This window comes from Crossiella cryophila, assembly GCF_014204915.1.
Lineage (GTDB): Bacteria > Actinomycetota > Actinomycetes > Mycobacteriales > Pseudonocardiaceae > Crossiella > Crossiella cryophila.
This window is the reverse complement of the sequence record NZ_JACHMH010000001.1, coordinates 6,043,607-6,100,076: the sequence shown is the minus strand read 5'-3', so window position 1 is coordinate 6,100,076 and position 56,470 is coordinate 6,043,607. Positions and strand designations below refer to the sequence as shown.

Genomic DNA, 56,470 nt, shown 5'->3' with positions numbered 1-56,470 from the left:
CCCGCCGCGCTGGTGCTGGAGATGAACACCAGCGGGGAGCAGGCGATGAACCGGCGGGCCATCTCGTCGATCTCGCTGATCTGCTTGCGTGCGGCCAGCGGCGAGGGCGCCTCGTAGAGCGAGCGTAGTTGCTCGGGTGAGCGGATGGCGTCGGCGAACAGGTCCCCAGTCATGCCGCCCAGGCTAGTCGCGGATGATCGGATGGCACGCGCCGATTTCGCCCGCAAGTCCACTGCGGCGATCACCACGAGATCGGGTGATCTTGCGCCGCAGTGCCGCCCGGATGGGTTTCGATCGGGGAGAGCGGACCCGCCTCGGGGTCGATCGCAGGAGCGAAAGGCGCCGACGCGCAGATGACCGACGTCCTGGTGCAGGCGGCCCCACCCGCCGAGCTGCTGGCCAGCCGGGCCAGCGATCCCTACCCGTACTTCCGCTGGCTGCGCGAGCACGCCCCGGTCTTCGCCGAACGCAAACGCGACGGCCGCACCATCTGGCACATCTCCCGCCACGACGACGTGCGCGCCCTGCTCGGCGACGAACGCCTGAGCAAGAACCCCGACACCGTCCCCGGCTACCGGCCGGGCCCCGAGGGACTCAACAAACACCTCGTGCACGCCGACCCACCCGAGCACACCCGGCTGCGCCGCCTGGTCAGCACCGCGTTCCTGCCCCGCCGGATCGCCGCACTGGAACCCTTCGTCCAGCACACCGCCGAGGACCTGCTCGACCGCCTAGACCCCGACACCGGCGTCGACCTCATCGGCGAGTTCGCGCTCCCCCTGACCTTCACCCTGATCTGCACCATCCTGGGCGTACCCGAACACCTCAACACCCCCACCACCCGCACCATGCTCACCAACACCGTGGTGCCCACCGCGGGCCAGCGCACCGACGCCCGGCTCCGCACCTTCCTCACCGAACTCATCGCACACAAACGCCACCACCCCACCGGCGAACTCGACCTGCTGGGCGCCCTGGTCGGCGCACGGGAACAGCTCACCGAGGAAGAACTACTCGGCACCGCGTACCTGCTGCTGCTGGTCGGCCACGACACCACCGTCAACCTCATCGGCAACGGCCTGCTCGCCCTGCTCCGCCACCCCGACCAGCTCCAGGCACTGCGCGCGGACCCGGCCCTGATCGGCACCGGCCTGGAGGAGCTGCTGCGCTACGACTCCCCGGTCCGCGACGCCACCTTCCGGGTGGCCACCGAACCCATCCGCCTGCACGGCCGGCTGATCCAGCCCGGCGACATCGTCAGCCTGCTGATCGGCTCGGCCAACCGCGACCCGTCCCACTTCCCCGACCCCGACCGCCTGGACCTGACCCGAAACCCCAACGACCACCTGGCCTTCGGCCGCGGCCCGCACTTCTGCATCGGCGCCGCACTGTCCAGAATGGAGGGTGCGCTCGCGGTGAACCTGGTGCTGCACCGGCTCGGCGAGATCCGCCTGGCCGCCCCCGACCACGAACTGCGCTGGCGCCCCTCCCGCGTCATGCGCGGACTGGAGAGCCTCCCGGTGACAAGCCGATGACCGTCAACACCGAGACCGCCGACACCGTCCTGATCATCACCCTCAACCGCCCCCAAGCCCGCAACGCCATCAACCACGCCACCGGCCTCGCCCTCAGCGCCGCCCTGGACCACCTCGAGTCCAACCCCGCCCTGACGGCCGGGGTCCTGCACGGCGCGGGCGGCCACTTCTGCTCCGGCATGGACCTCCGCGCCTTCGCCGCGGGCGAGGACATCCCCATCGTCGGCGAGTACGGCCTGGCCGGCCTGACCCGCCGCCCCCTAACCAAACCCCTGCTCGCCGCCGTCGAGGGCTACGCCGTGGCAGGCGGCTTCGAACTGGCCCTGTCCTGCGACCTCATCATCGCCGCCCAATCCGCCCACTTCGGCCTCCCCGAAGTCAAACGAGGCCTGATAGCCGGAGAAGGCGGCGTAACCCGCCTCCCCCAACACCTCCCCCACCACATCGCGATGGAACTCCTGCTCACCGGCGATCCCCTGCCCGCTGCCGCGGCGGCGGGTTACGGGTTGGTCAACCGCGTGGTGCCTGATGGGGAGGCGTTGGGGGTGGCGTTGGAGCTGGCGGGGCGGATCGGCCGGAATGCGCCGTTGGCGTTGGCGGCGGTGAAGCAGATCGTGCGTCCGGTGGTGGAGCGGGACGCGTTCGCGGTTCAGGATCCTTGGTATCACAAGGTTTCGGCGTCGATGGATGCTCGGGAGGGGGCTGTGGCGTTCAGTGAGAAGCGGGAGGCGCGGTGGCGGGGGTGTTGAGCAGGGCTTGCGGGGTGGGGGTTGTTGGGTGGGGTTGATGGGCGGCTGGTTGGTGGCTGGGTGACTGGTGGTCAGTGGCTGACTGGCGGCGGGGCTTGGGGCGCGGGTGTGGCCTGAGCCGTTGGGTTCCGGCCTGGCGTGGTCCGGCCCAGCCCGGCTCGCCCGGTGCGGTGTGGCGCGGGCGCGGGGCGGTGCTGCCTGGGCTGGCGTGGCGCGGTTTCGCAGCTGGGTTGAGTGGTTGGGTTGCGCGGTTGCGGGGTGCGGTTAGGCGCGGCTGGGGTGCGCGGCGAGCGTTCTCGGTTCGGCCGCGCTTCGGCTGTGCTGCTGGGATTCGACTCTGCGAGGGTTCGGCACACTTTCGGTGGAGGCCCGGGATGCGGTGGGTGTGGATAAGTGCGGCGGACTGGCAGGTTTCGGCTGGTTGAGGCGGTAAGGTGCGCTAGGTCGCGGATAGTCGGACAGGCGCGCCGGATCGCGAACAACCCGATCGAGCGACAAGATCCAAACGCCAAGGCAACCAAAACAGCCGTTTTTGCGTTCCGCAGAGGAACGGTGGCGGCGGCGGACCCCGGCACGGGACGGAGCAGGACGCGACAGGCTCCAGCCACGACCGGAGGCAACGGCCGGTCGCCAGTGGCCAGAGGTAGGAGCAAGGGTAAGAGGCAGCGCCCGCGCGCGGAGGGCAAGCGGCCAGGGCCCGCGGCTCGGGCAAAGCGACTCGGCCCATCGGCAATGGGCTCGGCCCCGGCCCCGGCAGGCCCCCGGCCCGAGTAGGTCTGCCAGCCCGGTCGGGGCAGCGATCGCGGACTGGGGGCAGGCACGCTCCAACTGCAGGCCCGGCCGCGGCAAGGCTGGCAAGGACCCTGCCGGGTGCTGGGCAGGCGCTGAGGTGGAAGCAGCGAAGCGGCACCGGAACGCCCGCGCCTCTGGCGCTTGCCCGACCAGGCTGCCCGACCGTGCGGCAGGGGCTGGGACCGGCCAACGACCGGGTCGGCCAGGTTGAGGCGACGGCTCGCCAACCCCAGCGCCCCGCCCAGGTTCCCTCCCTCCGCCCCGCGGTTGCCCCGCCCTGCCTCTGAGACTGAGACTCCCCGCGCCCGGACCCGCCGCACCTCGCAGCGCCCCGCGCCCCCGCGTAGCGCCCCCGGCTGACGCTCCCCGCCGCCGCCCGGCTGAGGCCGCGCTGAATCCGCGCTGAGGCCAGCCATCGCGAACAACCACCGTCCACTGCGGACAGCCACCAAGCACAGCCATCGCGGACGGCCCTCGCGAGGCGATGCGCGGACGATGCGCGGGCCGCCGGGCGAACAGCCACCACGCCGGTCTGACACCGCCGCCCGCCACCCACCACCCGCCGCCAACAGTGCACACTGGCGTCGTGACCAGCGAGAACACCGTCACGGAGCGCGCATGACCGGCTGCGCGGCGTGGCTGGCCGAGCCGGTGGCGGCTACCGCGCCCACTGCCGTGACCTGGCTTTGCCTGGAACAGCCCGGCCCCTGGGGGCGCAAGGCTCTCCTGGAAAGCCGGCTGGATCCGGCGCTAGGGGCCGAGTTGATCCGGCGGAGCGAAGGCACCGGGGTCAGGGTGTTGCTGGTTCGGGCGCCGGGGCGGACTGAGCCGAATCGGCCGCGGCGGGTGTTTCTGGCGCGGACCGTGCCCGGTGCGACCAGTCTGCACACCACCACCCTCGCCGACCCGCGTGAGCTGCTCGACCTCGACTTCACCGACCCCCACCTGGGTGAACCCACCGCCGAACCCCTGCTCCTGATCTGCACCAACGGGCGCCGCGATCGCTGTTGCACCCAGCTCGGCCGGCCCATCGCCGAGGAACTCGATCAGGGGTTCCGGCCCTCGATCTGGGAGTGCAGTCACCTTGGTGGGCATCGGTTCGCGCCAACGGGACTGCTGCTGCCCACGGGCTACAGCTACGGGCGGCTTGATCTGGCCATCGCCCAGGCCGCGTTGTTGGGGGCTCGTAAGGGGGTGGTTGAGACTGTGGGGTTGCGGGGGCGTAGTACGTGGAGTCGGCGGGGGCAGGCGGCCGAATTGGCGGTGCGGGAGTTGTTGGCTGAGCTGGATCCGGATGCGCTCTCGGTGTTCGAGGAACAGGATGAGCCGGTCCGGGTTGAGCATCTGGATGGGCGGAGGTGGCTGGTGGAGGTCGCGGAACGGGCGTTGCCCGCGGCGCCGGCCAGTTGTGGTGAGGAGCCCGCGCCTCGGTCCGCCTTCGCCGCGATCGGGTTGCGGCCTGTCTGAGCACAGCCGGTCGGGCGGTGACCAGGCTTGGGGCGGGTCGTACCGGGGTTGAGCTGCGAAGAGATGACTTTTGTGGCGTGTGCCGGTCATAGGTGGTGACGCGCCGGACAAGCGGCGCACGTAACGGGGAGGCGTTGTGGACGTCGTGGCCACCATGAACGAGCAGGACTTCGGGCAGCTCGTCGAACGGCACCGGCACGAGCTGCGGGTGCACTGCTACCGGATGGTCGGCTCCTTCGAGGAGTCCGAGGACCTCGTGCAGGAGACCTTCCTGCGGGCCTGGCACCGCCGGGAGACCTACCAGGGGCGGGCCACCTTGCGGGCCTGGCTGTACAAGATCGCCACCAACGCGACCCTGGACGCCATCGCCAAGCGGCCAGCTCAGCAGCAGACCGCGGTGGCCGGTCCGGAGACGGCCACCACCAGTGAGGTGAGCTGGCTCCAGCCCTACCCGGATCAGCTCCTGGAGCTGGCCGCGCCCGCCGCGGACGAACCCGACGCCGTGGTGGTGGCGCGGGAGACCATCGAGCTGGCCTACCTCACCGCGCTCCAGCACCTGCCGCCCCGCCAGCGGGCGGCGCTGATCCTGCGGGACGTGCTCGGCTGGGCCGCCGCCGAGACCGCCAAGGCCCTGGACACCACCGTCGCCTCGGCCAACAGCGCCCTGCAGCGCGCCCGCGCCACCCTCAAGGAACACCTGCCCCGGCGCCGCGCGGACTGGACCGTGCCAGCCGAACCCTCCGCCGAGGAACGCGACATCCTGGCCCGCTTCATCGCCGCCACCGAATCCGCCGACATGGCCGCGATGGCCGAACTCCTGCACGCCGACGCGCTGCACACGATGCCGCCGCACCCGTTCTTCGCCAGCGGCCGGGAGGAACTCATCAGCCAGTGGAGCGCCGTCATGCCCGGCGGCGCCGACTCCTGGGGCCAGTGGACCGCGTTGCCCACCTGGGTCAACCGGCAGCCCGCGCTGGCCAACTACGTGCTCAAGCCCGGCGCCACCGAGTACACCGCGGTCGCCCTTGACGTGCTGCGGGTGGAGGACGGGCTGGTCGCCGAGGTGGTCACCTTCGAGGCGAAGCTGATCACCGCCTTTGGTCTGCCCGCCACGCTGCCGATCACCCGTTAAGCCCAGACGAAGGTCAGCGATCGGCTCGACTTTGGGCAACAGACGAAGTGACCTGCGCTTTTCTACCTTGGTGTCATGTTTGAGGCAGAGAACGTCAGCAAGCGGTTCGGGCGCCGCACGGTGTTGGACGGGGTGTCCTTCGCCGCGGCGCCCGGACAGGTCACCGCACTGGTCGGGCACAACGGCGCGGGCAAGACCACCCTGATGCGCAGTGCGCTGCGGCTGGCCAGGCCCGACGCCGGCCGGCTGCTCGTACTCGGCAAGAACGTCCGGGACTACCCCTCGGTCGGGCGGGTCGTGGGCAGCTCCCTGGACGCCTCCGCGCTGCCGCCCAACTGGACCGGCCGCCTGGCCGCCACCCTCATCGCCGACCTGCTCGGCCTGCCCGCGCACGCCGCCGAGGAGATGCTCGCCCGCGTCGATCTGACCAAGGCCGCCGGGGACCGCATCCGCACCTACTCCCTGGGCATGCGCCAGCGCCTGGCCCTCGGACTCGCACTGCTTGGTGAACGGCCGGTGCTGATGCTGGACGAACCCACCAACGGCCTGGACCCGGTAGCCCAGCGCTTCGTCCGCGACACCCTGGCCGAACGCGCCCTGGCCGGGGCCACCGTGCTCGTCTCCAGCCACGACCTGCTCGCCCTGGAGACCTACGTCGACCGCGTCGTGCTCATCCGGGAAGGCCGGATCGTGCTGGATGAGTCGATCAAGGTGCTGCGCGCCGCCGGCGCCAGCCTCGAAGAGCTGTACCTGCAGGCCCACGACGCGGAGCTGAGGAAAGCCGGATGACCACCCTGACCCCCACGCCCATCGGCCTGCCCCGGCTGGTCAAGACCCACCTCGGCGCACTCCGGGCGCACCGCGCCGGGCTGATCGCACTGCTGCTGCCCGCGGTGGCCGGCACCGTCGTGCTCGGCACCGTGCTGGCCAACATCACCGCGCTCACCCCGGACACCCAGACCACCGGACTCGCCCTCTACCTGGGCCTGCTGGTGCTGCTCGCCCCGGTCGCGGGGGCGGTGCTCGCGGTCGACCCCTGGGCCCGGCGCGGTGTCGCCGTGGTGCTGGGCGTCAGCTCCGACCGCGGCCGCTGGTTCAGCGCCCAGGCGCTGACCGCGCTGCTGGCCGGCGTGCTCGGCTTCGGCCTGGCCACCGCACTGGGCGGGATCACCACCGCGGCCTTCGCCGCACTCGACGGACAGAACCTGGCCCGGCTGGACGGGCTGCTGCTGGAGGGCTTCGGCAGCCTGCTGCTGAGCTACGCCTTCGGTTTCGCCCTCGGCGCGGCCACCCGCAGCGTGCTGTTCAGCCTGCTCATCGCGATCGCGGTGCCGTTCGTGCTCAGCGCCGTGCACGGCCTGGCCACCCTGTCCCCGCTGGCCGCCGACATCCTGTCCTGGCTCAACGTCAACGCCGCCTTCGCCCGGCTCTTCCACGACGGCGCCCTGCCGCTGTGGCAGGCGATCACCATCACGGTGCTGGCCATCGGCGGCCCCCTGGTCATCGCGGTGGGCCGCAACGCCACCGCCGACCTGCGCTGAAACTAGACTGCTCAGATGGACACCACTGCCCGGCAGCCATGGCTGGGCATCTCCGGCTGGCAGCAGTGGATCCTGGAGATCGCGCTCTACGTACTCGTCGGGATCTCCGTGCTGGTGCTGCCGCCCTGGCCGATGCCACCGGAGATCGCCATCCCGGCCGTGACCTTCACCGCGGTCTCGCTGTTCCTGCGCCGTCGCTTCCCGGCCAGCGCGCTGGTCGTGGGCGCGCTCGGCGTGGGCGCGGTGGGCATCCCGCTGGCCTACGCCGCGGGCAGGCGGATCGGGCCGCTGCACAAGCTGCTCGCCGCCTCCCTCGGCCACTTCGCGGTGGCCGCCGCGGTGTCCCCGCTCTACGGGGAGAGCGTGGTGTCCAGCATGATGTCCCTGGGCCTCAACGTGATCATGACGTTGTGGTTCGTGCTGCTGCCCGCGGTGCTCGGCCGCAGCAGCGCCCGGCGGACCCTGCTGGTGGAGGCGCTGCGGGAACGAGCGGTGTACCTGGAGCGGGAACGCCGTTCGCTGGTCGCCGAGGCGCGGATCCGGGAACGCACCCGGATCGCGGTGGACATGCACGACAGCCTCGGCCACCACCTCACCCTGATCTCCCTGCAGGCGGGCGGGCTCAAACTGGCCGCCAGCCAGGACCCGGCGCAGGCCGAGGCGGCCGGGATCCTGCACGACACCGCACGGCGGGCCATGGAGGAGTTGCGCGAGATCATCGGTGTCCTCGGCCAGGACAGCCAGGACGTGCCGATGCACGCCCGCCGCCTGGACCAGCTGCCCGAACTGCTGGAATCCGCGCGCACCAGCGGCGCCAGGGTCAGCCAGGCCCAGACCGGCCAGCCGGTGCCGCTGCCAAGGCCGATCGAGAACGCGATCTACCGGGTCGCCCAGGAGGGCCTGACCAACGCGCTGCGGCACGCCCCCGGCGGCGCGGTCACCGTCCGGCTCAACTACGAGTCCGACGCGGTGATCATCGAGGTGGTCAACACCCTGGCCACCGCACCGCCGCGGGGCGGTGGCAGCGGGCAGGGGCTGACCGGGCTGCGGGAACGGGTGCGGCTGGCCGGGGGTGTGCTGCACGCCGCGCACACCGCCGACGGCGGGTTCCGGGTGGCCGCGGTGCTGCCCTTCCACGGTGAGCCCGCCGCCGAGCCCGAGGAGGACCTCGACGCCCCGCCGACCACCGCGCCCGCCACCCATCCGCTGGCCCGCACCGAGGTCAGCACCCTGATGCGGACCATCCGGCACCGCCCGGTGCTCATCGGCGTGACCATTGTCGGACTGGTCATGTTCAGCATGTTCTCCTTCATCGGGTCCGTCATCTGGATGGTCATCCGCAACGGCGAGATGCTGGCGGCGGAGCGCTTCGACGAGGCCAGGATCGGCGAGACCGAGCAGGTCGTGATCGAACGCTTCGGCGAGGCCAGTTCAGGGGCTGAGCTGCGGATCAGCGACCAGGCGGGCCCGCCGCCCGAGGGCATGCGCTGCCGGTACTACTACGTGGACGGCTCCGAGCTGCCCGGCAACCGCACCGAGGCGTTCCGCTACTGCTTCCGCGACGGCCAGCTGGCCCAGAAAGACCGGTTGGTGGTCAAGCGGCCCTTCTGATCTTCCCCGTCGCCGCGGCTCGCCCCGTCTCGATGTGCGAGCATCTCCCAGCAAAGGGCGAGGGCCGGGCGCGGCCAAGTGGGAGGCACACGTGGTCCGGGTGATCGTCGCCGACGATGAACCGCTGGTGCGCGCGGGCATCAAGCTGGTGCTGTCCGCGGCCGAGGACATCGAGGTGATCGCCGAGGCCGGGGACGGCCGCGCGGCCATCGCCGAGGTCACCGCGCGCTCCGCCGACGTGCTGCTGCTCGACATCCGGATGCCCGGCATGGACGGCCTGACCGCGCTGGCCGAGCTGACCAAGCTCGCCCCGGACACCAGGGTCGTCATCCTCACCACCTTCGGCGAGTCCGAGTACATCGGCCGCGCGCTGGACGCCGGGGCGGCCGGGTTCCTGCTCAAGGACTCCGCGCCCGAGGAACTCATCCGCGCCGTGCAGGTGGTGGCCGCCGGCGAGGCATACCTGTCCCCGTCGGTGACCAAGTGGGTGATCGGCCGGGTCTCGGCCACCGGCGGCACCGCGAAGGCGGTGGACGCCCAGCGCCGCCTGGACGTGCTCACCGACCGCGAACGCGAGGTCCTCGAACTGCTCGCCCAGGGCCTGTCCAACGCCGACATCGGCGGGCGGCTCTACATGAGCGAGGCCACCGTCAAGATGTATGTCAGCCGGGTGCTGGGCAAACTCGACTGCTCGAACCGGGTGCAGGCCGCGATCCTGGCGCACGAGGCCGGGCTCGGTGACACCTGAGATGGACCCTCGGGTAGACCTTCGTGAGCGCGGACCCAGACTTCAGAGTGATGTGGTCGGCGCCCTCGCCGGAGGAGTCTGGCTGAGTCGTCGGCAGCGGTGGGGGAAGGAACGGTCGGGGTGATGAACCGGAGAGTCCGCAACGCCTTGGGGATCGGTGTGGGCGTGGTGCTGACGGTGGCCCTGGTCGGCTTCATCGCCGGCTGCTGGATCCTCAAGGCCTGGGACGGCATGGCCCTGGACCGCAGCACCTACGACGCGGTCAGCGTGGGTCAGACCAAGGCCGAGGCCGACCGGATCCTGCCGCACGGCAGCTCCAAGATGCTGGCCAGCTACCGCCAGCAGGGCCCGCCGAAACCCCGCGGCGCCAGCTGCAGGCACTTCCTGTCCAAGGACGAACAGCCCAGCGGACGCGGCGGCATCGTGGTCTACCGGTTCTGCTTCGCCACCAACACCGTGGTGGAGAAGAGCCGGTTCGAGGCGGTCAAGGACAACCACCGGAAGAACCCCCGGCCCTGAGGCCCTGCGCCCGGGATTGTCGGTGGCGGCTGCCATAGTCCGCGCCGTGGGGATGAACATCATGATTACCGACGCGACACCGACCGGGCAGGAGACCGCCCGGCTGCTGCTGGCCGGGGTGCCCAGCCCGATCACGCTGCGCGAGCTGATCCGCTTCCGGGTGCGGGAGGAGGTCGCCCGGCACAACGCGCGCCCGGCGGCCCGCTTCGCCGGACTCATCACGCCCTCGGCGGCGGAGACCGCGCTCAACGGCTACCGGTCCCGGCCGCCGCGCCGGGTGGACTGGGAGGCCGCCGCGGACACCGCGGTGCGGGCGTTCGGGCGCAACGGGTTCTTCGTCTTCGTCGGTGACCGCCAGGTCGGCGACCTGGACGAGTCGCTGACCCTGACCGAGGCCGACGAGGTGAGCTTTGTCCGGCTGGTTCCGCTGGTGGGGGGCTGAGGTGTCCTGGAAGGAGCACGAGAACCAGGCCAGGGAGCTGATGGTCCCGCTGCGCGAGGGCCGGTTCGATGAGTGGGCGCGGGGCTTGGCCGGAGAGCCGCCGGAGCGGGTCGGGTCGGCGCTGATGACGTTGGTGCGGCTGACCGCGGCCGGGCGGGTGAGCAACGGTCACTGGTGGGAGCTGCGCGAACTGGTCACCGCGGTGCTGCGGATCCCGTTCACCGTCACCCCCGCCGACGCCGAACAGGCGGTCGCGGTGGCGATCAAGGCAAAGCACGGGGACGTCGTGGTGCCCTTCCGGGTCGCCTCGGCGCTGGCCAGGCAGGCAGGCTCGATCGAGGCCATCCGGACCTTGCTGAGCGCGCTCAACCAGCGGTCCGACCTGGCCCCGGAGGACCGCGGCTCGCTGCGGTCCCGGCTGGCCGCGGCGCTGCCCGGGGAACAGGGCGTGGAGCTGGACCTGTCGGTGCTCTTCGGCGCGGACGGCTGGGCGATCGCGGTGCGCGCGGACCTGGCCGGGCACGATCCCGCGGTCGCCACCGCCGTGCTGCGGCAACTGGCCACCGCGACCGGCTCCAAACCCACCAAGACCTGGACCACCGCCACCGCCGCGGTGTTCGAACAGCCTGGGGCGGTGGACGTGCTGCGCACCCTGCTGGACCGGGTGGCCGACGCCGGACCCGTCCCGGCGGACAGCATCTGGGGCGAGCAGTTGCCCACCATCGTGCACGACCGCAACGCCGACCTGGTCCGCGCCGCGGCCTGGGCCGCCGGTCAGCTCCGGCCGGAGTGGGCGGTGCCCGCGCTGGTGCGGGTCGCGCAGCGCTCGCTCGGCACCGCGGACGGGTGGATCACCAGCCAGAAGGTGCCCAACTCCGCCTACTTCGCACTCGGCCTGCTCGGCAGCGCCGAGGCCGTGCAGGCGTTGCTGCGCCTGGACGCGGCCACCCGCAACAACGGCGACCGCAAGCTGATCGCCGCCGCACTCACCGCGGCCGGTGCGAAGCTGGGGCTCTCCCCAGGGCAGCTGGCCGAGCGGATGGTGGACGAGGCCGGATTCGACGCCGACGGGGTCGCCGAGCTGAGCCACGACGACCTCCGCGCGCGGGTGCTGCTGGGCGAGGATCTCGCGATCACCGTGCGCTGGTTGGACGGCGCGGACTGGGTGGCCAAACCGCCCGTGGCGGCCGATGCCTCGGCGGTGCGGGCACTCAAGCGGCGGATCACCGAGGTCAAGGCCGTGGTCGCGGGTGAGCGGCGCCGGGTGGAAGGGCTCTTCGCCGAGGACCGTGAATGGGACCAGGCGGAGTGGCGCCAGTACTACCTGGCGCACCCGATCACCGGCCGGATCGCCGCGCGCCTGCTGTGGACCGTCGGCGAGACCACCGGGCTGCCCAGGGACGGACGGCTGCTGACCCTGGACGGCGCGGTCGGGTTCCCGGCGGGCCGGGTGCGGCTGTGGCACCCGGCGCGGGCCGCCACCGAACAGGTCGCGGCCTGGCGGAACTGGCTGCTGGCCGAGGAGTTCCGGCAGCCGTTCAAGCAGGCCTTCCGCGAGGTCTACCTGCTCACCGACGCCGAACGCGTGACCGGGACCTACTCGAACCGGTTCGCCGCGCACGTGCTGCGGTACAACCAGACCTACGCGCTGTTCAAGGAACGCGGCTGGGTGGCCAACTACCTCGGCCCCTACGACGGCGGCTACGAGGGCCGGGCCCGCCGGGAGTTCCGGGACGCCGGCCTGACCGCGGTCTTCGAGCACTTCGCCACCGACGCCAACGCGCACGGCCCGGCCGAACTGTGCTCCACCGACCGGATCTGGTTCCACCGCACTACCGACCGCGCCAAGACCCCACTCACCCTGGACGAGGTCCCGGAACTGGTCTTCGCCGAGGCCATGCGCGACGCGGACCTGTTCGTCGGGGTCTGCTCGATCGCCCTGGACCCCAACTGGGTGGACCGCGGCGAGGACCCGCACTTCGGCTACTGGCAGCAGGTCAGCTTCGGCGAACTGAGCGCGCGGGCCCAGGTCCGCCGCGACGTGCTGGCGCACCTGCTGCCCAAACTCGCCGTGGCCGACCGGGTCGAGCTGACCGAGCGGTTCGTCCGGGTGCGCGGCGAGCTGGCCAGCTACCGGGTGCACCTGGGCTCGACGAACGTGCTCATCGAGCCGGATGACCGCTACCTGTGCATCGTGCCCGGCAGCCGTGGCAAGGGCGGCAAGGTGCTGCTGCCCTTCGACGGCGACGACCAGCTCAGCGTGATCCTGTCCAAGGTGCTGTTGCTGGCCAAGGACGACCGGATCACCGACCCGAGCATCCTCAGCCAGCTACCCGGCCGCGTTTAGGCCTCGCCACCGACCACGGTCGGCACCGGCTCGCACGGCAGATCCATCACCACCACCGTCGGTCCGCCCGGCGGGCTGGTCACCATGACCCGCCCGTCGAAGGCGGACAGGCGCCGTTCGATGCCGCGCAGGCCGGTGCCGCCGCTGGGGTTGGCCCCGCCCTGCCCGTCATCGCCGACCAGCACGTGCAGCTCGCCGTCGGTGTGGGTGACCCGCACCCACGCCTTGGCCGCGCCGCTGTGCTTGACCACGTTGGTCAGCGCCTCGGCCACCGCGAAATAGGCGGCCGATTCCACCGGCGCCGGCAACCGGCCGGGCAGCTCGATCTCCACGTCGGTGGGCAGCGGGTTGGCCAGCACCAGCGCCTGCACCGCCCCGGCCAGCCCGCGGTCGGCCAGCACCGGCGGGTGGATGCCGCGCACCAGGTCCCGCAGCTCGGAGAGCGCCTGGGTGTTGGCGTGCCGCGCCTCGGCCAGCAGCTCCTGCGCGGCCTTCGGATCCTTCGTCATGAGTTGCTCGGCCATACCCAGGCTCATGCCCATGGCGACCATCCGGGCCTGCGCCCCGTCGTGCAGGTCGCGTTCGATCCGGCGCAGCTCGGCGGCCTGGGTGTCCACCGCGTCCGCCCGCGATTCGGCCAGCTCACGCACCCTGGTGACCAGCATGGTCTTCTCGGTGGGGGCCAGCAGCGCCCTGGCCAGGATGGCGTAGCCGCGGAAAATCCACTGGCTGCCGATGTACCACAGCGCCAGGTAGACGAGACCGTGTCCGGTGCCGACGAAGAAGGCCGAGATCCAGGAGTCGATGGTCCAGAAGGTCAGGGTGAAGCTGCTGCCCTCGGGCAGGAACGGCCAGATGAACCAGGGCAGCGCGATGATCCCGCCCAGCCCGGCGAAGAACAGCGCCAGCACCAGCACGCAGACCGCGCTGCCGACCAGGAGGTTCAGCGGCAGCCAGGCGAAGTCCCGCCAGCTGGCCGGATCGCTGACCACGTGCCGCAGCAGCCGGAAGAACCCCTTGTCGGTGCGCTGCCGGTAGGGGCGGCCGATCCGGACCCCGAGCACGGTGCCGGCCCAGCGGCGGTGCAGGTCGTTGTAGCCGCGCAGGATCGCGAAGCACAGGATCGACATGGGCAGGCCCAGCCACACCGTGTACAACGCGAAGGAGGCCACCACCAGCCCGAACAACGCGATACCCAGCCCCGCGTAGACGACCAGCGGAATCGTCCAGCTCAGCAGGGCGAACCTGCCCACGCGGTGTGCCACGGCCATCCGTCAGATCCTCCCCAGTGCGACTGTTTCCCGCCCATTCTCGCTGGTCGCCCCGGACCGGCGCAGTGGTGGTGGACCTACCGTCGTGGTGGTGCGGGGATCCCCTGGTTACCTTCGCCCGCCCGCTCCCGTCATACCGGCGACACCGAGAAGTGGAGTGGAGAGAGCGGAATGCTGAAGAACATCATGTTCGTGACGGTCTGCGTCACCGACCAGGACCGCGCGCTGGAGTTCTACACCGAGGGGCTCGGCCTGGAGAAACAGATCGACTACCCGGGCGCGGAGGGCCGTTTCCTCACCGTGGGCGTGCCGGGCGGCCCGGTGCAGATCATCCTGTGGGCGCACGAACCGGACCCGCGCACCGCGGCGTGGCAGGTCAGCGCGCCCGGTCCCCTGGTCCTCGAATCCGACGACCTGCGCGAGGATTTCAAGGTGATGCGTGCGCGTGGGGTGATCTTCGACCGGTCCGAACCGGAGGACTACCCCTTCGGCGTGCGCATCGCGGCGGTGGACCCCGACGGCAACCGGATCTCACTGCGCGAACCGCGCCGGGGACAGTGACGCGATGACCGACCCCAGTCAGGCGAACCTGGTGGCCGCGGCGTTCCAGGCCCAGCGCGACCGGCTGCGCGCCCTGGCCTACCGGGTGCTCGGCTCACACGCCGACGCCGAGGACGCCGTCCAGGAGGCCTGGCTGCGGGTCGCCCGCCAGGACACCGCGACCATCGGCAACCTGGCGGGCTGGCTGACCACGGTGGTCGGCCGGATCAGCCTGGACGTGCTGCGCTCCCGGCAGACCCGGCCGGAGACCTCCTACGGCGAACAGGTGCCCGGATACGTGGTCACCGTCGACGAGGGCCCGGAACCGGCCGAGCACGTGGCCCTGGCCGATTCGGTCGGGCTCGCGCTGCTCGTCGTCCTGGACTCGCTCGGGCCGGGCGAGCGGCTGGCCTTCGTGCTGCACGACCTGTTCGGGGTGCCCTTCGCCGAGATCGGCCAGATCCTGGGCAAATCCGCCGACGCCACCAAGATGATCGCCAGCCGCGCCCGCCGCAAGGTGCGGGCCACCGAGCCGCCGACCGCGCCCAGCCGGGAGCAGCGCGCGGTGGTCCAGGCCTTCCGCGCGGCCGCGGCGGGCGGTGACTTCGCGGCGCTGCTGCGGGTGCTCGACCCGGACGTGCGGCTGGCGGTGGACACCCCGGGCGGGGTGGTGATCACCCTGGGCGCCACCGCGGTCGCCGCCGGCGTGCGCATGGGCGCCGGTGCGGTCGCCCGCCATCAGGCGGTGCTGGTCAACGGACTGCCCGGGTACCTGTCCTGGCAGGCGGACGGCACCCCGCTCTCGCTGATCTCCTTCACCGTGGCCGAGGACCGGATCACCGCGATCGCGATCCTGGTCGACCCGGCCCGGCTCGCGGCACTGGTGTCACCCGTAGGCCGCTAGTCGCCGCCTCGGTCCGATGGAAAGGTCGAGGTACCCCCCGAGGAGAGGAGAGCCATGGCGGACAACGAGGAACCCACCGAGACCGGCGCCGACAAGCCTGCCGCGCAGACCGAGAAGAAGGTCGTGAAGGGCACCCAGAGGCTGGAGACGAAGCACATCTCCGGGCAGGTGATCACCCACACCATCGTCAAGCCCATCCGAGGCGAGTAGGACCGTCCCGGCGCTGTCGGTGCCGACCGCTAGGTTCCCCGGGTGGCCTTACGGGGGATCTTCATCAAGGACGACTACCTGCCCGAGTACAGCACCCTGGTGGTGATCGACGCCTTCCGCGGCGGCGATCCGGAACCACCGGAGGGCGGCGAGCAGCTCACCGACGGCGCCCTGGACCTGCTGCCGGGCGGGACGGTGGCGGTGGCCGGGTGGGGGTGGCTGCACGGCAACGCCTTCGACGGCTACCACCGGGTCGCCCTGGAACTGCACGACGCGGCCCCGCCGCCGGAGCGGGTGGCCTGGACCGAGGTGGTCGAGACCCCCTACCTCAGCTACTCCGGGTTCGTCGGGCTGACCTTCCTCACCGGCGGGCTCATCGAGGAGGGCCTGGACCTGGGCGCGCCAGGGGCCTACCGGGTGCGGGTGTCCAGCCGGGCAGCGCAGGACCAGGGGCTGCTTTGGCGGCTGCAGTTCTGGCCCGCCGAACCGGAACCACCACGCTGGTACGCCCGTGGCGAGCGCGGCCAGGGCCGGATGAAGTGGTTCGTCACCGACCTGATCATGATGGGCGCGTGGAGCGAGCTGACCGGGCGGCGCTGGCGGCTGGCCGAACTCGCCGACTGGCTGCTGGTGGACCGCACCACCGTGCTCGACGCGCTCGAACAGGTCGCCGACCGCGGCACCGTGGTCTCCACCGGGGACCTCCTCGGCGAGTTCGCGCTCACCACGAACCCGCCGAGGGAAGCAGGCCACACCGGCGGCGGTGTCGTCCAGCTCCCGCCGCCCGGCGCGCCCTGGGACTCCCCCGGCTACCGGCCGCCACCGGGTCCGCCGCCACGGGCCGGGCTGCTCGGGCCGGACGGCACGCTGACCCGCTGGCTCGACGGCGAACCGGTCACCTGCCCGACCGTGCCGAATCCGCGGCGGGCCCTGGAGACCCCCTACGGCGTGGTCGTCTTCGGCGAGCAGACCGTGCTGGTGCGGCCCGACGGCGAGCTGCTCCGGCTGGGTAGCGGGCACCTACCCGGCACGGCGCGGCTGGACCCGGACGGCAGGCGGCTGTGCGTGGACGAGCACCACATCGGCCGCCAGTCCTACCGGCGACGACACCACCTGGACCTGCTCGACGGCGCCCAGCGGCTGGAGTGGCTGCCGGAGTACGAATGGCCGACCGGGCCGGTCAGCCAGGCCGACTCGCGATCCGGACTCATGCTCACCGTCGCCTCCGCCGACGACGTGGTGATCACCGGGCCCGGCGGGCTGCGCCGGGAACTGTGGCTGCCCGGCACGGTGCGGCTGACGCCCGGCGGCGCCGGCCTGTTCACCACCAGCCACGCCCCACCCGCGCTGACCTGGTTCGACCTGGCCGAAGCCGATCCCACCGGGGTGGTGCGCTGGCTGCCCGGTGGGACCCGGCCCGACCACGGACTGGTGTGGGAAGGCCCGGCGCAGGTGGTGCTGCCGGTGGATATCCGGGACTGGGCGCGGGTCGGGGCCCGGCTGCTCCGGGTCGAGTTGCGGCGCGGCGAGTACCAGGCCGTGCCAGGGGACGGCGGCCTCGTCGTGGAGCCATGGTTCAGCGTGGACTAAAAGAATTTGCCGCCGACGGCCCCGGGGCGATGCTGCTCGCATGATCGCCCCGACCACGCCGTTCGAGCGGCTCACCCCGGCTGACCTGCCCGCCTGCTCCGCGCTGGCCCTGGACCGCGAGTGGCCGAGGGAGGAACGCAAGTGGCGGTTCCTGATGGCCGTCGGCGAGGTGCACGCGCTGCGCGACCCCGACGGCGGCCTGGCCGGGACCGTGGTGCTCACCCGCTACCGGGCCGAGCTGATCGCGGTCAGCATGGTCCTGGTCGCCGCCCGCTTCACCCGCCAGGGCCTGGGCAAACGCCTCATGCGGCACGCCATCGACCAGGCCGACGGGGCCACCTTGGCGCTGACCGCCACCGCCCAGGGCCTCGGCCTGTACCAGCAGCTGGGCTTCACCTCGCACGGCCGGATCCAGTCCCACCGGGGCCGCTTCCAGGCCGAACCCGGCGCCGCCGGGCACAGCCGCCCGGCCACCCCGGCCGACCTCACCGCGATCCTGGAACTGGACCTGGCGGTGTTCGGCGCCGACCGCTCCCCGGTGCTGCGCCGCCTGCACGCCTTCGCCGAACACCTCCGGGTGATCGAGGTCGACGGCGGGCTGGCCGGGTTCGCCGCGGCCTGGCGCAACGACGACCACCTGGTGCTCGGCCCGGTGGTCGCCCAGCGCCCCGAACTGGCTCAGGCCCTGCTCACCGACCTGGCCCTGGAAGCGGGCGAGGCCGGCGTGCGCATCGACGTCGACGACGTGCACACCGGCCTGACCGAGTGGGTGGTGGCCCGCGGGCTCACGCCCGGCTTCGCCCCGACGATCATGACCCACGGTGGTCGGCTGCCCGCTGACCGGAGTCGCCTCTACAGCCCCCTGATGCAGGCACTGGGCTGAGCCATCCGGCCGCATCATTTCCCGGTGACCTGCGGATATCGAAAAACCAACTAATTTCGATGGCAGCCACCCGGCGAGTTGGGCATTATTGGTGCTGCACCACATTGTTTGGTGACAACAGAACTGGGGAGCGTTTCCATGGGGGAAAAATGGGGATCGCTCGGCAATGCCAGGGGAAGGCAGAGCCGGCGGGCGCGACAGCACACGCGGGGCTGGGACCAGTCAGCCCGTACCAGCAGGCAGAGGGGTGGAAGGTGACCATCACCTGACCTGGACACCGAGCCGGCGGCCGGGAAATGCATGTTGCGTTTCTCCGGCCGCCGGAAACGGTGATCTATTCGTTACGCGAAGCTTGGCAACCTTTTATCAGCGCGCGGTGTCGTCATATTGTTCCGAGCGCAATCCGGCCAACGTGGCCAGGTCGAGGTTCTCCAGGGTGTCCCGGAAGACGCGTCGGGGGCCTGGCTCGACCGGCACCTCACACGGCACCACCAGCACCGTGCAGCCGGCCGCGGCCGCCGAGGCCGCGCCGGTGGGCGAGTCCTCCACCACCAGGCAGTCCGCCGGCGCGACACCGAGCCGGGCGGCCGCGGTCAGATACGGCTCCGGATGCGGTTTGGTCCGGCTGACCTCGTCACCGCAGAGGGTGAAGTCGAAGAACTCCCGGCCGATGCTGTCCAGGGCCAGCTCGGTCAGGTCCCGCTGGGTGGAGGTCACCAGCGCGGTCGGCAGCCCGCTCGCGCGCACCATCCGCAGCGCTTCCAGGGCGCCGGGCCGCCAGGGCAGGCCGAGAGTGAACAGCTCGGCGGTGCGCCTGGTCAGCCAGGCCGAGGCCGCGGCCAGCTCCGACTCGACGTGGGCCAGACCGAGTTCGGTGAACAGCATCGCGATGGTGCGCTCCTGGTTGGAGCCGACCATCGCCTGCCGGGTGGCCAGGGACAGCGTGCCGCCGAGTTCGGCGGCCAGATCGTCCAGGGAGATGTCCCAGACCTTCTCCGAGTCGACCAGGGTGCCGTCCATGTCCCACAGCACCGCGGCCGGGAAACCCGTGCTCCTTGCGGGTCGCGGCAACGCTTCTAACAGCGGCGACACGTCATGATCAGACATGCCGACAGCCTACGGGCCCGCACCGGGGGTGCTGGGCCTTAGTCTTGCCCGGTGACAGATCCCGAAGAGCGCCCCGCAGCATCCGAGGACACCCAGGCTGACCCGCCGACCCTCGTCAACCCGGTGCTCATCGCGGCGTTCGAAGGGTGGAACGACGCAGGTGACGCGGCCAGCACCGCGATTGAGCACCTCCAGCTCACCTGGGACGCCACCCCGCTGGCGGAGATCGACCCGGACGACTACTACGACTTCCAGGTGACCAGGCCCACTGTGCACATGGTGGACGGGGTCACCCGCAGGGTCGAGTGGCCCACCACCAGGCTGTCGGTGTGCCGCCCGCCCGGCGCGGACTTCGACGTCGTGCTCATGCACGGCATAGAGCCGAACATGCGCTGGCGGGCCTTCTGCGCCGAGCTGCTGCACCACGTGGAGAGCCTGGGCGTGACCACCGTGGTGACCCTGGGCGCGCTGCTCATGGACATCGCGCACACCCGCCCGGTGCAGGTCACCGGCACCGCCTACGACGCGGAGTCGGCGGCCACCTTCGGCCTGGAGCGCTCGCGGTATGAGGGGGCCACCGGCATCGTCGGGGTCTTCCAGGACGCCTGCGTGCAGATGGGCGTGCCCGCGATCTCCTTCTGGGCCGCGGTGCCGCACTACGTCTCCCAGCCACCCTCACCCAAGGCCACCCTGGCGCTGCTGCACCGGGTGGAGGAGGTCCTGGACCTGGAGGTGCCCCTGGGCGCGCTGCCGGAACAGGCCGAGGAGTGGGAGCGCACGGTCTCGGAGATGGCCGAGGAGGACGAGGACGTGGCCAGCTACGTCCGGTCCCTCGAAGAACGTGGCGACCCTGACGGCGACATGAACGACCGGCTCACCGAGCTGAGCGGGGACGCCATCGCCGCGGACTTCGAGCGGTACCTGCGCCGTCGTGGCGGCCGGGGCGGACGCGGTGATCAGCCGGGGCCGCACGGGCCGGGCGCGCGCTGAGCCGCTTACCCGGGCGCCTCGCGGTCGCCGGGCTGTACGCGGGCGGGTTCCTCGGGCCCTTCGGCGGAGGCGTGGTGGCCTCGATGCTGCCGGAGCTGGGCGAGGCGTTCCAGCTCTCCGCCGGGGCCGCCTCGGCCTCGCTCACGGTGTACATGATCCCTTTTGCCGGGTTCATGCTGTTCTCCGGCACCTGGGGTCAGCGCTGGGGCGCCCGCCGCACGGTGATCACCGCCTACCTGGTGTACGTGGCCGCCTCGCTGGGCTGCGCCCTGGCCCAGGACGAGTACCTGTTCCTGGCCGGGCGCGCGGTGCAGGGGGCGGCCAACGCCTTCGTCACTCCCCTGTTGCTGGGCGCGCTGGCCGCGATCACCCCACCGACCCGGCTGGGCCGCACGCTGGGCTGGTTCGCCTCCATGCAGGCCGCAGGCCAGACCTCCGCCCCGCTGATCGGCGGCCTGGCGGCCGAGGTGAGCTGGCGTTACGCCTTCCTCGGGGTGGCCGTGGTGGCGGCGGGGCTGGCAGTGCTGGGCCTGCCGGGCGGCGAGTCCGGCCCGCGCCGCTCGGCCAGCCTGCGCACCGCGTGGCGACCCGCGGTGCTGCGCGCCGGCCTGGTCGCCGGGATCGGCTGGGGCTGCCTTGGCGGCCTGTCCTACCTGGTGGCGCTGCGTCTGGACGATGACTTCCAGCTCTCCGCGGGCACCAGGGGCCTGGTGCTGACCGGGTTCGGGCTGACCGGGATCCTCACCGCGCGGGCGGTCGGCCGGGCCATCGACCGCTTCGGCGCCCGCCGCTGCGTGCTGACCGGCACCGTGCTCGGCGGCGTGCTGCTGGCCGGGGTCGGCCTGGTGCCCTCGCTGCTGGCGGTGGGCCTGCTGTGGGCGGCGGCCGGACCGGCCATGCAACTGATCATGGTCGGCCTGAACGCGCTGGTCCTGGCCGGAAACGGCGACAACCGCGGCGGCGCCGTCTCGGTGGTGCAGTCCCTGCGCTTCGGCGGCGGCGCGCTCTCCCCAGTGGCCTTCGTCCCCGTCTACCACCTGGACCCCCTGGCCGCGTTCCTGCTGCCCGCCGCCCTGCTGCTGACCACCGCACCTGTGGTACTTCCCCGGATACCGCCTGGTCAGGGCACGGAAAAATAGCTCGCCACAGTCGTGGTGACGCACTAGCGTGCCGCCTCGTGGCTGATCTTGGACGTGACCCGTTCCCGCTGCGTGGCCGAGTCGCCCTGGTGACCGGCGCCAGCCGCGTCGCCGGCATCGGCTACGCCACCGCCCGCCGCCTGCACGCCTACGGCGCCGACCTGCTGCTGCACCACCACAGCCCGCACGACGCCGCCCAGCCCTGGGGCGCGCAGCCCATGGCCGAGGTGCTCGCCGGGGTGCGCGCGGCAGGCCAGGGCCGGGTCGAGGAGATCAGCGGCGACCTGGTCGCCCCCGACGCGCCCGCCCGGATCGTGGACGCCGCCATCGAACGATTCGGCCGCCTGGACATCCTCATCTGCAACCACGCCCGCAGCGGCGGCGACGGCACCCTGCAGGAGATGACCGCGGCCAGACTCGACGAGCACTACGCGGTCAACACCCGCTCCACCCTGCTGCTCACCCAGCGCTTCGCCCACCACTTCCAGGCAGACCGAGGCGGCCGGGTGGTCTACCTGACCTCCGGCCAGCAACTGGGCCCGATGCGCGGCGAGGTCGCCTACGCCGCCGCCAAGGGCGCGCTGGCCGCGATCACCGCCACCGTCTCCGACGAACTGGCCGGGTCCGGCATCACCGTCAACGCGGTCAACCCCGGCCCGGTGGACACCGGCTGGGCCACCCCGGACCTGGACGAGTTCGTCGCACAGAGCTTCCCCGCCGGCCGCTGGGGCCGCCCCGACGATCCGGCCCGCCTGATCGCCTGGCTGGCCACCGACGAGGCCGAGTGGATCACCGGCCAGGTGCTCAACAGCGAGGGCGGCTTCCGCCGCGGCTAACGCGGATGAATCCCGTCCAGCGCCAGCGCCAACACCCGGCTCGCCGTGACCCCGCCATCCGCGGCCGGCTCGGTGAACAGGGAGATCGCGTTGACCAACGTCAACAAATCCCCCAGCCCAACCCCGTCCCGAACCACCCCGGCCCGCTGAGCCCGCCGCAACAACTCACCACCGGCTTCGCTGATCATGGCGTGCCACCCCACCCCATCCCCCACCCCGGGCAACACCGAAGCGGCCAACCCCCGGTTGGCGGTGGCCAACGCCGCGAACTCCTGCAGCCACCCCACCAACGCCACCCCCGGCTCCAGGGTCTCGGCCAACACATCGGCCCGATCACACAACCCCTGCACCCGATCCCGGAAGACGGCTTCCAGCAGCGCGCGCCGAGCCGGGAAATGCCGGTGCAACGTGGCGGACCCAACCCCGGCCTGCCGAGCGATCTCCTCCAGCGACGCCTCGGCCCCGTCCCGGGCGAAGGCCACCTCGGCCGCGGCGAGAATCCGGTCATAGTTGCGGCGCGCGTCCGCACGCATCGACCGCTCCGGCACAGGAATCATCCTAACCATGATCAGAACCGATACCGGACCAACCGACTGACCCGCCGCAACGGCCCGACCCGATCCGCGAACCGCGCCACCAGTTGATAGAGGTGCGGCAACCGATTGAGCCCCCGCAACCGCACCGCCGCCAACTCCTCAGCCAACCGAACCCCCGGCACCAGCCGCTCCAGCTCCCGCGCGTCGTCCACTCCCCACCGGAACCGCGCTCCCATCCGCCGCAACAGTGGGCTGAGGTTGCCGACCCGGGTGCTGAGGCGGTTCATCGCGTCGAAGTGGAGTTCGCCGTGCGGGAAGTGGCCGGTGACCCGGCGGAGGAGTGGGAGCAGTTCGGCTTCGGTGAGGTACATGGTCAGGCCCTCGGCGACCATGAGGCCGGGGCGGCCGGTGGGGATCTGGTCGAACCAGGCGGGGTCGGTGACGGAGGCGCCGATCAGGTGGTAGCCGGGTTGGCTGCTTGGTTCGGCGTGGCCGGTTGGTCCGGGTTGGGTGCTTGGTCCGGGTTGGGTGGTTGGTCCGGCCTGGTCGGCTTGCCTGGGCGCGGTGGGCGAAGCGGGTGCGGTGGGTGAGTTGGGCGAGCTGGGTGCGGCGAGCTGTCCGGGTTCCGCAGGTTGATCAAGCGACTCAAACGGGGCCGGTCGGTCGAGGGACGCGGACCGGTCGAGCAACGCAGGCCGACCGGGTGCCGCGGCCTCGCCAGGCGACCCATACCGGTCAGGCGACCCGGGTGCCGCAGGAGCCGCGAACGCCGCGAGCGGGAAGAGCCTGCGCCGCAACTCGACGACATCCGGAAAGTCCACATCGAACCAGTCCACAGTGGACGGCGGCCGCAGCCGCAGGTACCGACTGTCCATGCCACAGGCCAGATGCAACACCACAGCATCCGGATACCGCCGCAAGAAGGTCCCCACCCACTCGTCGAACTGCCGGGCCCGCATCGCCACCGCCATCGCCGAGGCCCGAGCAACCCGCAACCCGTCGAAGTCGTAATCGATCCGCGCCACCAGCCACTCAGCCACCTCATCCCGCAAAATCGGCTCCGGCTCCCGACTGTGCAACGCCCGCCCATAGAGGGTCACGAGATTGGTCTCCCGCACCTCGCGATAGTCGATCTTCTCCCGGTCCACCTGATCGATGATCGTCCCGTTCCGGCCGGCCCGCATCCCCGGCTTCCATCGTGACCTGCGGCTCCCAGCTTCGGCTTGCCCCGCTCGACCTGCCCCGCTCGACCCACCCTGCTTGCCGCCTCGGCCGGCCGGCTGGCGGTGCGTGCGGCGGCAGCCGTTTCGCGCGGCGGCCGTTTCACGACGCGCCACCCGGATCGCCCTTGCTGGGCCCGCCCGGAGCGCCCCGTGCAGGCGGCGAGGGTGGCAGGGTCGGCTGGCTTGGCGGGCGGGCGCAGGGCGCGTTTCGCGGAGCGCCGGCCGCCGATCGCGGGGGCCGGGGGGCCGGGGGGCGGGCGGAACGTCTGTCGCGCGTCGATGCGCGACTGCCCGGTAAGCCTGGCCTGGTGAGTGGAGCGGAGCGGGACCTCACTGGGGGCTGGGGGCTGGCGGGCGGGTCAGCCGACCGCCGGGCTACGCCGCTTCCCTCGGGCTATGCCGCACCGCTTCTCTGGATGATCCCGTCACCGGACTCCTCGGCGCGCTGCCCCTGCCCAACCATGCGAGGGCTTGAGCGGGGCAGGTGGCGATGCCTGGTGCCTGGCACCTGGCGGCGTTCGCGGCTGGGCTGCGCCACGCTGCTGGCCAGGCGTGGCTGCTGGCCAGGCGTGGCTGCCAGCCGGGCGTGGCTGCTGACCGGGGCTCGGTGGTCAGGTGTGCCTGGTGGTCGGCGCGCTCCGGGGCCGGGTAGCGGTGGGCGCCGGGTGGTGCTGGCGGCTGGGCCGCTGGGCTGGGACCGGGGCTGGTGCTTGGCCGGGGCGTGCTGTGTCTTCTTGGTCGGGTCGTTGCGTCGCTGGGGCTGTTGCATTGTCGGTCGCCTGGGCTGCTGTGTGCCGTGAGCCCGTGCCGGGTCCGCCGCCGCCACCGTTCCTCTGCGGAACGCAGAAACGGCTGTTTTGGTTGCCTTGATGTTTGGATCTTGTCACTCGATCGGGTCTGGAGTGGGTTGGCCCAGGCGTGTGTGGGGGCCAGTTTACCGTGGAATTGTGGGCTGGGTCACAGCAGGAGGTGCGCTGTTCGGAGGCTGGGGTGGGGCGTGGGCTTTGGCGTTCCTGGGGGATGTTGGGTTGAAGCGCTTGGTGGCGGGGGCGGTGATTCGTACGTCCGTGTTTTGGCTGTTCAGGGGCTTGGTGTTTGAGGGTGGGGTGGGTGGGGGCCTTGTGGGAGGGGCGGTTCTGGGTGGGGAGGTGGTGGGGGTTGGGGGGCGGGCGAGATTTTTTGGGGGTGGTGGGAACCTGGGGTGGGGAGCGGACAGGAGGGGGTGTGGGGATATCCATTCGGGCTCGGTTGCGTGCGGGTGATCCGGGCGCTTTTGCGGAGTTGTTCGATGAGCATGCGGGGGTGGTGCATCGGCACGCGGCGCGGGTCACCGGCAATGTGTCGGTGGCTGAGGATGTGGTGTCGTTGACCTTTCTGGAGGCTTGGCGGGCTCGGGCCCGGCTGGATCCGGAGGGCGACTCGGTGCGGCCCTGGTTGTTCGGGATCGCCACCAACGTCTTGCGCAATGTGACTCGGGCGGCTCGGCGGCATCAGGTCGCGCTGGGGAAACTGCCGCCGCCGGAAGTGGTGCCGGACTTCGCTGAGGAGGTGGTTGGGCGGTTGCATGATGGGGAGCTGGTGGCTCGGGCTACCGCGGCGTTGGGGAAGTTGCGGCGGGCTGAGCGGGAGGTGTTCACGTTGTGCGTGTGGGCCGGTCTCGACTATGCCGAGACCGCCTCGGCGTTGGGGATTCCGGTGGGGACGGTGCGATCTCGGCTCTCGCGGGCCCGTACGCGGTTGCGGGCCTGGGCGGCGGAACCGGGGAGCCGGGTCGGACAGGTAGCGGGTGACCTGGGAATTTCACCTGTGGAGAGTGGACTGTGAGCCTTGATCAGGAGCGGGTTGAGTTGACCCGGCTGTTGCCGCCGCCGGGGGATCCTGGATTGTCCGAACAGCGGCACGCGGAGTTGCGGGCGGAGTTCCTGCGCCGGGTGCACTCCCCCACGCCCCGGTTCCGGTGGTCGTGGGTGCGGTGGCCGGTGGTGGTGGTTCCGTTCGTGGTGGCGGCCGCGGTGGCCGCGGTGGTGCTGGTGGCTCCCGCCATTCGGGAGGCGGCGCCGGTGGGGTCGAACTCGCAGGTGGCGGGGTCGTCGGTGCGGAACGCGGCCGAGTTGCTGAGCAAGGCGGTGGAGGCGGTGCGGGCCCGGCCGTTGGTGGTTCGGCCCGATCAGTACCTCTACGTGGACAGCTTCAATCAGTGGCGGGGGCACGAGATAGGCCAGGACGGGCAGGTCCGGGTGCTTCCCGGGCCGGAGTTCAACCGGAGGGAGGACTGGTATCCGGCGGCCACCAGTGTCCGGGGCGCTTCCCGGCACGATGGGGGTGAGCTGCGGGAAGGGCAGAGCTGGGATGAGTCGGACCGCAACATTCCGCCGGTCAGCACACTGCCCACGGACCCGGACAAGCTGCTCGCCCAGTTCTACGGGGAGGTCGAGCCCGATCAGCAGCCCCGGGATTGGCGGGTGTTCAAGCGGATTCACGAGCTGCTGATGATGGGGAACGCGCCGCCGGAGTTGCTGGTCGGGCTGTACCAGGCCGCGGCCCGGATTCCCGGCGTGCACCTGGTGGGCCAGACGATGGACGTGAAGCGGCGTCCCGCGGTCGCGGTCGGGTTCGTCGTGGGCGACACGCGGGTCGAATGGTTGTTCGACCGCAGCACCTACGAGTACCTCGGGCAGCACAGTGTGGCGCTCAAGGCCGACCAGTTCAACCAGGAGGGGCAGAGCTTCGGGCCGGTGCTGATCATGCGGCGGGCTGTGGTGGATCGGCCTGGGCAGACGGCGTGATCACCTCATCGGGTCACGGGGCGGGCTGAGCCTGCTCGCAAATTTGCGTACAGGTATACGTGGGATCATGTCCAGCCCGAAGCACGCCATCCTGCCTGGGCGCAGTGTCGGCGGTGAACTCCGTGCCCTGCGCAAACAGCGTGGGCTGACCTGCGTCCAGGTGGCCGCGGAACTGGGCTGGCAGGCATCCAAGATCTCGCGGATGGAGACCGGCAAGCAGGGGGTGAATCCGGCGGACGCGGCCTCCATGCTGGCCATCTACCGGGTGGTCGGGGTGGAGCGGCAGCGGTTGCTGACGCTGGCCGAACGCGATGGCGAGGACGCCTGGTGGGAGCTGAGCGGGCCGTTGTCGGAGGAGGTCAAGACGCTCATCCGGCTGGAGAACGAGGCGATCCGGATCGACAGCTGCCAGCCGCTGCTGGTGCCGGGTTTGTTGCAGACCGCCGACTACACCCGGGCGCTGATGAAGGCCGGTGGCATGCCGGAGGCCGAGGTCGAGGGGCGGGTGGCGGTGCGGATGGGGCGGCAGGCGGTGCTCAGCCGGGACGTGCCGCCGGAGTACCACGCGATCATGGACGAGATGGCGTTGCGGCGGGTGCTGGGCAACCCTCGGGTGATGGCCCGCCAGCTCCGGCAGCTGGTGGACACCGCCGAGCGGCCGTCGGTGACCCTGCAGGTGCTGCCCTTCGACCTGGGTGGGCATGCCGGGCTGGACGGGCCGTTCACCCTGCTCGACTTCGCCGAGCAGGGGCCGGTGGCCTTCCTCGATCACAAGATCTCCGGGTTGTTCCTGGACAAGCCGGAGGAGCTGGCCTTCTTCCAGCACGAGGTGGACAAGCTGATCGAGGTCGCGTTGAGCCCCGCCAGGTCGGTGGAGTTCATCGCCGGTCTGGCCAGGCAGTACGAACAGGCGTGAGGGAGCCGCGCCGATGGACGATCGCCCGCCGGCGCGCCTTCCTCAGCTCGGCTCCCGCCACATCCCGAACAGCGCCGGCGCCGCCGTCGGCAGGTCGAGTTTCTCGGTGACGGTGAAGCCGAACCGTTCGTAGTAGGCCACGTTGTCCCGCACGCATTCCAGGTAGGCGGGCGCGTGCAGGCCGGTGAGGCGGGCCCGCAGCAGCGCGCCGCCCACGCCGGAGCGCTGCCGGTCCGGGTCGGCGGCCAGCAGGGACAGGTACCAGTGCGGTTCGCGCGGGCGGGCGGCGGCCAGGGCGTGGTCGACCGCCTTGCCACGGCGGAGGAACTCGCGGAAGTTGGCCGGGCCCATGGCGGTCAGGATCGCCGGGATCAGCAGGAGTTTGCGCCAGCGACCGCCGTGGGCCGGGTCGGGCGGGGCCCACACCCCGCCGCCGAGTAATCGGTCCTGTTCGTCGACGGCGACCTGCACGCCGCCGCCGGGCAGGTACTGGCGGCGCAGTGCGTCGGCGGTCAGGCCGCCGTGCACCCGAGGGCGGCTGGGCGGGTCGAGGTAGACCCAGTTGATGAACTCGTCCCCGGCGAAGGCGCGGACCAGCAGCCCGGTCAGGGCCGGGACGTCCTCGGTGGCGGCGGGCCGGATGTGGATCTCGGTCACCGGGGGGCTCGTTCCGCCTGCCAGCGGGTGATCAGGTTGGGCAGTTGCTCGCGCAGGTAGGACAGGAAGTCGCCGGTGACGGCCATCCGCCTGCCCGCCGGGGTGTCCGGGCCGAGTGCGGCCGCGCCCTCGTTGGCCGCGGCCAGCAGGTCGTCCATGGCCCGGTTCTTGCGGGAGAGGGTGTCGTACCAGAACTCGTCGCCGACCCGGAAGACATCGCGCCGCTGCCCCGGCTCCCGGTCCCGGATGACCAGGCGGGTCTCGGTCAGGAAGCGCACCGCCCCGGACACCGCGGCCGGGCTGATCTCCAGCCGCTTGGCGATCTCCGCCGCGGTGTGCGCGCCCTGTTCGGAGGCCATGATCAGCGCGAACACCCTGGCTGCCATCCTCGGCATGCCGCCCTCGGTCATGAGCAGGGCGAAGCGCTCCACGAACCGGGCCACCGCCTCCTCATCGCGCGGCCGCTCGGCCTCGGTGACCTCCTGCGCGCTCACGGGTGCCGCCGCAGCAACAGCACCGGGATGCGGCGGCTGGTGCCCGCCTCGTACTCGGCGAAGGACTTGTTGTGCGCCACCGCCTTGGCGTACCAGCGGACCCGCTCGGACTCCTCGGCGATCTCGGTGGCGGTGAAGGCGAAGGTCTCCGCGCCGATCTCGGCGGTGCCGACCGGGTTGGCCCTGAGGTTGTGGTACCAGGCCGGGTGCTGGTCCGCGCCGCCGTTGGAGGCCACCACGCCGAGCTGGTCGCCCTCCTGGAAGTACAGCGTCGGGCTGGTGCGGGGCAGCCCCGACTTGGCCCCGGTGGTGGTGAGCAGGACCAGGTCGGATCCGGCGAACATGCCGCCGACCTGGCCGGCGTTGGCCCGGAACTCCTCGATCAGCTTCCGGTTGAACTCGTTCATACCCAGGGTTTACCACGATCTTCGGGACGGTGGCGGAGGTTGTCCACAGGCCGCGGAGCTGTCCACAACTTCTCCGCGCGACTTGCAGAAAAATGTGTGCACAGGTTTCTTTGCACAGGTATGGTCGCGGCATGACCGAGCCTCCCCGGGAGCTGACCGACCCAGCGGCGCTGAAGGCCTATGCGCATCCGCTGCGGCAGCGCATCCTGCGGGAGCTGCACCGCAACGGCCCGGCCACCGCGACCACCCTGGCCACCGCGCTCGGGGAGAACACCGGGGCCACCAGCTACCACCTGCGCCAGCTCGCCCGGCACGACTTCGTCCGCGAGGACACCGAACTGGGCCACGGCAAGGAACGCTGGTGGCGGCCGGTCTCCACCGACATCCGCTTCCCGCGCTCGGCCGGTCAGTCGCCGGAGGTTCAGGCCGTGCTGGCCAAGCTCGCCGACGACGGACTGGCCGCGGACCTGGCCACCTACGCGCGCTTCGCCGAGCGTCGCGCGGAGTTCGGCGAGTGGGCCGACGCGGTGCCCTACTCGCGGGGCGCGGTCACGCTGACCCCGGAGGAACTCATGCGGTTCTTCGCCGACTACCTCGACCTGCTCAACCGCTACCGGGACAACCACGACCCGGACGCCCAGAACTCCCGCCGGCTGCTGGTCAGGTGGGTCGCCTTCCCCGATCCGGGGGACGGCTGAGCAAGAAGTAAGGCCGGTGTCGCCGAGTTGCCGCTCGGCGACACCGGAGCAACGGAAGCACGCGCCATTTCCCGTGTACGCAACCTCCGCAAGGAAAGGAGAGCACTCCGTGCTGCTCCGGATCAAGCTCGCCACGCTGCTGGCGACCGTCGCCACCCTCGCTACCGCCTTACCAGGGAACGCTCAACCCGCGGCCAAGGCCGAGCAGACCAGTTTCACCAGGGACGGGCTGTCCTTCCCGGCCATCGTCACCTCCCCCGGCACCCCCGGCCGCCATCCCGCGGTGGTGCTGATCAGCGGTTCCGGGGCCACCGAGGCGGACAACATGCTGCCCGAGGCGCAGGCATTCGCCAGGGCCGGGATCGTCGCGCTGACCTACCGCAAGCGCACCGTGGGCTACTCGAAGGTGCACCGCGACTACACCCAGCTCGCCGATGACGCGCTCGCCGGGATGGCCCAGCTGATCAAGGACCGCCCGGATGTGGATCCGGCCCGGATCGGCCTGCTCGGCTTCTCCGAGGGCGGCTGGGTCGCGCCCCTGGCGGCGACCCGCTCGGAGGCGGTGAAGTTCCTGATCACCGTGGGCGCCAACGGATTGACCCCGGCCCGGCAGGAGACCTGGGCGGTGGCCAACCGGGTCCGCTGGCACGGCATCCAGGGCTCGATGGGACACATGCTGCGCACCGCGATGCGCCAGGTCACCGAGGGCGGGGTGTTCCCGGAGCCGTTCTACGACCCGGTGCCCACCCTGGCCAAGGTGACCGTGCCGGTGCTCGCGGTCTGGGGTGGTCACGACGTGCTGACCCCGCCGGGGGAATCCCTGGAGGTCTACCGGGACACCTTCGCCCGCACCGGACACCGGCACCACACGCTCAAGACCTACCCGGACGGTCAGCACCGGATCCTGGGCACCGACGACCGCGGTTTCACCAAGCGCGCGGACTACCAGCCGGGTTACCTGAACCTGTTGGGCGAGTGGGTGAACACGGTCGCCTTCGGCCCGCCGGTGTCCACTGTGGACGCTCCGGCGAAGCAGGACGCGCGCACCCTGCCGCGGGAGCCCCTGGGCTGGTGGGAGGCGGGCTGGTCGCAGCTGGCCGTGCTGGCGCTGCTGCTGATCGCCTTCCTGGGCTACGGGATCGGCGCGCTGCGGCGCACCCGCTCGGTCCGCCCGGCCCGCTGGCTGGCCGGACTCGGCTCGGCCGCGGTGCTCGGCGCGCTCGGTTACGTCGGATTCCTGTTCACCAGCAACGCCTTCTATGTCGGCGGGCCGATCATCCTGGGCCGTCCGCTGCCCTGGCTGGCCGTGCAGCTGCTGTGGGTGGCGACCGTGGTGGCCGGGGTGTTCACCGCGCTGGCCTGGCGGCGGGAACGGGCGAGCGTGACCGCCAGGTTCCGGCTGCCGCTGCTGCTGGCCGGGACCGCGGTGCTGGTGCCGTTCGGCCTGTACTGGGGCCTGCTGCTGCCCTGATCCGCAACCGCTGAACGGCGCTAGCCTGGCCAGGACACCGCATGTTAGGAACTTACTGTTCCTGCGGCAAGGTTGCCAATTGGTAACCATGCCGTGCCGTCCCCCACCACGGCAGGTGTCGATGCGAAGAACACTGTCACGTCCCCTGGTCGTCGGCGGCGCCGCCTTAGTGGCGGCGCTGTCGGCGACCCCGGCCGCGCTGGCCGATTCCACCCGCTGCACCGCGGACACCGCGTGTGCGGGCAAGGCGAGCTTCAAGTCCCTCGGCGAGGTCTTCACCCTCACCGACCAGGTCGGCGACGGGCATTCCGCGGTGCTCCTGTACTGGCTGCCCGACGGCACCGGCCCGCACCTGGTGTGGAACCCCAACGGCAAGGGCACCAGCGTCACCGCGAACCTCGAACTGGGCGAGGGCAGCTGGGTGCACTACCGGGTCTGCCTCGGCGAACACGGCAGCAAGGACGTCCTGGAGAACACCTGCGGCGCCCCCATCACCGACCGAGCCTGACCGGAGGATCCCGATGTCGCTGAACCGTCGCCTGTTCCTGGTCACCGGCCTGGCCGCCACCGGCACCCTGGCCGCCCCCGGAATCGGACTCTCCGACGCCCCCGCCCGCAGGCTCGCCCCACTGGCCGACCCCTTCACCCTGGGTGTCGGCTCCGGCGAACCGCGGCCGGACGGCATGGTGCTGTGGACCCGCCTCGCGCAGAACCCCCTGGACCCCGACGGTGGCATGGGCGCCGCCGCGGTGGAGGTCGAGTGGCAGCTGGCCACCGACGCCGCGATGACCGCGATCGTGGCCTCCGGCAAGGAAACCGCGATCGCCGCCGAGGGCCACAGCGTGCACGCCGAACCCCGCGGCCTGCAGCCGGGCCGGGAGTACTTCTACCGCTTCAAGGCCGGTGCCGCCCTCTCCCCCGTCGGCCGCACCCGCACCGCACCGGCCGCCGGCACCGAACCGGCCAAGCTGACCTTCTCCTTCGCCTCCTGCGCGCACTTCGAGGAGGGCTGGTACCACGCCTACCGCTACCTGGCCGCCGACCGGCCCGACCTGGTGCTCTTCCTCGGCGACTACATGTACGAGAAGCCCTCCGGGCAGGCCGACAAGGTGCGTGGCTACACCGATTTCGACGAGACCGACACCCTCGGCGAGTACCGGATCCGCTATGCCCAGCACCGCCTCGATCCGATGCTGCGGGCCGCGCACGCCGCCGCGCCCTGGCTGGTCGTCTTCGACGATCACGAGCTGCGCAACAACTGGGCCGGCGGGCACACCGAACCGGCCGCGGCCCGCAAACAGGCCTCCTTCCAGGCGTTCTGGGAGAACATGCCACTGCCCAAGGCGATGAAACCGGCCGGCGGCAAGATCAACCTCTACCGCGGTCTGGCCTGGGGTTCGCTGGCTCGCTTCCACATGATGGACACCCGGCAGCACCGCTGGTTGCAGGCACCGGCCGGGAGTTGCGCGGAGATCACCAAGGAGGCCCGCACCCTCACCGGCGCGGCCCAGGAGAAGTGGCTCCTGGATCGGCTGGCGATCAAGGACTCGCGCTGGGACATCCTGGGGCAGCAGGTGTTCTTCGCCCAGCGCGACACCGACGGCGCGGCAGGCACCTGCGATGTCAGCACCGACTCCTGGGACGGCTACCGGCGCAACCGGGAACGCCTCACCAAGGGCTGGATCGACCGCGGCGTGCGCAACCCGGTGGTGCTGACCGGCGATGTGCACCGGGCCTGGGCGAACAACCTGCGGCTCAACTACTTCCAGCACACCTCGCCGATCGTGGGCGCGGAACTGGTCACCACCTCGATCACCTCACGCAGCTCCACCACCGTGCCCGGCGGGCTGGACAAGAACCCGCACCTCAACTACGTCGGGCACACCCGCGGCTACGTGCGGGCCACACTCACCCCCGCCCAGCTCACCGCGGAGTTCATGCAGGTCTCCTCGGTGCTGGAGAAGGATCCGGCGAAGGTGACGCTGTCGGTGGCCCGCAGGTACGCGGTGCTGGACGGCAGGCCGGGCGTGCAGCGGCTCTGACCGGTTACCGTGGGGGACATGGCACAACTCGGTGAACTGTTCCCCAGCCGCAAGCTCGGCAAGGTGACCACGAACGAGGACGACGACGGCGAGAAGTTCGAACGCGGACCCCTGGACCTGGAGTCCGGTGTCGTGCGGTTCGGCCGCCCCGCAGCACGCAAGGCGGCCGAACCCACCTCCGACGAGGGCTAGGCCGGGCGCTGCCCGATGACCACGGTGGCGCCCGCGTCCTCGTCCTCGGCGATCTCCGGGACCAGGCCGTGCCGGGCGAAGGTGGCCGCGGTGTGCGGGGCCTGGCGGCTGCTGGTCTCCACCAGCAGGTGACCGCCGGGGGCCAGCCACGCCAGGGCCTGCGCGGCGACCCGGCGTTGCACGTCCAGGCCGTCGGGACCGCCGTCCAGGGCCACCCACGGTTCGTGCAGTCGGGCCTCGGCTGGCAGCAGGCCGATGGCGTCGGTGGGCACGTACGGCGCGTTGGCGACCAGCACGTCGATGCGTTCGCGCAGGTCGGCGGGCAGCGGCTGGTAGAGGTCGCCCTCGTGCACCTCGCCGAGCATGTTGCGGCGGGCGCAGCGCACCGCGGCCGGATCGATGTCGGCGGCGTGTGATTCGACCTCGCCGAGTTCGGCCTCGATGGCCGCGGCCACCGCGCCGGAGCCGCAGCACAGGTCGAGGACCACCGCCCCGGTTTTCGCCAGCGCGATGGCGCGGCTGACCAGGAACTCGGTGCGGCGGCGGGGCACGAACACGCCGCGATCCACCGAGATGCGCAGGCCGTGGAACTCCGCCCAGCCCAGCACGTGTTCGAGGGGTTCGCCGTCGATGCGGCGCAGCACCATGGCCTCGGCGTGGTCCGGGCCGGTCGCGGTCTCCAGGATGAGGCGGGCCTCGTCCTCGGCGAAGACACAGCCCGCGGCGCGGAGCCGGGCGACGGTGCTGAGGGTGTTCCGGGCAGAGAGGGTCGTCATGAACGCGCCTTTCGGGATGCCGATAGGGGCGCTCGGGTTCGACGCGGTCAGGCGGACCGCGGGACCGGGTGAGGGGAGCACCCCGCTGCACAAGCGGTAATGGGTCCCACCTCCTCGGTCGATCCGGTGTCGAGGCGGCCAAGGTTACACGAGCGGGTGGCCGCGCTGGTCAGCGGTTCAGGATTCCGCGCTGGTACCCGGCGGCGACCGCGGCGGCCCGATCGGGCGCGTCGAGCTTGGCGAACAGGTGCAGCAGATGGGTTTTCACGGTGGCCTGGCTGATGTGCGGCACGGCGGCGATCTCCCGGTTGCTGACCGTGCCGCCGCGCGGTGGTTCCGGCGTGCGGACCCGGTCGAGCAGGCGGGCGGCCACCGACGGTGAGAGCCTCGGCGCCACCGGCGACCTCGCCGACGACCTCGAAGTCGGGCTGGGTGCCGAGCATGCCGCGCAGTCCGTCCCGCACCACCGGGTGGTCATCCACGACCAGACGTCCAGCACCACCACATCCTCCATGTAGGACAGGGTCAGATCCACCCGGTCGGCCCGTGCGTGCCTGCCCGCGTTGGCCAGGGTCTCCTGGGCGGCGCGCAGCAGGGTGATCTCCAGTTCGGGGTGCAGTGGCCGGGGGTCGCCGGTGAGCACGCAGGTGGCCGTGACCTGGTGCTGGTCCCGCCAGTCGGTCACGACCCGGCCGATCGCGTCGGCGAGCCCGGCCTGGCGCAGCGGCCCCGGGTGCGGTGCGTCGATGGCCCGGCGGACCTCGACCAGGCTGTCCCTGGCCAGCCGCCGGGCGGTGCCGATCCGGCCGCGCACCGGATCGCCCTCGGCGGCCCGCCCAGAGGCCGGCCAGCCGGCGCTGACCACGCCGATGATCCCGAACGGGGTCATCACCCATTCCAGGGCGTGCAGACCGAACGCGGTCTCCGGGTCGGCGATGGCGAAGGACCAGAGGTGGCTGCGCCGCTCCCCCGGTGGGGTGGTGTGCGCCATGCCCTGGACCAGCGCGACCACGGCCAGCCAGCCGGTGGCCAGGATCAGCAGGGTGCGGTCGCGGACCTTGGTCAGGCAGGTCAGCAGCAGGCCGAGCACGCCATAGAAGCCGAGGACGTCGCCGGGGAAGAGCAGCAGGGCGTGCGCGAAGCCGAAGACGATCAGCCACCGGCAGCGTCGCCGCGCCACCGGGGTGGTTTGCCGGGCGAGGCCGTAGGCGAACAGGGCGGCGAAGAGCGGGTAGGCACGGGTGTCGACCAGGGTGCTGGTGAGCAGGCTGACGATCCGGTCCGGCAGGCCGGTCTCCACGATGTGCTGGCGCAGTCCGTAGGGACGGCCGTAGAGGTAGAGGGTCGAGTTGGCCAAGGCGATCAGCGCGAGCATGCCGCCCCGGGCGAGGTCCGGGGTGAGCAGCCGGTTCTGGCTGTGGGACATGGGTTCCAGCCTGCTGATCATGGCGTTTGGCGACATCGATCAGGCGGTGGCGGAGCGCCCTCCACCGTGGCCGGGGCGGGGTCAACCGGATGGTGGATGCGCGCGGGCCGGGTCGGTGATCAGCAGTGGGTTGCCGGTGGCGAGTTCGGCGAGCACGGTGTCCGCGCCGTGTTCGCGGATCCGGGTTTGTTCGGCCGGGGTGATGCCGACGGCCTGCAGGAACAGCACCTTGCCGTTGGGGGTGACCAGCTCGCCCAGGCCGGGGTCGACGGTGAGGGCGAACCCGGTCAGGCCGGTGGGTGGGGCATCCGGCAGGGTGGGGTGGCCGGTGGCCGGGCGGCGCAGGTCGAGGCGGTGGCCGGGTTCCAGGATGACCAGGCGGGTGTTCACGTGCCGGGCCAGGTGCTGCACGATGTCGAACGGCCAGCCGGGTGCGGTGGATTCGGCGCCGCGGCGCACCCGCAGGGTCAGCTCGAAGCCCCAGCCGGAGAACTCCGGGTCCTCCTCGGGACCGGCCTGGTGCAGTTCGCTGAGGCCGTAGCCGATGTAGTGCCAGTGCCCGTCGGCCGGATAGGCCGCGCAGCCGGCGAGCGCGCCGCCCGGTTCGCCGCGGCCGGGCCGGTAGCCGACCCGCCGCGGCGTGCGGCCCGGGTAGAGGCGGGCCATGGCGGCCTCGATCGCGTCCTGGCCGGGTGCCGGGCGGTCGGTCATCGGCGCATCATGCCGGTTCAGGCGGCCTGGCGCAGGAAGCCGCGCACGGCGGCGGCGAATCCGGCCGGATCGTCGTCGTGGATCCAGTGCCCGCAGCCGGGCAGCTCCAGGAGTTCCACCCCGGGCCGGACCATGTCGGCGGCCAGTGCGGCGGGCAGCAGCGGGCTGTGTTGCCCGCGCAGCAACAGGATCGGGCAGCGCACGGCCAGCCAGTCCGGCCAGTGGTCGCCGAGTCCGCCGCGCTGGGCGGCGGCCATGTCGGCGTAGTCGAAGCACAGCCGCCAGCCCTGGGCGGTCTCGATGGCGCTGGCCATGAAGTAGTCGGCCACCGGCACCAGTTCGGCCAGCGCGGCCCGCAGTCCGGCCGCGGAGTCGGCCAGCAGCGGCCAGCCGGTGAGGTCGAGTTCGGGGTGTTCGACCTCGGGTGCGCGCATGACCGCGCCGAAGTCCTCGACGACGAGTGCGGAGACCAGGTCCGGGTGCCGGGCGGCGAGCTGGAAGGCGTTGAGTCCGCCCAGCGAGTGGCCCAGCACCGGCAGCGGCCCCAGGTCCAGGTGGCGCAGGAACTCCGCCGCGTCAGCTACGAACTCCGCGCGCCCGAAGTCCCCGCCGTGTTCGCTGCGCCCGTGCCCGCGCTGGTCGAGGGCGATCACCCGGAACTCGGTGCCCAGATCGGCCGCCAGCCGCGCGAACTGGCTGCCCCGCCCGAAACTCCCGTGCAGGGCGAGCAACGGCCGTCCCGGTCCGCCGAAGTCGACCTGACCGAACCGCCGCCCCCGCAGGTGCACCGTTGACTCGATCACGCCCGCTCGCCGGGCAGCAGCGTGCACAGGCCGCGGATCGCGTTGCGCCGGAAGGAGACGAACTCGTGCCCGCCAGGCGCCTCGAAGTAGTCGACCCGGTTTCCCTTGGCCCGCAACACGGTCCGGAAGTGCCGGTTCGCCGCGCGCGGGTCGACGCCGGGGATCCACGGCACGTTCCCGGCTTCCAGGACGCCGCAGTCCAGCCAGAACCGGACCGGTACCGCGGGCGCGTCGGCGTACTGCCGGGTGAGCCATTCCGGTTCGCCGTCCTTGCCGCCGAGGGTGGCGGCGATGGGGTGGTCGGCGTAGCCCCACCAGAAGGACCCGGAGTTGGACAGCACGTTGCCGTAGACCTCGGGCCGTTCCAGGGCGGTGTAGGCGGCGGCCAGTCCGGTGAGGCTGTTGCCGGCCAGGACGGTGCGGGCGGGGTCGGTGCTGACGTCGAACTCGCGCAGCAGCGGCGGCAGTTCGTCGGCGAGCAGCATGGTCAGCGCCGGGTCGCAGGTGCTCTCCCGCAGCCGCGCGCCCGGCCGGTCGGCGACCTCCGGGGTGTGCACGAAGGCGACCACGACCGGGGCCAGGGCGCCGTCGGCGATCCGGTTGTCCAGCGCGGTGGGCAGGTCGGCGACCCGGGTCCAGCACTCCCCGTCGAGCATGACCACCAGGGGGAACGGCCCGTCACCGACCGCGGGCCGGTACACGGTGACCCGGCGTTCGTTGCCCAGTGCGGCCGAGGTCAGCCGCAGTTCGGTCAGCGTCCCCTTGGGCACCTCCGCCGGGGTGAACCAGGGCGCGGGTTCGGTGCCGGGGAGTTCGAGGATCGAGTCCCACTGGTGCTCGGGCAGGTCAAGGCGCCCGGCGATGAGGCCGGTCTGCGGGTAGAGCCGCTTGGGGTTGAACGGATCCGCCCGCCAGCAGTCGACCTGGCGGCGCAGCGCCTCGAAGGGGTCGGCGATCAGGTCGCCGGGGGCCGGTTCGTCCACAATGTACTGATAGCCGCTGGTGACATCGGCGGGCACGGTGGTGGACAGGTGCCAGATGTCGGTGCCCTCGATCCGGTGCATCGGGTGCGCGGGGGCGAGGTGGTCGGGGAAGAGCTGTCCGGCGCGGATCGAGACGGACTCGGCGGGGCCCAGCCAGACGAAGGTGACGAGCACGGAGCCGGGGGTGCCGGGGACCGGTTCGATCAGCGGGCCGCCCGCGGTGCGGAGGTGGGCGGCGAGGTCGGCTGGGGTGCCGGCGAGTGCGGCGAGCGCGGGGCTGGTGATCGTCACGGCGACCTACCTTCGGGCACCGGCGGCCGGGGCGCAACCGGGTTCCGGGCTAGCTGAATCCGCCCAGGAACTCCGCCGCCCGCCGCATGCCCAGCGAGCTGCCTGCCCGCCGGAACTGCTCCGCCGCCCGCTCCCCCAGTTCGACGGCCTTCGCGGTCGCGCCCAGGGCCGCGTGCACCTCGGCGCATTCCAGCACCGCCCGGATGGCGACGACCTGGGAGTCCATCCGGCCCGGCTGGAACAGGACCGGCTCGATGATCGGCAGTGCCTCCGCCGCCCGGCCAAGCGTCCGCAGCGTTTCCGACAATCGGATCCGGGTCTCGTCGACAAGGCCGCCCGTGTCGCGCTTCAGCTCGGCGAGGGCTTCCTGATGACAGCCAAGGGATTCGGCGAGGCGGCCGGCCCGACGGTGCAGCACGCCGAAGACGTTCAGCGCTGATGCCCGCAACCGGTGGTCGTGGGCATCAGCGATCTGGGCGTGCACCTCTTGGGCGATGGCGCGGGCCTCAGCATCCCCACCTGCGTCGATGAGGACTTCGGCGAGCCAGATCCGCATCGACATGGCGCTGTGCCAGAACTCGCTGTTCTCGGTGATCTCGACGGCGTGCCGGAGCCGCTTGATAGCGGGCTCGAGCTGCCCGCGTTCCCTCTGCCCGAAGGCCAGGGCGGCGAGGAACCCCGACTGGTCGCCCGTGTTGGCGGTCAGGGCCAGACCCAGTTCGGCCTGGTGGATGAGTTCGTCGATCTCCCCTACCGCCCACAGCCCGTGGACGAGCACCGAGGTCGCCCCCACCTGACCGTCGTGGTCGCCGAGAGCGGCACAACGCCGACTGAGGTCCTCGGCCTCGGTGAGCACCTCGGGCGGCCACCCGTCCCGGAATCCGGCAGCCAGCAGCCGCGCGATCTCGACAACGCCTCGCTCAGGCACGCCTTCGGTCAATTCGTAGGCGCGGTCGATCCATTCGGCACCGAGATCGTTGCGACCGGACTCCATCAGGTGTTCGCCGAGCATGAGCGCCAGGTGCGCCTCGGCCGCCCGGTCGCCGTCCTTGGCCGCGGCCTGTTGCCCGGCTGAGCAGACAGCGGTGAGATCGCTGGAGAGACCGTGGCCGAACAGATCGGGCAACATCGCGGTGGAGAGCTGGTGGCAGGCGCGGTACGGCCCCTGCTGGGCGGCATGCTCGACGGTGGCGAGCAGGACCGCGCGTTCGGCGATCAGCCAGTCCGAGGAGGCGGCCACCGCGGTGCTGGCGTAGTGCTCGGTCAGCCGGTCCAGTGCCGCCGGGCCGTCAACGTCCGCCGCACCGAGTTCCGCGGCGTAGAGCCGCAGCAGGTCGTGGCTGGTGTGCCGGTCGTCCTCAGCCGTCAGCAGCCCCGCGGTGGTCAGTTCGGCCAGCAGCGGGGTGGCCTCGGCGCCACACAGCGCGGTGGCGGCCGGGGTGGTGATGTCCGGGCCGGGGATCAGGCCGAAGAGGCGGAACAGGCGGCGGGCGGCGGGACTGAGGCGTTGGTAGGACTGGGCGAAGACGCCGCGGACGGCGGCGTCGGGGTCGCCGGTGATGGACAGCGCGGAGAGGCGGTTGCCCGCGCGCAGGCGGGTGACGTGGGTGGCCAGGTCGGCCTCGTCCAGGGCGTTGGCCGCGGCGATGCGCAGGGCCAGGGGCAGGCGGCCGCACAGGTCCAGGAGGTCGCGGGCGGCTTCGGGTTCGGCCTCGACCTGGTCGCCGAGCAGGCTGGTGAGCAGGTCGAGGGATTCCCGGGTGGTGAGCACGCCGACCGGGCAGGAGTGCGCGCGGGGCAGGGCGAACTCGGCGCGGCTGGTGGCCAGCACGGCGCAGTCGCCCAGGTCGGGCAGCAGGCCGGGGTCGGCGAGGTTGTCCAGCAGGACCAGCAGTCGCCTGCCGGCGGTGACCTCGTGCAGCAGGGTGGTCAGCGCGGCGGTCTCGGCGGGGAGTTCGGCCGGGGGCAGGCCGAGCGCGCGCAGCAGGCGGGCCAGCACCTGGGCCGGGTCGGTGATGGCGCCGGTGGTGTAGCCGCGCAGGTTGACGTGCAGCAGGCCGTCGGGGAACCGGGGGCGCAGCCGGTGCGCCAGGTGCACGGCCAGTGCGGTCTTGCCGATGCCGGGCGGGCCGGAGAGCAGCACGGTGGCGCCGGGGCGCAGTGCGGCGTCCAGGTCGGCGAGCAGACCCGCGCGGCCGATGAACGCGCCGAGGTCGCCGGGGAGCTGGTTGACCGGCCGCCAGGTACGCGCCGGGGTGGCCTCGCCGGTGAGGATGGCCTGGTGGGCGGCGCGCAGGGCCGGACCGGGTTCGGCGCCCAGTTCCGCGGCCAGCAGGGTGCGGGCACGCTGGTAGGCGGTGAGCGCCTCGCCCTGCCGGTCGCCCTGGCGCAGGGCGAGCATGAGCAGCCGCCAGAAACCCTCGTGCAGCGGGTGCCGGGCGGTGAGCACCTGGAGTTCGGCGACCAGGTCGGCGTGCTGCCCGGCGGCCAGGTCCAGTTCGATCCGGCGTTCCAGGGCCCGCAGCCGTTCGGCCTCCAGGCGGGGGGCCTCGAGTTCGTGCAGGCCGTCGGCGGGGATGCCCTGCAACGCGGGGCCACGCCACAGCTCCAGGGCCTCGTGCAGCCGCTGCCGCTCCCCCGGGCCGTCGGTCAGCAGCGCCCGGAACCGGTGCACGTCCACGGTTTCCGGCGGCACCGCGAGCCGGTACCCGGTCGGCTCGGTGTGCAGCAGGTCCGCGCCGAGCTGCCTGCGCAGCCGGGAGACGTAGGTCTGCAGGGTGGCTTTGGCCCGGTCCCCGGCGTCCCCGGCCCAGAGTTCGCGGACCAGGTCGCCGACCGGGACCGTGCGGCCCGCCCGCAGCAGCAGGCAGGCCAGCACGACCCGGTGCTTGCTCGCGCCGATCTCGACCGTGCGCCCGTCGATGACCACGTCCAGGGGGCCGAGCAGGCGGAAGTCGAGGGCGCGCACGGTGCCTAGAGTGCCACGCCCAGCAGCGCGTCGACCGCGGCGCGCACCAGTGCCGGCGCGGCCGGGTCGCCCCCGCCGCGCTGCTCAAGGGCCTGCGCCGCCCAGGCGTCCACAGCGGCCAGCGCGCGCGGGGTGTCCAGGTCGTCGGCGAGGTGGTCGCGCAGCCGGTCCACCAGCGATGCCGCCTCGGGTGCGGTGTCCAGGGCGACCGCGGCCCGCCAGGTGTCCAGCCGCCGCTGGGCGGTCTCCAGCAGTGCCGCGCTCCACGGCCGGTCGGCCCGGTAGTGATCGGCGAGCAGGCCCAGGCGCACCGCCATCGAGTCGACCTTGTCCGCGCGCAGCCGGGAGACGAAGACCAGGTTGCCGCGGGACTTGGACATCTTCTCCCCGTCCAGCCCGATCATCCCGGCGTGGCTGTAGTGCCGGGCGAAGGGCTGGAACCCGGTGAGCGCCTCGGCGTGCGCGGCGCTGTACTCGTGGTGCGGGAAGATCAGGTCGGACCCGCCGCCCTGCACGTCGGGTCCGGCGCCGAGCCGGTTGAGCGCGATCACCGAACACTCGATGTGCCAGCCGGGACGGCCGCGGCCGAACTCGGAGTCCCAGGCGGGTTCGCCCGGCCGTTCCAGGCGCCACAGCAGCGCGTCCAGGGGGTGCCGTTTGCCGGGGCGGTCGGGGTCGCCGCCGCGTTCGGCGAAGTAGCCGAGCATGGTCGGCTCGTCGTAGTTGGACTCGTAGCCGAACCGGCCGGTGGCGTTGTGGTCGAAGTAGATGTCGGCGTACTCGTCATCGTCCACCCGGTAGGCCGCGCCCTCGGCGAGCAGCTTGCCGATGGCCTCGGTGATCTCCGGGATGGCCTCCACCGCGCCGACGTAGTGCCGCGGCGGCAGCACCCGCAGCGCCTCCATGTCCTCCCGGAACAACGCGGTCTCCCGCATGCCCAGGACCACCCAGTCGTCCTGGTCCCGGATGGCGCGTTCCAGCAGCGGGTCGTCGATGTCGGTGACGTTCTGCACGTAGTGCACGTCGTGCCCGTTGTCCAGCCACTGCCGGTGCACCAGGTCGAAGGCCAGGTAGGTGGCGGCGTGGCCGAGGTGGGTGGCGTCGTAGGGGGTGATGCCGCAGACGTAGAGCCGGGCGGTGTCGCCCGGGGTCGTCGGCCGGACCTCCGCGGTGGCGGTGTCGTAGAGCCGCAGCGGGCGGGGGGTGCCGGGGAGCCGGGGTACCGGAATTGACGACCAGGTCTGCATTCCTCAGACGATAATCAACAGTTCCGCATGAGTCACAGCCCACCGCGCTTCCGCGTGATCCTCCCAACATGAGGGAATTCCCTGGTCAGCGGCGCACAGCCGCCATCGGCAGTGATCGGCCCAGCCAGGGCAGGGCGGCGGTGGCGAGCGCGAGGACCCCGGCGAGCAGCAGCCACGGGATGGCGGGGCCGAAGGCGGTCAGGCCGATCACCGCGGGCGCGGCCACGTTGGAGGCGCCGAAGGAGTACTGGAAGGCGGCCACGTACCGGCCGCGCGCGCCGGGTGGGGCGGCCGCCTCGGCCAGTGCGGTGGAGGTGGGCGCGTGCACCAGGGCGGCCAGGCAGCACACCAGGGTGATCACCAGCAGGTAGGGCAGCTGCCACGGCGCTGGCACCAGCAGGGCGGCCGCGGTGGCCAGGGCCCAGCCGATCCACAGCACCCCGGCACCCAGCAACGCGGTGGTGCGTGGGACCTCGCGCAGCCAGTGCACCACCGGGACCTGGAAGAACAGCCGGAACACGGTGCTGACGACGACGACCGCGCCGACCGTCCAGGCCGGGGCGCCCAGCACCAGGCGCAGGTAGACCGGGATGCCGAGCACGAACAGGTCCACGGCCAGCGCGAAGGCGAAGTTGACCAGGATCAGTCCCAGGTAGGGCCGGTCCCGCAGCAGCGACCGGAAGCCGCCGTCGCCAGGCTCGCTGGGCCGGTGCGCGACCGGCCGGACGAAGCGCAGCAGGATGGCCGCGCACACCAGGAAGCTGATCGCGTTGCCCGCCGCGACCAGCCGGTACGCCCAGTCGCCCTGCCCGATCAGCAACCCGGCCACGCCCGCGCCCGCGCCGAAGCACACCGACATGGTGACCCCGGCCAGCGCGAACGGCTTGTCCTTGGCGATCTCGGCGGACAGGTCGGCGATGAGCACGAACACCGAGCAGTAGAACCCGCGCTGCCCGGCCGCCAGCAGCGCCGCGGCCAGGAACGCCTCCGGCACACTCGTGGCGACCAGGTACAACACCGCGCCCGCCGCCTGCACGAACTGGGCGGTGACCAGCACGGCCCTTGGCCCCCACCGGTCGACCAGGTGCCCGGCCAGCGGCGGCACGAACAGCCCGACCGCGGTGGCCGCCGCGCCGACGATCCCGGCGGTGGGCAGGTCCACACCGATGACGAAGGTCAGGTACAGCACGCTGATCGGCAGGAACACCCCGGTGCCGAAGGAATCCACCCCGAGCGCGACCAGCAGCGCGTTTCTCCCCATGTTGTCCAGACAACCAGACGGGTCAGGGCGTGCCGGGCGTCGGCCCCGCGGGATGTCCGTACAGCCCTGGCCCGTCCACCCGCAGCCGGGACAGGAACTCGGTGCACTCGGCGTAGGAGCTGGCGATCAGCTCGCTGGTGAACCGGAAGTCCAGGGGCGTGACCGGGCGGGCGGGGGCGCCGGGCAGGTAGACGATCGGCGCGAACTCCGCGCACCTGGTCGCCTCCAGCACCGCCTGGTTGCGGGTGGCCAGGGTGGCCCAGAACAGCAGGGTCTCCGGCAGCGAGGCGGGCACGCCGGGCAGGTGGCCGGGGAAGGCGCAGTCCAGCACGATCAGCGATTTCGCGCCCATGCTCAGGGCCTGCCGCACCGGCACGTTGGCCAGCACGCCCCCGTCGTAGAGCACCTGCTCGCCGATGCGCACCGGCGGGTAGATGCCGGGGATGGCCGCGCTGGCCAGGATCGCCGGGACCAGGTCGCCCTCGTGCAGCAGCACCGGCAGCGCGGTGACCGCGTCCACCGCGACCGCGCCGAAGGGCAGCGTCAGGTCGGTGAACCGGGTGGCGCCGTCCAGGCCCTCGGCGAGCACCTCGGCCAGGCCGGTGTTGCGGAAGAGGTGGTTGCGCCCGGCGCGCAGGGTGCGGAGTTGTTTGAGCGGGCCGCCGGGGAAGACCCGGGAGCGGGTCATCTTCGCCCACATCCGGGTGAGCCGCCCGGCCGCGTGCTCCGGGTCCAGGGCCAGCAGCGAGCCGTTGACCGAGCCGACCGAGGTGCCGATCACCAGATCGGGGCGGATGCCGTGTTCGGCCAGCGCGCGCAGCATGCCGACCTGGATGGCGCCCAGGCTTCCGCCGCCGCCGAGGACGAAACCGACCGGGGTCGGCAGGCCGTGATCCAGCACGGCGAGCATCGTCTCATGTGGACTGAGCGAAATGGGGTTGCGGCGCGATCCGGGCGGTCCTAACGTGGAACGCGTCCCATTGCCGTCCCAGGGAGTACAGGTTGACCGGCTGAGGTTACGAGTCACCGCGACGTTGAGGCATGTCCGCCTCCGCCCGTGCTCGGACCTGGCCGCTCCCTTCTTGGACGCGTTGCCTCCCTCCTGAGTTGTGCCGTCGCCGTGCGCTCGTCCGTCGCCCCCCTCTTTCTTCGCGACGACTTCCCGGGAGGTGCGCATGAGCGCATCCATTGTGTGTTCCGCGCTCGGATTCCGTTGGCCTGACGGTGATTCCGTCTTCACCGACCTCAACCTGCTCATCGGCGAAGGCCGGACCGGGCTGATCGGGGTCAACGGATCCGGGAAATCCACCCTGCTGCGGCTGCTGGCCGGTGAGCTGACCCCCGCGTCCGGGTCGATCAGCATCACCGGCGAGCTGGGTTACCTGCCGCAGACCATCACGTTGGACGCCACCAGGAGGATCGATGACGTACTCGGTATCACGGCGCAGCGCCAAGCCCTCGCGGCGATCGAATCCGGTCGCGGCACCGAAGCCGACTTCGGCGTCGTCGGCGAGGACTGGGACGTCGAGGAACGCACCAGGGCCACCCTCGACCGGCTCGGCCTCGGCCACCTCGACCTCGACCGCACCGTCGGAGCCGTCTCCGGAGGTGAGTCCGTCCTGCTCGCGCTTGCCGCGCTGCTGGTGCGACGGCCGCCGGTCCTGCTGCTCGACGAGCCGACCAACAACCTGGACCTTCGTGCCCGCCGCCTGGTGCACCGCGCCGTAGCGGACTGGCCGGGGGTGCTGGTGGTGGTCTCACACGACCGGGAACTCCTGGACCTGGTGGACCGGATCGCGGACCTGCGCGAGGGCGAGGTCCGGTACTACGGCGGCAACTTCAGCGATTACGAGGCCGCGGTGGCCGCCGAACAGGAGACCGCGCACCGCCTGGTGCGCGCGGCCGAGCAGGACCTGCGGCGGCAGCAGCGGGAGATGATCGAGGCGCGGACCAAGCTGGACCGGCGGCAGCGGTACGGGCAGAAGATGAGTGAGCAGAAACGGGAGCCCAAGATCGTGATGGGCAACCGGAAGCGGGCCGCGGAGGTCTCGGCCGGCAAGCACCGGAACATGCATCTGGAGAAGCTGGCCGAGGCCAAGGACCGGGTCAAGGAGGCCGAGGAGGCGGTGCGGGTGGACGAGGAGATCCGGATCCGGTTGCCGCACACCGAGGTCCCGCCCGGCCGCGAGGTGCTTCGACTGTCCACAGTGGAATTGCGCAACGGTCCGGTGCTCGATTTGGACCTGCGCGGGCCGGAGCGGATCGCACTGGTCGGGGCGAACGGCTCCGGCAAGACGACCCTGCTGCGCACCATCGCGGGCACCCTGGCGCCGGTGTCCGGGGAGGTGGCGCTGAAGGTCCCGATGCGCTGGCTGCCACAACGCCTGGACGTGCTGGACGACCGGTTGTCCACGATCGACAACGTGGCCGCGGCGGCGCCGGATGCCTCGGCGCAGTCGATCAGGGCCCAGCTGGCCAAGTTCCTGCTGCGCGGCCGCAAAGCCGAACAGCAGGCCGGCACGCTCTCCGGCGGCGAACGCTTCCGCGCATCCCTGGCCACCCTGCTGCTCGCCGAACCCGCCCCGCAACTGTTCCTGCTGGACGAGCCGACGAACAACCTGGACCTGGCCAGCGTCGCCCAGCTGACCCAGGCCCTGACCGCCTACGCCGGCGCCCTGGTGGTCTCCAGCCACGACATCCCGTTCCTGCGTTGCCTCGGCATCACCCGCTGGCTACACCTGGACACCGACCTGACAGAGGTAGACCCCATGTGATCCACCCGGCGTGTTGGGGCAAGAGCGAAGATCAAGAGCGTCCTCGCCGGACGGGCAGGAATCAAAGGATGGGGGGGAAATCAAGAACAAGAGCACAGAGCAGTGCTCGTACGGTTCCCCCATCCCCGTCAGCCTTCCGATACCAAACCACATCCCGGGCAAGCGGCCGGTCGCGTTGGGGTTCGCCGGGTGGCGGTTTGTGTTGCGGGCCGCTTGCCCGGGATGTGGTGTGTCCTCTCCAGGCTGACGGGGATGGGGGAACCGCTCGGGGAGTGTTGAAAAGCCACCCCGGCCGCCTGTTCGGGCTTCACCCGCCTGCCCGTCCGCAACGGCCAACACACCGTCCCATAACGGCCAACACTGGGTACGAGAACGGCCAACACGCGCGGAGGGGGTTCAAACCCGAACCCTCCCCCGGCGTGTTGGCCGTTCTCGTACGGTGTGTTGGCCGTTATGGGCGGTGTGTTGGCCGTTCTCGTACGGGGTGTTGGCGGTTTTGGGTCAGCGGGGGCGGCGGTTGCGGAGGTAGTCCGTGACCACTGCGGCGCCCAGGCCGTCCAGGTCCGGGGCGACTACGCGGCCGTTGCTGCGGCGGGCCATCAGGTCGACGAATCGGGTCAGCCGCGGGTCCTCGCCGAGGCGGAACACGGTGAGGTTGCTGCCCAGTCTGGCCAGCGCGTCGAGTTCGGCCAGGGTGCGGGCCAGGGTTTCCGGGCGGGGTGGGTAGTCGAAGACGGCCTCGCCGTCGGGTTCCAGGTGCGCGGTGGGTTCGCCGTCGGTGACGACCAGGACCACCGGCTGGGCGTCGGGGTGGCGGCGCAGGTGCCGTCCGGCGAGCAGTAGTGCGTGGTGCAGGTTGGTGCCCTGTTCCCACGCGCCTTCCAGCGCTGTCAGTTCCGCGATGCCGGTGGTGGCGGCTTCCCGGCCGAAGGTGATGACCTGCAGGGCGTCCGCGCGGAAGCGGGTGCTGATCAGGTGGTGCAGGGCCAGCGCGGTGCGTTTCATCGGCAGCCACCGCCCGTCCTGGACCATCGACCAGGAGGTGTCCACGCACAGCGCGACCGCGGCCCTGGAGCGGTGTTCGGTCTCGGCGATCTCCACATCGGCCACGTCCAGGCGCACCGCCCGGTCCCGTTGGGCGGCGGCGGTGCGCAGGACGGCGTTGCGCACGGTGCGGCCGACGTCCCACGGTTCGGTGTCGCCGAAGCGCCACTGCCGGGTCGCGCCGCTGAGTTCGCCGGCGGCGCCCGCGGCCTGGCTGGCCCGGTCGCCGCGGCGGGTGCGGATCTGGTCGAGCACATCGCGCAACGCGGTGTCGCCGAGTTGGCGCATGGCCTTGGGGGTCAGGCGCAGGTCGCCGTCGGGGGCGCGTTCGAGCAGGCCGCGGTCGCGGAGCTGGCGTTCGAGGTCGGCCAGCCGCCGCATGTCCACGGTGGACTCACGGCCGAGCTGGCGGGCGAGGGCCTCCAGGTCGATGTCCTCCAGGCGCGCGCCGGGGTAGGACTGGGCGAGTTGTTCGGCGAGCTGGTCGAGTTCGGCCAGGTCCTGCAGCGCGGCCGCGCCCTCGGCCATACCCAGGGGGTTCTCACCGCGGAAGCGGCCGCGCCCGGTCCAGTCCTGACCTGGCCGGAGTTGCCGGAGCTGGTTGTCGAGCTGTTGCAGCGACTGGGCCAGCCGCGGGTCGCCGAATGCCTGCTGGGAGAGCTGGGCGAGTTCCTGGCGTTGCTGCTGGGACAGCGAGTTGAGCAGGCGCTGGGCGGCGGCGGCCCTGGCGGCGAGCAGGTCGACGAGTTCGTCGACGGTGCGCGGGTTCTCCGGGAAGAACTCGCCGTGCCTGGCCATGAACTCGGCGAACTTCTGCTCGATGTCGGGTGCGCCCTGGGCCCGCTGGCCGAGCAGCGCGGACAGGTCCTCGAGCATCTCCCGCACCCGTTCGACGTCCTCGGGCGTGGTGGCCTTGAGTGCCTCGCTCATCCCGCGGAAGCGCTGTTCGAGGGCTTCCTGGCCGAGCAGTCGCCGGATCTCCTGGAAACTCTCCCTGGCCTCGCTGGAGCGCCACTGGTATTCGGCGAGTTCGCGCACGGCCCCGGCCGGGCTGCCGGGCAGTTCGTCGAGCTGGAACTCCTGGAACCGGGCGTCGTCGTCCAGGTCCCTGGCGAGGGCCTGTCGTTCCTTGGTCAGCGCCTGCTGGAGCAGCTCCTTGACCTGCTCCAGGGTGCCGTCCAGGCGGTGGCGTCGTTGCAGCTCACTGCGCTTGCGCCAGAGCCGCTGGGTGATCTCGTCGAGTCCGTGCTGTTCGGGCAGGCCGCGGCGGAGCAGTTCACGCAGTGCGGCGTCGGGCGAGCGGCCCTCCATGACGTCCCGGCCGATCTCCTCCAGTGCCGCGCGCAGGTCGGGCGGTGGCGCCAGCGGGTCGGGCCCGCCGGAGAACGGCCCATACCGGTAGCGCCGAACCGGATCGCTCATGTCCGTCACCCTACGCCTGCCGATCACCGGCCCCGCAACGGAAAACGGCAGGCCGCCGGAGGGAGCGCGGCCTGCCGTCGATTCGCTGGTCAGCAGGCGGTGAGCTGCCCGAAGGCGACCGGCTTGGCCCGGGACTCGGTGTGGGTCCACCGGGGCGGCACCGTGGTGCACGGGCCGGCCGGACCGGGCACGAAGTTGACCCGCACCCGCACCGGGAAGTCGCAGTCGTTGCGCACGGCCACGGTCACGTGCGTGGCGGAGTCCCCGACCAGCGCCCGCACGCAGCTGGGCACCGCGGCGGACCCGGCGGCCTGTGCGGGCGCGCTGACGGCCAGCGCCGCACCCCCGGCCAGTGCCAGGCTCGCCCCGGCCACGACGATCTTCCTCAACGACTCACGCATGGTTCTCCCCTGCTCTGGCCCCGCGGAATGTCCCTGTCCCGCCACGTAACCAGAACCAGGACGATCCCGGCACCGCATTCGGCCACAACTGAACAGACCCGGGAAAGCTGCCGGTTCAGGGCAGTGCGCGCCGCCCGACCGGGAAGTCGAAGTAGGTGCTCGGGAAGGGCTCGTTGTTGAGGGTGAAGTGCCACCATTCCTCGGCCAGGTTGCGGAACCCGGCCGCGATCAGGGTGCCGCGCAGCAGGTCGCGGTGCACCCGGGCCGGGCCGGTGATGGCCGGGTTTTCGGTGTGCGACAACGGGTCGAAGCAGTCGTAGCCGGTGCCCATGTCCACCGTGTTGTCCGGGAACCGCTGGCCCACCGGCGCGAAGCACGGCACCAGGGGCTCGCCGGGCCGGTAGGGGCGCTGCGGGTGGACGGGGAGTTTGACCAGGGTGACGTCCAGGGTGCTGCCGCGGCTGTGCCCGGACTTCTCCGCGATGTAGCCGTCGGCGAAGAGCCGGGACTTGTCCACGTTGGGGTAGAACTCGGGTTTCATCCGCTCGTCGGCGAGGTCCTTGGCCCAGCGCACGAAGTGGTCCACCGCCCGCTGTGGCCGGTAGCAGTCATAGACCTTGAGCGTGTAGCCCTGCCGCAGCAGCACACGCTGGGCGGCGCGCAACGCGGTCGCGGCCTGCCGGGTCAGCACGCACAGCGGCTGCCGGTAACCGTCGATGCGTTCGCCGACGAAGTTGTGCCGCCCGAAGTAGCGGATGTCGTGCCGGATGGTCGGGTCGACCTCGTGCAGGGCGACGAACCCCGGCGGCAGCCCGCCCCCGGCCGCGGTGGCCGGGGGCGTGAGCGTGGCGCAGGCGGTCAGGGCGAGCAGGGCGGAGCCGATGGCTCGGCGCAAACGCGAGGACATCGGCCTGTTCTACCAGCCCCGGAGGGGTTTCAGGCCCCGTAGACGGCGTCTCCTGATTCGAGATCCTTGGCCAGGTTCCTGGATAGGTAGAGCGACTCCAGGGCCAGTTCGACCACGGCGGCGATCCGGCCGGGCGGGTCGGTGGCCTGCACGCCGAAGCGGGCGGCGACCTCGTGCAGCACCGGCAGTTCGGGCAGGGCCGCGAGGACCTCGGCGGCGCGCACCCGCGGTCCGGTGCGCACCGGGTGTCCCTCGGCGACGGCCTCGACCAGGGAGCGCAGGTCGATCCCGGCCAGAGCGGTGCGGGCGGTCTCGGCCAGGGAGCGGCGCAGCAGGTGGGTGAGCAGCTCCTCGGCTTCTTCCTCCAGGCCGGCGTGGAACTCGAGTTTGCCGCGCAGCACCGGGGTCACCGCGTCCAGGTCCACCGGCCGGGCCACCGCGGGCCACTCACCGGTGCGGGCGGCGCGTTGCAGGGCAGCGGCGGCCACGGTCTCGGCCGCGGACACGGCGAAGCGGGCCGAGACGCCGGAGCGCTGGTCGACCGCGCTGGACTCGCGCAGGTGCCCCACGAAGCGGGCCAGGACCTCCAGGAGCGGGTCGCCGACCTCGGCGACCAGGTCGGCTTCCTGACGGACCAGGTTGATCTCGTCGTCGAGGTCGCTGAGGTAGTGGGTGCGGATCTCGGCGCCGAAGCGGTCCTTGAGCGGGGTGATGATGCGGCCGCGGTTGGTGTAGTCCTCCGGGTTGGCGGTGGCCACCAGCAGCACGTCCAGTGGCAGCCGCAGGGTGTAGCCGCGGACCTGGACGTCGCGTTCCTCCATCACGTTGAGCAGCGCGACCTGGATGCGTTCGGCCAGGTCGGGCAGTTCGTTGATGGCCACGATGCCGCGGTGGGCGCGCGGGATGAGCCCGAAGTGGATGGTCTCGGGGTCGCCGAGGCTGCGGCCTTCGGCGACCTTGACCGGGTCGACGTCGCCGACCAGGTCGCCGACGGAGGTGTCGGGGGTGGCGAGTTTCTCGGCGTAGCGCAGCGAGCGGTGCAGCCAGGCCACCGGCAGGTCATCGCCGAGTTCGGCGGCGCGGCGGCGGGAGGCGGGGGTGATCGGGTCCAGGGGGTGTTCGGCGAGTTCGGCGCCCTCGATCACCGGCGTCCACTCGTCCAGCAGTTCGGCGAGGGTGCGGGCCAGGCGGGTCTTGCCCTGGCCGCGCTCACCGAGCAGCACCACGTGGTGGCCGGCCAGCAGGGCGCGTTCCAGCTGCGGCAACACGGTCTCGTCGAAGCCGACGATGCCGCGCCACACCGGACGCTGTTCGCTCAGCGCGGCCAGCAGGTTGGTCCGGATCTCCTCGGCGACACCGCGCGGCTGGTGCCCGGCGGCGCGCAGGGCGCCCGCGGTGCGCGGCAGATCGGCGGGAGCCGTAGGCACACTGGTGTTCACTCGGGCGACGGTACGCCTGTCCGCGGGCTGCCCGCCGCCCGATATCGATGATCAACCTGAGGGAGGCCCGTGCGTCCTGGGGACATGCGGAAGTTTCGACCTCGCCGGTGGCTGGTGTGGACCCTGGTGATCATCCTGGTGGTGGCCGGTTCGCTGTGGGGCACCTGGGAGCTGACCAACGCGCGCTCCTTCCAGCTCTACGGCGGGCTCACCGACCGGGTCGGCACCGGCGAGAAGGTGGTCGCGCTGACCTTCGACGACGGCCCCACCGAGCACACCCCGGAGGTGCTGGCCGCCCTGGCCGCGGCGAAGGTGCGGGCGACCTTCTTCGTCACCGGCCGGGAACTGGCGGCGAATCCGGGTCAGGGGGAGGCGATCGTGCGGGCCGGGCACGAGCTGGGCAACCACAGCTACTCGCACGAGCGGATGGTCCTGGTCGGCGAGGACTTCGTGCGTTCGGAGATCGAGCGCACCGACGCGTTGATCCGGGCGGCCGGGCACACCGGGCCGATCCACTTCCGGCCGCCGAACGGGAAGAAGCTGTTCACGCTGCCGCGCTACCTGGCCGCGCACCAGCGTCAGACGATCATGTGGGATGTGGAGCCAGAGTCCGACGGCACCAACGCCGCCGACCCCGCCGCGATCACCAGATCAGTGCTGGAGCGGACCCGCCCGGGGTCGATTGTCCTGTTGCACGTGATGTACCCGGTGCGGCAGCCGTCCCTGGCCGCGGTGCCGGGGCTGATCGCCGGGCTGACCGAACGCGGCTACCGCTTCGTCACGGTCTCCGAGCTGCTCGCCCTGCGTCGCTGACCGGGCGGCAACGGCAACGCGGCCGGGGTCTCCACGACCCGGCCGCGCTGTGCCGCGGGTTGTTTCCACCAGCCCGAGCACCCCTGGGTGCACGGGTGGGACAGCTGGGCGAACCGGAAACTCCCGTCCGCCTGGGGCACCGGCTGACTCCACGTGATGAACCCGGTGTCCGCGCACCAATGGCAACGCGGCGCTAAGTCGGGTTCACTGCTTCGGGATGTCTCCGGTTCCACCGCATCTCCCGCAAGGGCCGTAGTCGTTGTCGACGTCCACTCCGGAACCCGCACACCGGGGGCAGGTCTCGAACTCGAACCGCATCCTCTCACCCACATCCGCCTTGGAGCCGTTGCCGCGCAGTCACGATCGGGTCGAAAACAGGACACGGCCCACACCACGTTTCGTGCATGAGACGACGGGCTTTCCCGGGAATGACGACCACGTACGAGTGAAGCGTCCCTTACCCGTGTGGACTGGATTCGAACACGGCATGCTGTCGCCATGGCCACCAAGGTGACGCGCACCCAGGCCCTGGCGTACCGGATGGCCGCCCAGGGCCTGCACCGCGAACAGACTCTCGCCCGTGAGCTGGACGTGTTGTCCCTGGGCGTGCAGGACTCCCGGGGTTCGGCCCGGCTCGCGCTGGCCGCCCGGCTGCCGGGCCCGCCGGAACTGACCGAGGACCTGGCCCTGCTCTGGTCGGTCCGCGGCGCCCCGCACCTGCACCGCCGCGCCGAGCTGGCCGCGTTGTCCGCGCAGCTGTGGCCAAGAGACGAGAAGGACGCCTTCGCCCGGCTGGCCGCGGAGCGGAAACCGTTGCGGGAAGCCGGAATCCCGTCGCTGACCGCGTTCGGCGAGGCGAGTGCGGCGCTGCGTGCGGCGGTCACCGGGCCGATGACCAAGGGTGAGGTCAGCGGCGCGGTGACGAGTCTGCTGCCCCCGGCCTACTCCTATGACTGCCGCACCTGTGCGTCCCGGCACATCTACGGCGGCCTGTTCCAGAGCATCGGCCTGTTCGCCGGCGTGCGCCACGACCTGACCAGCCCCACCCTGGTGATCAGTCCCCTGGAGGACCGCGCGCCCGTCCCGGACACCTCCGCCGGCGCCACCCCGCTGATCACCGCCTACCTGCGCCTGCACGGCCCAGCGGGCAAGGCCGAGGCCGCCGCCTACCTCGGCACCTCCCAGGCCGCGCTCACCCCGGTCTGGCCTGGCGGGCTGGCCGAGGTCGACCTGGACGGCGCCCCGGCCTGGCTGCCCGCCGACGCCCTGCCCCTGCTGCGCAAGCCACCCCAGGACACGATCGTCCGGCTGCTGCCCCCGCTGGATCCCTACCTCCAGTCCCGCGACCGGGAACGCCTGGTGCCGGAAGCGGCGCACCGCAAGGAGATCTGGAAGATGATCGGCAACCCGGGCGCGGTGCTGGCCGACGGCGAGATCACCGGCATCTGGCGGGCGAAGACCACCGCGAAACGCCTGGACCTGACCATCACCGCCTTCCAGCCACTGACCAAGTCCCAGCGCGCCGCCGTGGACCGCGAGGCCGAGCTGATGGCCACCATCCGCGACCTGCCCGAGGTCCGCGTCACGCACGCCTGACCATTGACACGCAACCATCCGGTTGCCTAATCTCACCTCCAGAAAGGCAACCGAACGGTTGCCAATGGAGGCGGCCGGATGGACTTCGACGCGGTGTTCAAGGCCCTGGCCGACCCCACCCGCCGCCGCCTCCTCGACGCCCTGCACAGCCACGACGGGCAGCGCCTGCACGAGCTGTGCGCGGGCACCGACCTCACCCGGCAGGCGGTGACCAAGCACCTGGCGATCCTGGAGGCCGCCAACCTGGTCGTCACCACCCGCGCCGGCCGGGAGAAGCTGCACCACCTCAATCCGGCCCCGCTCAACGACATCACCAACCGGTGGCTCGGCAAGTACGACCGCCAACAGCTGAACGCGCTGGCCACCCTCAAGAAAGCCTTGGAGGACAACGATGAGTGACCTCGACTTCATCTACGTCACCTACATCAAGACCACCCCGGACAAACTCTGGACCGCCCTGACCAACGGCGAGTTCACCGAGCAGTACTACGGCGTGCACCTGGTCTCGGACTGGCAGGTCGGCTCCCTGATCCACTGGCGCGAGGAGGACGGCAGCCTGGGCACCTCCGGCGAAACCGTCCTGGAATCCGACCCGCCGCGCCGCCTCAGCTACACCTTCAAGGTTGGCGCGGACTACCCAGACCTGCACGCCGAGGAGGCATCCCGGGTCACCTTCACCCTGGAACCCGACGGCGAGACGGTCAAACTCACCCTCACCCACGACCGGTTCGACCCGCGCGGGCAGGTGCGCGCCTCGGTCTCACAGGGCTGGCCGGCGATCCTCTCCGGCCTCAAAACCCTCCTGGAGACCGGCGAACGCCTGCCCTGACGGTGCCCGTGGTTATCGTGTCGGGGTGACCACGGACGTCCTGCTCAGCCACCCCGACCTGGGCCAGGCCGCCCCGGCGATCGTCGACGGCCTCCTCGAACCGGGCGCGCAGGCCGCGCAGGCGCTGCTGGTGCTGGGCAAGATCGCCCGCACGAGGTTCTGGCTGCCGCCGTCGATGGTGAACCGGCTCATCGCCGAGTCCGACCCGGTGTTCACCGCGGACGGGCAGGTCCTGCGCGCCGAGTCCTTCTCGCCCTGCTGCGGTGTGCACGCCCGCCTGGACCTGCGCCCGGTCGGCCACCTCGGCAGCGGCTGCACCAACGTGGACCTGTCCGAGGCGACCCGCTCGGTGCTGGCCGGCGTGGCCGGTCAGGAACCACTGCACCTGACCGTGCGCGGCGAGGGCATCGCGCTGCGCACCCTCGACGGCGGGCACCAGGAGTCCCGGGTGCCGCTGCCGGACCGCTGGGTGGCCGGGTTCGCCGAGATCGCCGCGGTCACCGCCCGCGCCACCCCGCGTGCCGAACTGGGTCCGGCCGAGGCCCGCGCCTTCCTGCGCCAGCTTCCGACCAAGGCCACCGCGGCCTGGGCGGTCCGTTCCGGCCGCGGCCTGCGGCTGACCGCGCGGGGCGGCCCGGCGGCCATCCCGGCCACCGGCCTGCACCGGCTACGCGTGGTCGACCCCCTGGTCCGCTTCACCGAGGGCCTCACCGTGTACGCCACCCCCGGCGCCGAAGTCGCGAGCTGGGTGCTGCACCTGGACCGGGCCCGGCTGACCGTGACCCTGTCCCCCACGCCGTCCCGCGGTTTCTCCGGCGAGGGCGGCTGGCTGACCGCGCTGGCCGCGGGCCTGGACAGCGGGGACGACCTGGTCACCGGCCGCACCGGCCACGACGTGGTCGACGGCACCTGGTTCGCCCGCCCACTGCCCTCTGGCCGGGCCCCCGGCAACGCCCGCCTGACCAAGGCGAAAGCCCTGGTCGAGGCGGGTGCGGTGCGGGCGC

54 protein-coding genes (2 of these 54 cut by a window edge) are annotated in these 56,470 nt (G+C 71.8%); 33 read left to right on the top strand and 21 right to left on the bottom strand.

Going from position 1 to position 56,470, the window contains the following annotated elements; all coding sequences use genetic code 11:
• Positions 1-173 carry the 5' portion of an MSMEG_1061 family FMN-dependent PPOX-type flavoprotein gene (locus HNR67_RS26730; RefSeq protein WP_185004967.1) on the bottom strand. The gene continues 463 nt to the left of window position 1, outside the view, so the window shows 173 of its 636 coding nt (coding positions 1-173); the start codon lies at positions 171-173; its stop codon lies off the left edge, out of view.
• Between the two features lie 180 nt (positions 174-353).
• Here HNR67_RS26730 and HNR67_RS26725 point away from each other — a divergent pair, with 180 nt between their 5' ends.
• From HNR67_RS26725 to HNR67_RS46385, 11 genes are all read left to right on the top strand, one after another.
• Positions 354-1,535, top strand: coding sequence for a cytochrome P450 family protein (locus HNR67_RS26725; RefSeq protein WP_185004966.1), 1,182 nt, complete (start codon positions 354-356; stop codon positions 1,533-1,535).
• Positions 1,532-2,284, top strand: coding sequence for a crotonase/enoyl-CoA hydratase family protein (locus tag HNR67_RS26720; protein WP_185004965.1), 753 nt, complete (start codon positions 1,532-1,534; stop codon positions 2,282-2,284). The genes HNR67_RS26725 and HNR67_RS26720 overlap by 4 nt, the downstream gene beginning before the upstream one ends.
• A 1,410-nt stretch (positions 2,285-3,694) precedes the next feature.
• A complete protein-coding gene (locus tag HNR67_RS45840) occupies positions 3,695-4,543 on the top strand; it encodes a sucrase ferredoxin (RefSeq protein ID WP_185004964.1) in 849 nt (282 codons plus the stop codon).
• 136 nt (positions 4,544-4,679) lie between these two features.
• Entirely contained in the window at positions 4,680-5,675 is a 996-nt protein-coding gene (locus HNR67_RS26710; RefSeq protein ID WP_312988115.1) for an RNA polymerase subunit sigma-70, read from the top strand.
• Positions 5,676-5,750: 75 nt separating this feature from the next.
• Positions 5,751-6,464, top strand: coding sequence for an ABC transporter ATP-binding protein (locus HNR67_RS26705; protein WP_185004963.1), 714 nt, complete (start codon positions 5,751-5,753; stop codon positions 6,462-6,464).
• On the top strand, positions 6,461-7,216 hold the full coding sequence (locus HNR67_RS26700; protein WP_185004962.1) for a hypothetical protein: 756 nt from the start codon (positions 6,461-6,463) through the stop codon (positions 7,214-7,216). The genes HNR67_RS26705 and HNR67_RS26700 overlap by 4 nt, the downstream gene beginning before the upstream one ends.
• 15 nt (positions 7,217-7,231) lie before the next feature.
• Positions 7,232-8,827 (top strand): sensor histidine kinase, encoded by a 1,596-nt coding sequence (locus HNR67_RS44895; protein ID WP_185004961.1) that lies wholly within the window; start codon positions 7,232-7,234, stop codon positions 8,825-8,827.
• Positions 8,828-8,918: 91 nt separating this feature from the next.
• Positions 8,919-9,575 carry a response regulator gene (locus HNR67_RS26690; protein WP_185004960.1) on the top strand — a complete coding sequence of 219 codons (657 nt, stop codon included), beginning with the start codon at positions 8,919-8,921 and terminating at the stop codon, positions 9,573-9,575.
• A 123-nt stretch (positions 9,576-9,698) separates the two neighbouring features.
• A complete protein-coding gene (locus HNR67_RS26685) occupies positions 9,699-10,094 on the top strand; it encodes a hypothetical protein (RefSeq protein WP_185004959.1) in 396 nt (131 codons plus the stop codon).
• 61 nt (positions 10,095-10,155) lie between these two features.
• A complete protein-coding gene (locus tag HNR67_RS26680) occupies positions 10,156-10,536 on the top strand; it encodes a hypothetical protein (RefSeq protein ID WP_185011133.1) in 381 nt (126 codons plus the stop codon).
• Position 10,537: 1 nt separating this feature from the next.
• Positions 10,538-12,883: a DUF4132 domain-containing protein gene (locus HNR67_RS46385; protein WP_185004958.1), complete on the top strand. Its 2,346-nt coding sequence runs from the start codon at positions 10,538-10,540 to the stop codon at positions 12,881-12,883.
• On the opposite strand, the gene HNR67_RS26670 is transcribed toward HNR67_RS46385, so the two are convergent.
• Positions 12,880-14,154 carry a sensor histidine kinase gene (locus HNR67_RS26670; RefSeq protein ID WP_185004957.1) on the bottom strand — a complete coding sequence of 425 codons (1,275 nt, stop codon included), beginning with the start codon at positions 14,152-14,154 and terminating at the stop codon, positions 12,880-12,882. The genes HNR67_RS46385 and HNR67_RS26670 overlap by 4 nt on opposite strands.
• 171 nt (positions 14,155-14,325) lie before the next feature.
• Here HNR67_RS26670 and HNR67_RS26665 point away from each other — a divergent pair, with 171 nt between their 5' ends.
• From HNR67_RS26665 to HNR67_RS26645, 5 genes are read left to right on the top strand one after another with little or no spacing between them, the layout of a single operon-like run.
• Positions 14,326-14,715, top strand: coding sequence for a VOC family protein (locus HNR67_RS26665; protein WP_185004956.1), 390 nt, complete (start codon positions 14,326-14,328; stop codon positions 14,713-14,715).
• A gap of 4 nt (positions 14,716-14,719) precedes the next feature.
• On the top strand, positions 14,720-15,598 hold the full coding sequence (locus HNR67_RS26660; protein WP_185004955.1) for a sigma-70 family RNA polymerase sigma factor: 879 nt from the start codon (positions 14,720-14,722) through the stop codon (positions 15,596-15,598).
• 54 nt (positions 15,599-15,652) lie between these two features.
• Positions 15,653-15,808, top strand: coding sequence for a hypothetical protein (locus HNR67_RS26655; RefSeq protein ID WP_185004954.1), 156 nt, complete (start codon positions 15,653-15,655; stop codon positions 15,806-15,808).
• Between the two features lie 42 nt (positions 15,809-15,850).
• The gene (locus tag HNR67_RS26650; RefSeq protein WP_185004953.1) at positions 15,851-17,398 is read left to right on the top strand and encodes a hypothetical protein; all 1,548 of its coding nucleotides are present in this window, start codon (positions 15,851-15,853) and stop codon (positions 17,396-17,398) included.
• A gap of 40 nt (positions 17,399-17,438) precedes the next feature.
• The gene (locus HNR67_RS26645) at positions 17,439-18,281 is read left to right on the top strand and encodes a GNAT family N-acetyltransferase (protein ID WP_185004952.1); all 843 of its coding nucleotides are present in this window, start codon (positions 17,439-17,441) and stop codon (positions 18,279-18,281) included.
• Positions 18,282-18,647: 366 nt separating this feature from the next.
• On the opposite strand, the gene HNR67_RS26640 is transcribed toward HNR67_RS26645, so the two are convergent.
• Entirely contained in the window at positions 18,648-19,301 is a 654-nt protein-coding gene (locus HNR67_RS26640; protein ID WP_246493552.1) for an HAD family hydrolase, read from the bottom strand.
• 138 nt (positions 19,302-19,439) lie between these two features.
• Here HNR67_RS26640 and HNR67_RS26635 point away from each other — a divergent pair, with 138 nt between their 5' ends.
• Genes HNR67_RS26635 through HNR67_RS26625 form a run of 3 tightly spaced genes read left to right on the top strand, consistent with a single transcriptional unit; the run spans position 19,440 to position 22,353 of the window.
• Positions 19,440-20,378: a PAC2 family protein gene (locus HNR67_RS26635; RefSeq protein WP_185004950.1), complete on the top strand. Its 939-nt coding sequence runs from the start codon at positions 19,440-19,442 to the stop codon at positions 20,376-20,378.
• The gene (locus HNR67_RS26630) at positions 20,375-21,517 is read left to right on the top strand and encodes an MFS transporter (RefSeq protein ID WP_185011131.1); all 1,143 of its coding nucleotides are present in this window, start codon (positions 20,375-20,377) and stop codon (positions 21,515-21,517) included. Before HNR67_RS26635 ends, HNR67_RS26630 begins: the two co-directional genes overlap by 4 nt.
• A 38-nt stretch (positions 21,518-21,555) precedes the next feature.
• Positions 21,556-22,353, top strand: coding sequence for an SDR family oxidoreductase (locus HNR67_RS26625; protein ID WP_185004949.1), 798 nt, complete (start codon positions 21,556-21,558; stop codon positions 22,351-22,353).
• On the opposite strand, the gene HNR67_RS26620 is transcribed toward HNR67_RS26625, so the two are convergent.
• Both HNR67_RS26620 and HNR67_RS26615 read right to left on the bottom strand, forming a co-directional pair.
• Positions 22,350-22,886, bottom strand: coding sequence for a TetR/AcrR family transcriptional regulator (locus HNR67_RS26620; RefSeq protein WP_185011129.1), 537 nt, complete (start codon positions 22,884-22,886; stop codon positions 22,350-22,352). The genes HNR67_RS26625 and HNR67_RS26620 overlap by 4 nt on opposite strands.
• 35 nt (positions 22,887-22,921) lie before the next feature.
• Positions 22,922-24,073 (bottom strand): class I SAM-dependent methyltransferase, encoded by a 1,152-nt coding sequence (locus HNR67_RS26615; protein ID WP_185004948.1) that lies wholly within the window; start codon positions 24,071-24,073, stop codon positions 22,922-22,924.
• A 1,287-nt stretch (positions 24,074-25,360) separates the two neighbouring features.
• Between HNR67_RS26615 and HNR67_RS26610 the strand changes: the two genes are divergently transcribed.
• From HNR67_RS26610 to HNR67_RS26600, 3 genes are all read left to right on the top strand, one after another.
• Positions 25,361-25,936: an RNA polymerase sigma factor gene (locus HNR67_RS26610; RefSeq protein WP_246492602.1), complete on the top strand. Its 576-nt coding sequence runs from the start codon at positions 25,361-25,363 to the stop codon at positions 25,934-25,936.
• Positions 25,933-26,898 (top strand): CU044_5270 family protein, encoded by a 966-nt coding sequence (locus HNR67_RS26605; RefSeq protein ID WP_185004947.1) that lies wholly within the window; start codon positions 25,933-25,935, stop codon positions 26,896-26,898. Before HNR67_RS26610 ends, HNR67_RS26605 begins: the two co-directional genes overlap by 4 nt.
• Before the next feature lie 67 nt (positions 26,899-26,965).
• Positions 26,966-27,814 (top strand): helix-turn-helix domain-containing protein, encoded by an 849-nt coding sequence (locus HNR67_RS26600; RefSeq protein ID WP_185004946.1) that lies wholly within the window; start codon positions 26,966-26,968, stop codon positions 27,812-27,814.
• Positions 27,815-27,856: 42 nt separating this feature from the next.
• Here HNR67_RS26600 and HNR67_RS46380 read toward each other — a convergent pair whose 3' ends face one another.
• The 3 genes from HNR67_RS46380 to HNR67_RS26585 are packed head-to-tail and all read right to left on the bottom strand — an operon-like array spanning position 27,857 to position 29,372.
• Positions 27,857-28,471: a GNAT family N-acetyltransferase gene (locus HNR67_RS46380; RefSeq protein ID WP_185004945.1), complete on the bottom strand. Its 615-nt coding sequence runs from the start codon at positions 28,469-28,471 to the stop codon at positions 27,857-27,859.
• Complete coding sequence (locus tag HNR67_RS26590) at positions 28,468-28,965, bottom strand: GbsR/MarR family transcriptional regulator (protein WP_312988103.1); 498 nt, start codon at positions 28,963-28,965, stop codon at positions 28,468-28,470. The genes HNR67_RS46380 and HNR67_RS26590 overlap by 4 nt, the downstream gene beginning before the upstream one ends.
• The gene (locus HNR67_RS26585) at positions 28,962-29,372 is read right to left on the bottom strand and encodes a nitroreductase family deazaflavin-dependent oxidoreductase (protein ID WP_185004944.1); all 411 of its coding nucleotides are present in this window, start codon (positions 29,370-29,372) and stop codon (positions 28,962-28,964) included. Before HNR67_RS26585 ends, HNR67_RS26590 begins: the two co-directional genes overlap by 4 nt.
• A gap of 131 nt (positions 29,373-29,503) precedes the next feature.
• On the opposite strand from HNR67_RS26585, the gene HNR67_RS26580 reads away from it, so the two are divergent.
• The 5 genes from HNR67_RS26580 to HNR67_RS26560 all read left to right on the top strand — a co-directional run bounded on the left by HNR67_RS26580 (position 29,504) and on the right by HNR67_RS26560 (position 33,775).
• Positions 29,504-30,070, top strand: coding sequence for a winged helix-turn-helix domain-containing protein (locus HNR67_RS26580; RefSeq protein WP_185004943.1), 567 nt, complete (start codon positions 29,504-29,506; stop codon positions 30,068-30,070).
• Between the two features lie 109 nt (positions 30,071-30,179).
• Positions 30,180-31,541 (top strand): alpha/beta hydrolase family protein, encoded by a 1,362-nt coding sequence (locus HNR67_RS26575; protein ID WP_312988101.1) that lies wholly within the window; start codon positions 30,180-30,182, stop codon positions 31,539-31,541.
• A 121-nt stretch (positions 31,542-31,662) separates the two neighbouring features.
• Positions 31,663-32,049 carry a hypothetical protein gene (locus tag HNR67_RS26570; RefSeq protein WP_185004942.1) on the top strand — a complete coding sequence of 129 codons (387 nt, stop codon included), beginning with the start codon at positions 31,663-31,665 and terminating at the stop codon, positions 32,047-32,049.
• Between the two features lie 13 nt (positions 32,050-32,062).
• Entirely contained in the window at positions 32,063-33,583 is a 1,521-nt protein-coding gene (locus HNR67_RS26565; RefSeq protein WP_185004941.1) for an alkaline phosphatase D family protein, read from the top strand.
• 18 nt (positions 33,584-33,601) lie between these two features.
• The gene (locus HNR67_RS26560; RefSeq protein ID WP_185004940.1) at positions 33,602-33,775 is read left to right on the top strand and encodes a hypothetical protein; all 174 of its coding nucleotides are present in this window, start codon (positions 33,602-33,604) and stop codon (positions 33,773-33,775) included.
• Here HNR67_RS26560 and HNR67_RS26555 read toward each other — a convergent pair.
• From HNR67_RS26555 to HNR67_RS26515, 9 genes are all read right to left on the bottom strand, one after another.
• Positions 33,772-34,551: a putative protein N(5)-glutamine methyltransferase gene (locus HNR67_RS26555; protein WP_185004939.1), complete on the bottom strand. Its 780-nt coding sequence runs from the start codon at positions 34,549-34,551 to the stop codon at positions 33,772-33,774. The two genes, HNR67_RS26560 and HNR67_RS26555, sit on opposite strands and share 4 nt — an antisense overlap.
• Positions 34,552-34,720: 169 nt before the next feature.
• Positions 34,721-35,977 carry a LuxR C-terminal-related transcriptional regulator gene (locus HNR67_RS45835; RefSeq protein ID WP_185004938.1) on the bottom strand — a complete coding sequence of 419 codons (1,257 nt, stop codon included), beginning with the start codon at positions 35,975-35,977 and terminating at the stop codon, positions 34,721-34,723.
• A gap of 81 nt (positions 35,978-36,058) precedes the next feature.
• On the bottom strand, positions 36,059-36,688 hold the full coding sequence (locus HNR67_RS26545) for a suppressor of fused domain protein (protein WP_185004937.1): 630 nt from the start codon (positions 36,686-36,688) through the stop codon (positions 36,059-36,061).
• A 17-nt stretch (positions 36,689-36,705) separates the two neighbouring features.
• Positions 36,706-37,491, bottom strand: a complete 786-nt coding sequence (locus tag HNR67_RS26540; protein ID WP_185004936.1) for an alpha/beta fold hydrolase — start codon at positions 37,489-37,491, stop codon at positions 36,706-36,708.
• Positions 37,488-38,765, bottom strand: coding sequence for an alpha/beta hydrolase (locus HNR67_RS26535; RefSeq protein WP_185004935.1), 1,278 nt, complete (start codon positions 38,763-38,765; stop codon positions 37,488-37,490). The genes HNR67_RS26540 and HNR67_RS26535 overlap by 4 nt, the downstream gene beginning before the upstream one ends.
• A gap of 49 nt (positions 38,766-38,814) precedes the next feature.
• Positions 38,815-41,733, bottom strand: a complete 2,919-nt coding sequence (locus HNR67_RS26530; RefSeq protein WP_185004934.1) for an AfsR/SARP family transcriptional regulator — start codon at positions 41,731-41,733, stop codon at positions 38,815-38,817.
• Between the two features lie 5 nt (positions 41,734-41,738).
• Positions 41,739-42,980, bottom strand: coding sequence for a cysteine--1-D-myo-inosityl 2-amino-2-deoxy-alpha-D-glucopyranoside ligase (gene mshC / locus HNR67_RS26525; RefSeq protein ID WP_185004933.1), 1,242 nt, complete (start codon positions 42,978-42,980; stop codon positions 41,739-41,741).
• An 85-nt stretch (positions 42,981-43,065) separates the two neighbouring features.
• Entirely contained in the window at positions 43,066-44,241 is a 1,176-nt protein-coding gene (locus HNR67_RS26520) for an MFS transporter (RefSeq protein ID WP_185004932.1), read from the bottom strand.
• 22 nt (positions 44,242-44,263) lie between these two features.
• A complete protein-coding gene (locus HNR67_RS26515; protein WP_185004931.1) occupies positions 44,264-45,151 on the bottom strand; it encodes a patatin-like phospholipase family protein in 888 nt (295 codons plus the stop codon).
• Between the two features lie 265 nt (positions 45,152-45,416).
• Here HNR67_RS26515 and HNR67_RS26510 point away from each other — a divergent pair, with 265 nt between their 5' ends.
• Positions 45,417-47,015, top strand: coding sequence for an ABC-F family ATP-binding cassette domain-containing protein (locus tag HNR67_RS26510; protein WP_185004930.1), 1,599 nt, complete (start codon positions 45,417-45,419; stop codon positions 47,013-47,015).
• Positions 47,016-47,516: 501 nt separating this feature from the next.
• Here HNR67_RS26510 and HNR67_RS26505 read toward each other — a convergent pair.
• The 4 genes from HNR67_RS26505 to HNR67_RS26490 all read right to left on the bottom strand — a co-directional run bounded on the left by HNR67_RS26505 (position 47,517) and on the right by HNR67_RS26490 (position 52,216).
• The gene (locus tag HNR67_RS26505) at positions 47,517-49,481 is read right to left on the bottom strand and encodes a vWA domain-containing protein (RefSeq protein ID WP_185004929.1); all 1,965 of its coding nucleotides are present in this window, start codon (positions 49,479-49,481) and stop codon (positions 47,517-47,519) included.
• An 89-nt stretch (positions 49,482-49,570) separates the two neighbouring features.
• On the bottom strand, positions 49,571-49,882 hold the full coding sequence (locus HNR67_RS26500) for a hypothetical protein (RefSeq protein WP_185004928.1): 312 nt from the start codon (positions 49,880-49,882) through the stop codon (positions 49,571-49,573).
• A 115-nt stretch (positions 49,883-49,997) separates the two neighbouring features.
• Positions 49,998-50,789 carry a M15 family metallopeptidase gene (locus HNR67_RS26495; RefSeq protein WP_185004927.1) on the bottom strand — a complete coding sequence of 264 codons (792 nt, stop codon included), beginning with the start codon at positions 50,787-50,789 and terminating at the stop codon, positions 49,998-50,000.
• Positions 50,790-50,818: 29 nt separating this feature from the next.
• Positions 50,819-52,216: an ATP-binding protein gene (locus HNR67_RS26490; RefSeq protein WP_185011121.1), complete on the bottom strand. Its 1,398-nt coding sequence runs from the start codon at positions 52,214-52,216 to the stop codon at positions 50,819-50,821.
• Positions 52,217-52,312: 96 nt separating this feature from the next.
• Here HNR67_RS26490 and HNR67_RS26485 point away from each other — a divergent pair, with 96 nt between their 5' ends.
• From HNR67_RS26485 to HNR67_RS26465, 5 genes are all read left to right on the top strand, one after another.
• A complete protein-coding gene (locus HNR67_RS26485; RefSeq protein ID WP_185004926.1) occupies positions 52,313-53,041 on the top strand; it encodes a polysaccharide deacetylase family protein in 729 nt (242 codons plus the stop codon).
• 498 nt (positions 53,042-53,539) lie between these two features.
• The gene (locus HNR67_RS26480; protein ID WP_185004925.1) at positions 53,540-54,637 is read left to right on the top strand and encodes a winged helix DNA-binding domain-containing protein; all 1,098 of its coding nucleotides are present in this window, start codon (positions 53,540-53,542) and stop codon (positions 54,635-54,637) included.
• A 78-nt stretch (positions 54,638-54,715) separates the two neighbouring features.
• A complete protein-coding gene (locus HNR67_RS46375) occupies positions 54,716-55,036 on the top strand; it encodes an ArsR/SmtB family transcription factor (protein WP_185004924.1) in 321 nt (106 codons plus the stop codon).
• The gene (locus HNR67_RS46370; protein ID WP_185004923.1) at positions 55,029-55,466 is read left to right on the top strand and encodes an SRPBCC family protein; all 438 of its coding nucleotides are present in this window, start codon (positions 55,029-55,031) and stop codon (positions 55,464-55,466) included. The genes HNR67_RS46375 and HNR67_RS46370 overlap by 8 nt, the downstream gene beginning before the upstream one ends.
• Positions 55,467-55,491: 25 nt before the next feature.
• On the top strand, positions 55,492-56,470 hold the 5' portion of the coding sequence (locus HNR67_RS26465) for an SWIM zinc finger family protein (RefSeq protein ID WP_185004922.1). The gene runs 158 nt beyond the window's last position; only the first 979 of its 1,137 coding nucleotides appear in the window; the start codon lies at positions 55,492-55,494; its stop codon lies off the right edge, out of view.

Coding starts and splice junctions, on each gene's coding strand:
- HNR67_RS26640 (WP_246493552.1), bottom strand. CDS start 19,301: ATGGACGGCACCCTGGTCGACTCGGAGAAGGTCTGGGACATCTCCCTG.
- HNR67_RS26665 (WP_185004956.1), top strand. CDS start 14,326: ATGCTGAAGAACATCATGTTCGTGACGGTCTGCGTCACCGACCAGGAC.
- HNR67_RS26620 (WP_185011129.1), bottom strand. CDS start 22,886: ATGCGTGCGGACGCGCGCCGCAACTATGACCGGATTCTCGCCGCGGCC.
- HNR67_RS44895 (WP_185004961.1), top strand. CDS start 7,232: ATGGACACCACTGCCCGGCAGCCATGGCTGGGCATCTCCGGCTGGCAG.
- HNR67_RS26680 (WP_185011133.1), top strand. CDS start 10,156: ATGATTACCGACGCGACACCGACCGGGCAGGAGACCGCCCGGCTGCTG.
- HNR67_RS26510 (WP_185004930.1), top strand. CDS start 45,417: ATGAGCGCATCCATTGTGTGTTCCGCGCTCGGATTCCGTTGGCCTGAC.
- HNR67_RS26725 (WP_185004966.1), top strand. CDS start 354: ATGACCGACGTCCTGGTGCAGGCGGCCCCACCCGCCGAGCTGCTGGCC.
- HNR67_RS26720 (WP_185004965.1), top strand. CDS start 1,532: ATGACCGTCAACACCGAGACCGCCGACACCGTCCTGATCATCACCCTC.
- HNR67_RS26485 (WP_185004926.1), top strand. CDS start 52,313: ATGCGGAAGTTTCGACCTCGCCGGTGGCTGGTGTGGACCCTGGTGATC.
- HNR67_RS26515 (WP_185004931.1), bottom strand. CDS start 45,151: ATGCTCGCCGTGCTGGATCACGGCCTGCCGACCCCGGTCGGTTTCGTC.
- HNR67_RS26520 (WP_185004932.1), bottom strand. CDS start 44,241: ATGGGGAGAAACGCGCTGCTGGTCGCGCTCGGGGTGGATTCCTTCGGC.
- HNR67_RS26705 (WP_185004963.1), top strand. CDS start 5,751: ATGTTTGAGGCAGAGAACGTCAGCAAGCGGTTCGGGCGCCGCACGGTG.
- HNR67_RS26570 (WP_185004942.1), top strand. CDS start 31,663: ATGCGAAGAACACTGTCACGTCCCCTGGTCGTCGGCGGCGCCGCCTTA.
- HNR67_RS26580 (WP_185004943.1), top strand. CDS start 29,504: ATGACCGAGCCTCCCCGGGAGCTGACCGACCCAGCGGCGCTGAAGGCC.
- HNR67_RS26655 (WP_185004954.1), top strand. CDS start 15,653: ATGGCGGACAACGAGGAACCCACCGAGACCGGCGCCGACAAGCCTGCC.
- HNR67_RS26585 (WP_185004944.1), bottom strand. CDS start 29,372: ATGAACGAGTTCAACCGGAAGCTGATCGAGGAGTTCCGGGCCAACGCC.
- HNR67_RS26495 (WP_185004927.1), bottom strand. CDS start 50,789: ATGTCCTCGCGTTTGCGCCGAGCCATCGGCTCCGCCCTGCTCGCCCTG.
- HNR67_RS26700 (WP_185004962.1), top strand. CDS start 6,461: ATGACCACCCTGACCCCCACGCCCATCGGCCTGCCCCGGCTGGTCAAG.
- HNR67_RS45840 (WP_185004964.1), top strand. CDS start 3,695: ATGACCGGCTGCGCGGCGTGGCTGGCCGAGCCGGTGGCGGCTACCGCG.
- HNR67_RS26545 (WP_185004937.1), bottom strand. CDS start 36,688: ATGACCGACCGCCCGGCACCCGGCCAGGACGCGATCGAGGCCGCCATG.
- HNR67_RS45835 (WP_185004938.1), bottom strand. CDS start 35,977: ATGTCCCACAGCCAGAACCGGCTGCTCACCCCGGACCTCGCCCGGGGC.
- HNR67_RS26555 (WP_185004939.1), bottom strand. CDS start 34,551: ATGACGACCCTCTCTGCCCGGAACACCCTCAGCACCGTCGCCCGGCTC.
- HNR67_RS46370 (WP_185004923.1), top strand. CDS start 55,029: ATGAGTGACCTCGACTTCATCTACGTCACCTACATCAAGACCACCCCG.
- HNR67_RS26565 (WP_185004941.1), top strand. CDS start 32,063: ATGTCGCTGAACCGTCGCCTGTTCCTGGTCACCGGCCTGGCCGCCACC.
- HNR67_RS26600 (WP_185004946.1), top strand. CDS start 26,966: ATGTCCAGCCCGAAGCACGCCATCCTGCCTGGGCGCAGTGTCGGCGGT.
- HNR67_RS26615 (WP_185004948.1), bottom strand. CDS start 24,073: ATGCGGGCCGGCCGGAACGGGACGATCATCGATCAGGTGGACCGGGAG.
- HNR67_RS26660 (WP_185004955.1), top strand. CDS start 14,720: ATGACCGACCCCAGTCAGGCGAACCTGGTGGCCGCGGCGTTCCAGGCC.
- HNR67_RS26670 (WP_185004957.1), bottom strand. CDS start 14,154: ATGGCCGTGGCACACCGCGTGGGCAGGTTCGCCCTGCTGAGCTGGACG.
- HNR67_RS26480 (WP_185004925.1), top strand. CDS start 53,540: ATGGCCACCAAGGTGACGCGCACCCAGGCCCTGGCGTACCGGATGGCC.
- HNR67_RS46375 (WP_185004924.1), top strand. CDS start 54,716: ATGGACTTCGACGCGGTGTTCAAGGCCCTGGCCGACCCCACCCGCCGC.
- HNR67_RS26500 (WP_185004928.1), bottom strand. CDS start 49,882: ATGCGTGAGTCGTTGAGGAAGATCGTCGTGGCCGGGGCGAGCCTGGCA.
- mshC (WP_185004933.1), bottom strand. CDS start 42,980: ATGCAGACCTGGTCGTCAATTCCGGTACCCCGGCTCCCCGGCACCCCC.
- HNR67_RS26685 (WP_185004959.1), top strand. CDS start 9,699: ATGAACCGGAGAGTCCGCAACGCCTTGGGGATCGGTGTGGGCGTGGTG.
- HNR67_RS26645 (WP_185004952.1), top strand. CDS start 17,439: ATGATCGCCCCGACCACGCCGTTCGAGCGGCTCACCCCGGCTGACCTG.
- HNR67_RS26505 (WP_185004929.1), bottom strand. CDS start 49,481: ATGAGCGATCCGGTTCGGCGCTACCGGTATGGGCCGTTCTCCGGCGGG.
- HNR67_RS26560 (WP_185004940.1), top strand. CDS start 33,602: ATGGCACAACTCGGTGAACTGTTCCCCAGCCGCAAGCTCGGCAAGGTG.